A 57,262-nucleotide genomic window follows, 5' to 3' on the forward strand; every position below is an offset into this window, starting at 1 on the left:
GAGGCGACGCCGGCGTCCCGGATGCCGCACGGGATGATCCGGTCGAACCACTTGTTGTCCGGGTTCACGTTCAGTGCGAAGCCGTGCATCGTGACGCCCTTGGCGACCCGGATGCCGATCGCCGCGATCTTGCGGTCCTCGCGGCGCTGGCCCGCGTTCGAGGGCGCGTACTCCGGGCCGTTCAGGCGCGGGTCGAACTCCTCGTCGTGCAGCCGCGGGTCGAAGTCCAGGGAGAGGCCGCCGAGGGCCGGCCGCTGCTCCACCGGGTCCCCGAGCACCCACACCCCGCTGCGCCCCTCCACCCGGGTGGTCTCCAGGCCGAACTCGGCGCACACCCGGATCAGCGCCTCCTCCAGCCGCCGGACGTGGGCGACCACGTCCACCGGGCGCGGCAGCTTCTGGATCGGGTAGCCCACCAGCTGGCCGGGGCCGTGCCAGGTGATCTTGCCGCCGCGGTCCACGTCGATGACCGGGGTGCCGTCGAGGGGGCGCTCGTTGTCCGCGGTGCGCCGGCCGGCCGTGTACACCGGGGGGTGTTCGAGCAGCAGCACCGTGTCGGGGGCCTCGTCGGCGAACCGTGCCGCGTGCACCCGGCGCTGCTCGTCCCACGCCTCCTGGTACTCGACCGCGTCCGCGCCGAACCCCATACGGACGAACCGCAACTCACTCACGGCAAGCGCCTCCCTTGGCGACGGGTGTGTCAGGCACATAACGCGCCCAAGCCACTGTACGTCCGCCGGTCGCGCGTCAGCTCTGGGGTCAATCCTCACACGATCGGATGAATGAATGTCGAAGTGTGCGATCAGGTGCTCACTCTCCGCTACATTCGCGCCGTCCACGAGCGCCAAAAGGGCTGCTCACCGGCAATCCGGGCACAAGCTACCGAGCTGAGCCAGAAGGCAGGAGACCGCACCCCAGATGACGGACCGACCCGCGCAGCGCACCCCCAACCGCCAGCTCGCCGCGCTCATCGCAGAAGCGGGGTTCTCCAATGCCGGTCTGGCCCGTCGCGTCGACCAGCTCGGCCTCGAACACGGGCTGGATCTCAGATACGACAAGACATCGGTCACCCGCTGGCTGCGCGGCCAGCAGCCCCGCGGCACCACCCCCGCCCTGATCGCCGAGGTCTTCACCCGGCGCCTCGGCCGCCGGCTCACCGCCCAGGACCTGGGCCTCGACGCCTGCGCCCCGGTGTACGCCGGACTGGAGTTCGCGGCCACCCCCGAGGAGGCCGTCGACATCGTCAGCGGGCTGTGGCGCAAGGACTCCGGCAGCCACGCCGAACTCCGCAAGATCGCGTTCACCCCGGCCGGCCTCGTGGTCCCCAGCCGGGACTGGCTGATCGGCCGGGCCGACGACCGGGTGGCCCGCGGTGAGCCGGCCCCGGCGACGGCGGCCCGGGTGCCCGCGCAGACCCGCCCCGCGGCGCCCAAGCAGGTGCAGGCCCTGCCGCTGCGGCCACGCGGAGGGACCGAGCGCGGATCCGGCCAGAAGGTCACCGCCGGCGACATCGCCGCGCTCCGCTCGGTCGCCGACCTGTTCCGCACGCTCGACGACGCGTACGGCGGCGGGCACGCCCGGCAGGCGCTGGTGCGGTACCTGGAGCACGAGTGCGAGCCGATGCTGCGCGGCACCTACGGCGAACAGACCGGCCGCAGGCTGTTCGGCGCGGCGGCCGACCTGACCCGGCTCGCGGGGTGGACGTCGTACGACATCGCGGCGCACGGCCTCGCCCAGCGCTACTTCGTCCAGTCGCTGCGGCTCGCCCAGGCGGCGGGGGACCGGGCGTACGGCTCCTACGTCCTGGTCACCATGAGCCGTCAGGCGGTCTACCTGGGGCACGGCAGGGAGGCGGTGCAGCTGGCCCGCGTCGCGCAGCAGGGGGTCGGCACGAACGCCCCGCCGGTGGTCCAGGCGCTGCTGCACGCGGCGGAGGCCCGGGCGCACGGCGTGCTCGGCGAGGTGCGGGCGTGCACCGGCGCACTGGTCCGCGCGGAACGCGCCCTGGAGACGGCCCGGCCCGGCGACGACGTGCCCCACTGGGCGCGTTTCTTCGACGAGGCCCAGCTCGCCGACGAGTTCGGGCACTGCCACCGGGACCTCCAGCAGTTCCGGGCGGCGGCGCAGCACGCGGAGCGCTCGTTGCAGCTCCGTGCGCCCTCCTATGCGCGCAGCCGCCTGTTCTGCCGGGTCGTCCTCGCCACCGCCCGCCTCGGGCTCGGCGAACTGGACCAGGCCTGCGCGCTCGGGGCGGAGGCGGCGGGCGCGGCGGCGGAGATGCGCTCGGTACGGGCGGCGGAGTACGTCAGGGACTTCGAACGCCGGCTGGAGCCCTACAAGGACGCGGCGCCGGTGAAGGGGTACCGGGAGAAGGTGGCGGCGCTGAACTGACGTGCCGCTCGTCCTGCCGGTTCGGTCGCTGCGCCGGGCACACCCTTGTCCGCCGCGGCGGTGATCAGCCACGACGGCGGTGTTCGGCGGTGCCGGGCCGGGCGTCGCCACTCGTTGTTGCGGGTGGCGGTCGTCGGCCGGTGCCGCGCCGTTGTGGCTGGTCGCGCAGTTCCTCCCCCAGCCTTCGGCCGGGGGCACCCCCAGCGCCCCTGCAGGGGCGCTATGCGGCCCGGCGTTGCATGGTTTCCGCGTTGTGCATCGAGCCCGATGCGCCCAGGTCCGCCAGGATCGCCGCTGTCGCTCGGTGGGCCGAGTGGAGGGCTCCCTGGACCGTGCTGGTGTCGCGGTGGTCGCCGCAGGCGTAGAGGCCGGCCAGGAGGCGGACCGGGCGGCGCAGGTCGTGCGGTGGGCGCATGGCGGGGAGCGCCTCGGGGGTGTGGTGGACCGCGAGGGTCTCCCAGCGGCGCGTCGACGTGCCGTACAGCCGCGCCAGGTGCATGCGCACCGCCGTGTCGACGTCCGCGGGCGGGGCGCCGAGCACCGTGGAGGAGATCAGCGCCCGGCCCTGGGGCGCCCGGCTCGGGTCGACGTTGCTGACGACGGAGGTGTGCGAGACCGGGCCGCTCCGGTCGGCGTCGAGGAGGAGCGACGCCCCGGTGGTCAGGCTCGCCGGTTCGTCGGTCGTGTGGTGGACCACCGTCACCTCGTGGAAGTCCGGCACCCGCAGGCCCGGCAGCAACTCGGCGGCCGCGCGCGCGTCGGTCGCCAGCAGCACCGCCCGGCAGCGGACCTCCCCGTGCTCCGCCGTCCGCACGGAGGTCGTCGAGACCGAGGTGACCCGGACCCCGGTGTGCACGGTGCCCGGCGGAAGGGCCCGGGCGAGCAGGTCCGGGAGGACGTCCGCGCCGCCCTCCGGCAGGCACAGCCGCCCGCTCGCGAAGGAGCGCAGCGCGAGGTCCGCGCAGCGGCTGGACGTCGTCAGCTCGGGATCGCACAGCAGGGCCGCCAGCAGCGGACGCAGGAAACCGTCGATCGTGCGGGCGGACACCCCGCGCTCCGTGAGGGCGCGCGCGGCGGTGAGCTCGGGCCGGGCGAGGATCCGCTCCACCGGCGTCCCGGCGAGCCGGCCCAGGGCCGCGCCGAGCCGTGCCTGGTCGACCGCGCCGCCCATGGGGGCGTGGGCCCGCACCGGCGACACGGCCGAGCCGCCCCTGGGGGCGCTTGCCAGGGCGCGCACCGCGTGCAGTGCGCCCCTCGCGCTGCCCCCGCCCGCCGGAGCGCCCGCCCGGTGCCTGCGCCCGTCACGATGCAGCAGCACGCCGGGCGCGAACCGGCGCAGAACCAGCGCGTCCAGTCCCGGGGTGAGCCGTAGTTCCGGGTAGGACGTGGACAGGAGCTGGCCGATCCGGTCGAGCCGGAAGCCGTCGACCTTCTCGGTCGACATCCGCCCGCCGACGTAAGGAGCGGCCTCCAGGACCGCGGTCGTCACTCCTGCGCTGTTCAGCCGATGAGCCGCGGAGAGTCCGGCGACACCGGCCCCCACGACGACGACGTCCGCCTGGTACGCGGGCTCATGCACGAGGCCCCTCCTCGATTGCGCGTCCGGTGGAGACGTGATGCCCCCAACCCGCTCCGGGGATACCCGAGTTCGGGTCGAGGTTAGGGCGCTGACCGGTCAAGGACAGTCGCGCATGAACAGGGCACGGTCGCACGGCGGTCGCATACGGTCACAGGGGCCGTCATGCCGCGCGGATCGCGTCCTCGATGCCCGGGAACGCGAACGTGAACCCTGACTCCAGCAGCCGCTTCGGCACCACCCGTTGGCTTCCGAGCACGTCCCCGGCCAGCTCACCGAGGGCGGCCCGCAGGGCCGCCGCGGGCACCGGGAGGAGGGCCGGGCGGTTCAGCACCCGGGCCATCGCCGCGGTGATCTCACGGTTCGTCAGGGGGTGGGGCGCGGTGAGGTTGAACGGGCCGGACAGACCCTCGGTCTCCATCAGGAAGCGGATCGCGGCCACCTCGTCGTGCAACGCGATGTACGACCAGTATTGGCGCCCGTCGCCCAGCCGGCCACCCAGGCCCGCCTTGAACAGCGGGAACAGCCGCCCCCACGCCCCGCCGCCCCGGGCCACCACCAGGCCGGTACGGGTGAACACGGTCCGCACCCCCGCCTGTCGCGCCGGGTCCGCCGCCGCCTCCCACTCCACGCACAGCGACGGCAGGAAACCGTCCCCGGGCGGAGCGTCCTCGGTCACGGCCCGGTCGCCGGTGTCGCCGTAGATGCCCACCGCGCTGCCGCTGACGAACACCCGCGGCGGCTCCGCCAGCTCGGCCACCGCCCGCGCGAGCGCCGCCGTGCCGAGCACCCGGCTGTCCCGGATCTCCCGCTTGTAGGCGGGCGTCCAGCGCCGGTCGCCGATCCCGGCCCCGGCGAGGTTCACCACCGCGGCGCAGCCGGCCAGCCCGGCCGTGTCCACGTACTGCCCGCCGGGGTCCCAGCAGACCTCGTCGGGGCCGTGCGCGGCCCGCCGCACGAGCCGGACCACCTCGTGCCCGTCCGCCCGCAGGGACCGCACCAGGGCGCTGCCGATGAGACCGGACGCACCGGCCACCGCGATACGAGAGCGTTCCATGGCACCCAGCATGCCTGGACGGGGACCGGAAAACGCGTGGGGGCACCGGTGTCGGCCGACTTAGGGTGACCGCATGCCAGAGCCGTACATACGCACCGCCCTGCCCGACGACGACGAGGAGCTCGCCGCCCTCGACCGTGACACCTGGTCGTACCGGCACGCCGTACTGCCCCGGCCGGAGCCGCCGTACGAGCCCTTCTTCGGTGAGCGGCACGCCCCCGAGGACACCCTGGTCGCCGAACTCGACCGGCGGATCGTCGGCTACGTCCGCCTCGGCCGCGCCTACCGGCTCGCCGCCAACGCGCACGTCCGGCAGATCCAGGGCCTCGCGGTCGCCGAGGACGCCCGCGGACAGGGCGTCGCCCGGGCGCTGCTGCGGGCCGCCATGGACGAGGCCCGCCGCCGCGGTGCCCGCCGGATCAGGCTCGGCGTCCTCGGGCACAACACCCCCGCGCGCCGGCTCTACGCCTCCGAGGGTTTCGCCGTCGAGGGCGTGCTGCCGGGGGAGTTCCTCCTCGACGGCGAGTACGTCGACGACGTGATCATGGGCCGGTCGCTGTGACGGTCAGGGCGTGATCAGCTCGCCGGTGTCCACCGCCGAGGTGGCCCGCGCCCCGCGCGCGGCGTCCGCGGCCACCTCGTCGGCGGTCAGCACGTACCCCGTCTCGCTGTCCGACGTGGACCGGGCGAACACCACGCCGTACACCCTGCCGCCGGTGGTCAGCAGCGGGCCGCCGGAGTTGCCGGGGCGCACCGTGGAGCGGATCGAGTAGATCTCCCGGGTCACCGTGGCGTCGTTGTAGATGTTCTGCCCGGTGGCCTGCACCTTGTTCGCCACCGTGGCCGCCTGGAGGTTCAGGTCGCCGTCCTGCGGATAGCCGGCCACCACCGCCGACCTCCCGCGCGACGCCGAGGTGTCGAACCTCAGGACCGGCGCCCGCAGCTGCGGCACGTACAGCACCGCCACGTCCCGGTCCGGGTCGAAGAGCACGACCTGCGCGTCGTACGACGCCCCGACCCCGCCGATCCGCACACTCGGGTTGTCGATGCCGGCCACCACGTGCGCGTTGGTCATCACGTGTTCCGGCGCGAACACGAAGCCGCTGCCCTCGCGGCCCTGGGTGCCGGAGGACCCCTCGATCTTGACCGTGCTGCGCTTCGCCGCGTCCGTGGCCGCCACCGTCACGTTGTCGCCGGAGGGCTTGGCGACCTGGGCCGTCGACTCGTTCTCGAACGGATTGAAGACCTGCGGGAAACCCGCCTCGGTGAGTGCCGAGGTGGCCCGCGAGAACCAGGCCGGCGTGGTGTCCGGCATGGCGTGCTGCACCGCGCCGAGCACCCGGGAGTCCCGGATCGCCGTCGTCACCGCGGGCGACGAGGACGCACCCAGGACGCTCGCCGCCACCCACGCCACGATCAGCACCGCCACCGAGTTGGCGACCGCCCCGCCCAGCCCGTCCGCCACCCGCAGCGGACCCTGGTCCAGCTCCCGGCGCAGCCGCAGCGCCAGCCGTCCCGCCAGCTCGTGCCCCGCCACCGCGGGCACCAGCACCGTGAGCACGGCGACCACCGTCGCCGTCGCCGTCCCGCGGGTGACCAGTTCCATCACCCACGGCAGCACCCACACGCCGACCACCGCGCCGCCCACGAACCCGGCCAGCGACACACAGCCGGCCACCAGCCCGCGCCGGTAGCCGGCCGCCGCGTACACGAGGACCACCAGTACGAGCACCAGGTCGAGCAGGTCCACGGAGCCGCCTTTCTCTCGGTGCCCTTGAATACGCTCGGGACAGGTCCAGTGATCAGTTCACGCACGCGGGAACCGCGACAACCGGCCACGCATGCGTGTACCCCCTGAAACGCCCCGGACCGGGACGATGGTTCCACCAGGTGGCACAGCACACATCGCGGGCGGCTCCGGCCGCGCCGAGAGTGGGGGCCATGCGTGTCTTCCCCAGAGCAGGGCGGCGCACCAGAGCCACCGCCCTGACGCTGCTCGGCTGCCTGCCGGGCCTCGCCGCCGCCCTCGCGCTGGCGCTGTGCCCGCAGGGCGCCGACCGCCCCGTCCCGATGCGCCTGGCCGCGCCCGAGCCCGCCGGCCCCGCCGCCCACCACCGGGCGCCCAGGCCCCGCATCGTGCCGCGCGAGGTCTGGCTGGACGCCACCGTCCGCCGCACCCAGCCGCCCCCGCGCTACGACGACCGGGTCGTCGCCGTCTTCGTGCACCACACCGACTCGCCCAACGGCTACTCCTGCGCCCAGGCACCCGAGATCATCCGGCGTCTCTACACCGGCCAGACCGGCGACCGCGACTGGGACGACATCGGCTACAACTTCCTCGTCGACCGCTGCGGCACCATCTACGAGGGCCGCGCCGGCGGCGTCGACCGGGCCGTCACCGGCGCCCACACCCAGGGCTTCAACCACCGCACCGCCGGCATCGCGGCGCTCGGCACCTTCACCGCCGGGGTGCCCGTGCCGCGCGCCATGACCGACGCGATCGCCGCGCTCGCCGCCTGGAAACTGGGCCTGGCCGACGTCGACCCGCGCGCGGGGACCCGACTGGTCTCCAGCAACGGACTCAGCCGCTACGAGAAGGGCACCGCCGTCACGCTGCCCGCCGTGGCCGGCCACCAGGACGGCTACCGCACCAGCTGCCCCGGCGCCGCCCTCACCGCCCGCCTCCCCGAGATCAGGACGGCCGCGGCCCGGCTCCAGGGCAGACTCCCGGCGGCCACGGCCACGGCCACGGCCACGGCGACGCCGACGCCGACGCCGACGCGGACGCCCGGTGCGACGCCGACGCCCTCGGTGACGCGGTCGCGCCCGCCGCTGCCGACCCCCGCCGGGACGTCCACAGACACGTCATAGGCAGCACGCAGTCTGCTCAGATCCACGCGTCCTACCGTCGTGGACATCAGCAGCCGACTGGAGGCGGGGATCATGAACAGCAGTCGTACCGAAGCCCGTGCCGAACGCGCGGAGCAGCCGGAGAAGACCGGGTGGGTCAGGGCGTCCCGGGGGCCCTGGGCCGTGGTCTGCGCGGTCGCGACGGTCGTCCTCGGCCCGGCCGCCGTGACCGCGTCCGCCCTCGACCAGGCCAACGCGGCACCCCTGCACCACGCGGTCAGGGCGGACCAGACCCAGGCGTACATCCCGGCCGACGTGACCCGGCGCCGCGCCGCGGCCTGACGCTCACTCCTTGAAGCGGTCCCACAGCCGCGGGAACCGCTCGGCGAGCGCCCGCTCGTTCTCCAGGTCGACCGGGGTGCCCTCCGGTTCGGAGGGCGCGGGGGCGATGCCCAGGTCCGGGGCCACCGTCCCGGTGAGCTGCTCGTACGCCTCGTCCGCCGCGTACCCCAGCTCCTCGCCGTCGCCGTCGACCTCCTCGTCGAAGTCGTCCAGCAACTCCGCCAGGGCGTCCGGGTCGTGCAGGGCGCCCTCGAACACCTCCCGGCCCTGGGCGATCAGCCAGCACCGGAAGAAGTCGAACGCGTCGTCGCTGGCCCCGTCGAGCAGCACCCAGGCCGCTCCCCACAGGTCCCAGCGGTAGGCGCGGTTGTAGCGCGCCTCGAAGTGACGGGCGAAGTCCAGCACCAGGTCGGGTTCCAGCTGGAGCAGCCGCTCCACGAGCAGGTCCGCCTGGTCCTCCGGGTCGCCCTCGGCGGCCTCGCGGGTCGCGTCGACCAGCTCCCAGAACTCCGTCTCGTCCATCACGCGTCCAGCATCGTGCCTGTGCGCCGGGGGCGCACGCGGAGTGGTGCGGATTGTTATCCGGCGTCGCCCGGCCGCGCGTAGAGCTCCGCCAGCCGCGCCGCGTCCGCCGCGAACCGCGCCCGCAGCCGCTGCGGAGCGAGCACCTCCGCCTCCGGGCCCAGCGCGGTCAGCTGGCCGTGCGCGACCTCCTCGCTCTCCACCGGCAGCGTCACCGTCACCCACCCCCGCGCGTCGGGGGAGCCGGCGCCCGCGACCGCCTGCCGAGCGGTGACCGGGTCGACGGCGTACGGCAGCCTCCGCAGGCCGACGGCCGACAGCCGCACCACCACCTCGGCGTGCAGGATCGAGCGCGCGAACTGCTCGGCCCGCTGCTCCCAGAACCCCGGCAGGTCGAACTCCTCGTCCCGCTCGAACCGCTCCTCGCCGGCCTCGACCGAGGTGAACCGGTCGATCCGGTAGACCCGGTAGGAGTCGGTGTCCGCGACCCGCGCGCACAGGTACCAGACCCCCGCCTTCAGCACCAGCCCGTACGGCTCCAGCTTCCGCCGCACCTCCGACTCCCCGCGCCGGTAGTGCGCCACCACCCGCCGGTCGTCCCACACCGCGTCGGCGACGACGGGCAGCAGCTCCGGGGTCTTCGGCTCGGCGAACCAGTTCGGGGCGTCCAGGTGGAACCGCTGCGCGACGGTGCGGGACGTGTCGCGCAGGGAGGGCAGCAGCGCGGCGGACACCTTCAGCCGGGCGGCACTCGCGGCGTCCTCCAGACCCATCTCCCGCAGCGCGCCGGGCACGCCGCTCAGGAACAACGCCTCGGCCTCGCTGCGGCCGAGCCCCGTCAGCCGGGTCCGGTACCCGCCGACCAGCCGGTACCCGCCCGCCCGTCCCCGGTCCGCGTACACCGGCACCCCCGCCTCCGACAGCGCCTGCGCGTCCCGCATCACGGTCCGCTCGGACACCTCCAGCTCGGCGGCCAGCTCGCCGGCCGTCATACCGGCCCGAGCCTGCAGCAGAAGCACCATCTTGATGAGCCGAGCGGCACGCATGCGTCACATGATGCCGGGCCCCACCGTCACCACCGAAAACCGCCACCCCGCCCGAGCGCCGCCACGAGAAACCCGACCGGCGTCCGCCGGCCTTGCTCCGCCGCGACGGCGCTCAGCCGGGACAAGCCGATCCGGCGGTGCCGAACCCGCCGCCAGGGCCGGTCCGGTGCCGCCGGGAGCCGTCGTGGTGGGCGAGCGCCGTCGTGGCGGGAAAGATCTGCTGCGACGGCGCTCGGTCCTCGGGGCTCGGGTCGGCTACAGCCCGTACTTCTCGCGAGCTTCCTTCACCGCCGTCGCCTTGACCTCGCCGCGCTTCGCCAGCTGGGCCAGGGCCGCGACGACCACCGACTCCGCGTCGACGCCGAAGTGGCGGCGGGCCGCGTCGCGGGTGTCGGAGAGGCCGAAGCCGTCGGCACCGAGCGAGGACCAGTCCTGCTCGACCCACTGCGCGATCTGGTCCGGGACCTGCCGCATGTAGTCGGAGACCGCGAGGACCGGGCCCTCGGCGCCCTGCAGGGCCCGGCGGACGTACGGGACGCGCTCCTCCCCGCGCAGCAGGGCCGCGTCCGCCTCCATCGCGTCGCGCCGCAGCTCCGTCCAGGACGTCGCGGACCACACGTCGGCCGCCACCCCCCACTCCTCGGCCAGCAGCCGCTGCGCCTCCAGCACCCAGTGGATCGCCGTACCGGAACCGAGCAGCTGGAGACGAGGGGCGTTCGCCGGCAGCGACAGCCCCGCGGACTCCGCCGTGTTGAAGCGGTACAGGCCCTTGACGATGCCCTCGTCGATCCCGGGGCCGGCCGGCTTCGCGGGCTGCGGGAGCGGCTCGTTGTAGACGGTCAGGTAGTAGAAGACGTTCGGGTCCTCGCCGGGCAGCGCCTCACCGTACATCCGGCGCAGACCGTCCTTGACGATCGTCGCGATCTCGTAGGCGAAGGCCGGGTCGTACGACAGCGCGGCCGGGTTGGTCGCGGCGATCACGGGGGAGTGGCCGTCGGCGTGCTGGAGGCCCTCGCCCGTCAGGGTGGTACGGCCGGCGGTCGCGCCGACGAGGAAGCCGCGGCCGAGCTGGTCGCCGAGCTGCCACATCTGGTCGGCCGTGCGCTGCCAGCCGAACATCGAGTAGAAGATGTAGAACGGGATCATCGCCTCGCCGTGCGTCGCGTACGCGGTGGACGCGGCGATGAAGTCGGCCATCGAACCGGCCTCGGTGATCCCCTCGTTGAGGATCTGGCCGTTCTTGGCCTCCTTGTAGTACATCAGCTGGTCACGGTCGACCGGCTCGTACGTCTGGCCCTTGGGGGAGTAGATCCCGAGGGACGGGAAGAGGCTCTCCATGCCGAAGGTGCGGGCCTCGTCGGGGACGATCGGCACCCAGCGCTTGCCGGTCTCCTTGTCCCGGACCAGGTCCTTGACGAGCCGGACGAACGCCATCGTGGTCGCCACGTTCTGCGAACCGGAGCCCTTGTCGAAGGAGGCGAAGGCCTTGTCCGCGGGGGCCGGCAGCGGCGCCAGGGCGTGGGTCCGGCGGGCCGGCGCGGGCCCGCCGAGGGCCGCGCGGCGCTCCTGGAGGTAGCGGACCTCGGGGGAGTCGGCGCCCGGGTGGCCGTAGGGCACGACCCCGTCGGTGAAGGCGCTGTCCGGGATCGGCAGCTCCAGCAGCTCCCGCATCGTCTTGAACTCGTCCACCGTCAGCTTCTTCATCTGGTGGTTGGCGTTCTTCGACGCGAAGCCCTCGCCGAGGGTGTGGCCCTTGACCGTCTGGGCCAGGATCACGGTCGGCGCGCCCTTGAACTCGACGGCGGCCTTGTACGCGGCGTACACCTTGCGCGCCTCGTGACCACCGCGGGAGAGGTGGAAGCACTCCAGGATCTTGTCGTCGCTCAGCAGCTTCGCCATCTCGGCGAGCGCGGGGTCCTTGCCGAAGAAGTCGGCGCGGATGTAGGCGGCGTCGCGGGTCTGGTACGTCTGCACCTGCGCGTCCGGTACCTCGCGCAGCCGTCGTACCAGCGCACCGGTGGTGTCGAGCTGGAACAGCTCGTCCCAGGCGGTGCCCCAGAGCGTCTTGACGACGTTCCAGCCGGCGCCGCGGAACTGGGCCTCCAGCTCCTGCACGATCTTGAAGTTGGCGCGCACCGGGCCGTCGAGGCGCTGCAGGTTGCAGTTGATGACGAAGGTGAGGTTGTCCAGGCCCTCGCGGGAGGCGAGTGCGAGTGCCGCCGTCGACTCCGGCTCGTCCATCTCGCCGTCGCCGAGGAACGCCCAGACGTGGGACGCCGAGACGTCCTTGATGCCGCGGGCGGTCAGGTAGCGGTTGAAGCGGGCCTGGTAGATCGCCGAGAGCGGGCCGAGGCCCATGCTCACGGTCGGGAACTCCCACAGCCAGGGCAGGCGGCGGGGGTGCGGGTACGACGGGAGGCCGTTGCCGCCGGCCTCCTGGCGGAAGTTGTCGAGGTGCGCCTCGGTCAGGCGGCCGTCGAGGAAGGCGCGGGCGTAGATGCCGGGGGAGGCGTGGCCCTGGATGTAGAGCTGGTCACCGCTGCCGTCCCCCTCCTTGCCCTTGAAGAAGTGGTTGAAGCCGGTCTCGTAGAGCCAGGCGGCGGAGGCGAAGGTGGCGATGTGGCCGCCGACGCCGTGCTTGCTGCCCCGGGTGACCATCGCGGCCGCGTTCCAGCGGTTCCACGCGGTGATCTTCCGCTCCATCTCCTCGTCACCGGGGACGGCCGCCTCGGCGGCGGTGGGGATGGTGTTGACGTAGTCCGTCTCCAGCAGCTTCGGCAGCGCGATGCCGTCCGCCTCGGCGCGTTCCAGCGTGCGGCGCATCAGGTACGCGGCGCGGTGCGGCCCGGCCTCCCTGGCCACGGCGTCCAGTGAGGCCTGCCATTCGGCGGTCTCCTCCGGATCCCGGTCGGGGAGCTGGTCGAGCGCGCTCGGCTGGATGGCCTGGGGGTCGGTCATGTCGCCGCCTTCCTCAGTCGAAGGGGGTTCCCTCATCGGTAAGAGTTCGGGTGCCCTTGGTCTTTGGCAGGACAGGGCAATGGACCCGGGTGCGGGTCCGTCGGCGACTCTAACTCCCTGATCGATGATCGATCAAAGGGTTGAGGGGCAAAACTTCTCGATTCCGAGAAAGTCGGCACGCGGTGCCTCGCCCGCTGGCACCCGGTGACGCCCTGAAGAGGGGGTTTCCGCAGGTGGGAAGCTGTTTGAGCGGGGGTGCGCTCGTGTGTGGGAAAGGGGTGGGGGAGCCGGCCTCAGGGCCTCGGCGCGCACCCCAGGACGTGGGCCTTCACGATCTCCGCGATCCGCGGGTCCCGGCGCTGGAACGCGGCGACCAGCTCCTCGTGCTCCTCCGCGTACGACTGCTGGACCGTTCCCAGCCAGCGGATCGACAGGGCCGTGAAGACCTCGATGCCCAGGCCCTCCCAGGTGTGCAGCAGGACGGAGTTGCCGGCCGCCCGGACCAGCTCGCGGTGGAAGCCGACCGTGTGGCGCACCTGTCCCGTGCCGTCGGTGTTCCGGTCGGCCTCGTACAGCGCCGCGACATGGGGTTCCAGGGCCGAGCAGTCCCCGGCCAGCCGCTCCGCCGCCAGCTCCGCCGCGATCGCCTCCAGACCGGCCCGCACCGGGTAGCTCTCCTCCAGGTCGGCCGCCGTCAGGTTCCGTACCCGCACGCCCTTGTTCGGCGCGGACTCGATGAGGCGCAGCGACTCCAGCTCGCGCAGCGCCTCCCGCACCGGCGTCTGGCTGACCTCCAGCTCGGTCGCGATCCGTCGCTCCACGATCCGCTCGCCCGGCTTCCAGCGCCCGCTGACGATTCCCTCCACGATGTGCTCGCGGATCTGTTCGCGCAGCGAGTGGACGACGGGCGCGGTCATGGGAGCTCCTTAGGGCGTTTGACGTTTAGACAATACGGCCGGACAGCCTTCCGGGAGAGGCGCTCGGGGGCGCTTTCGCGCAGGTGAGACGAGACTTACACGACGGTGCCCCGCCCGGAGGAACTCCGGACGGGGCACCGTGGAAGGCCTGTGCAGGCTTACAGACCGAGCTCGACCTCGAACTCGCCGGCCTCCAGGATCGCCTTGACGGCCGTCAGGTAACGGGCCGCGTCGGCACCGTCCACCAGGCGGTGGTCGTAGGACAGCGTCAGGTACGTCATGTCGCGGACGCCGATGACCGTGCCCTCCTCCGTCTCGATGACCGCCGGACGCTTGACCGTCGCACCGATGCCGAGGATCGCGACCTGGTTCGGCGGCACGATGATCGTGTCGAACAGGGCGCCGCGCGAGCCGGTGTTGGAGATGGTGAAGGTCGCGCCGGACAGCTCGTCCGGGGTGATCTTGTTCGCGCGGACCTTGCCGGCCAGGTCGGCCGTGGCCTTGGCGATACCGGCGATGTTGAGGTCGCCCGCGTGCTTGATGACCGGGGTCATCAGGCCCTTCTCCGAGTCCACCGCGATACCGACGTTCTCGGTGTCGAAGTAGGTGATCGTGCCCTCTTCGACGTTGATCCGGGCGTTGATGGCCGGGTGGGCCTTCAGCGCCTGGGCCGCCGCCTTCACGAAGAACGGCATCGGGGAGAGCTTGACGCCCTCGCGCGCGGCGAAGGAGTCCTTGGCCTGGGCGCGCAGGCGCATCAGGCGCGTGACGTCGACCTCGACGACCGAGGACAGCTGCGCCTGCTCGTGCAGCGCCTTGACCATGTTGTCGCCGATGACCTTGCGGATGCGGGGCATCTTGACGGTCTGGCCGCGCAGCGGGGAGGCCTCGAGCGTCGGCGCCTTCTTGGCGGCGGCGGCCGGAGCGGCGGCCGGGGCCGGAGCCGGAGCCGCGGCGGCGGCCTTCGCGGCCTCGGCGGCGGCGATGACGTCCTGCTTGCGGATCCGGCCGCCGACACCGGTGCCCTTGACGGCGGCCAGGTCGACACCGTTCTCGGCGGCGAGCTTGCGCACCAGCGGGGTGACGTAGGCGCCCTCGTCGGTCGCCTGGGTGGCGGTCGGCGCGGCGGCCGGGGTGACCGGGGCCGGAGTGACCGGTGCCGGAGCCGGAGCCGGGGCGGCCGGGGCGGCTGCGGCCGGGGTGGGCGCCGGAGCAGCCGGGGCCGGGGCCGGGGCGGGCGCGGGGGCCGGAGCGGCGGGCGCCGGGGCCGGAGCCGGGGCAGCCGGGGCTGCGGCGGCGGGGGCCGGAGCGGCGGGCGCCGGAGCCGGGGCGGCCGGAGCGGGGGCGGCGGCCGGAGCGGCGCCCGGGGCGCCGATGACGGCGAGCTTGGCGCCGACCTCGGCGGTCTCGTCCTCGCCGACCACGATCTCCAGCAGGACACCGGCGACCGGCGCCGGGATCTCGGTGTCGACCTTGTCGGTGGAGACCTCGAGCAGGGGCTCGTCCTCCGCGACCTCCTCGCCGACCTCCTTCAGCCAGCGGGTGACGGTGCCCTCGGTGACGGACTCGCCGAGCGCCGGCAGGACCACGTCGGTGCCCTGCGCGCCGGAGGCACCGGTGGCGGCCTCGGCGGTCGGGGCCGGAGCCGGGGCGGCCTGCTCGGTGGAGGGGGCGGCCTGGGCGGGCTCGGCCGGGGCCGGGGCGGCGGCGGGCTCGGCGGCCGGGGCGGCGGCGGGGGCCGGGGCGCCGGTGCCGTCGTCGATGATCGCCAGCTCGGCGCCCACCTCGACGGTCTCGTCCTCGGCGACCTTGATGGAGGCCAGGATGCCCGCGGCGGGGGCCGGGATCTCGGTGTCGACCTTGTCGGTCGACACCTCGAGCAGCGGCTCGTCGGCCTCGACGCGCTCGCCCTCGGCCTTCAGCCAGCGGGTGACAGTGCCCTCGGTGACGCTCTCGCCGAGCGCCGGAAGGGTTACGGAAACCGCCATGGTTTCGGTTGCTCCTTACGAATTGCGGAAGTCTGAGTCGTCGCTTGTGCCGACCGAGGGTCAGTCGTGCGAGTGCAGCGGCTTGCCGGCCAGGGCCAGGTGGGCCTCGCCGAGCGCCTCGCTCTGCGTCGGGTGGGCGTGGATGAGCTGGGCCACCTCGGCGGGCAGCGCCTCCCAGTTGTAGATCAGCTGGGCCTCGCCGACCTGCTCGCCCATGCGGTCGCCGACCATGTGGACGCCGACCACGGCACCGTCCTTCACCTGGACGAGCTTGATCTCGCCCGAGGTGTTGAGGATCTTGCTCTTTCCGTTGCCCGCCAGGTTGTACTTCAGGGCGACGACCTTGTCCGCGCCGTAGATCTCCTTGGCCTTGGCCTCGGTGATGCCGACGGAGGCGACCTCGGGGTGGCAGTACGTCACCCGCGGCACGCCGTCGTAGTCGATCGGGACGGTCTTGAGACCGGCCAGCCGCTCCGCCACCAGGATGCCCTCGGCGAAGCCGACGTGCGCGAGCTGGAGGGTCGGGACCAGGTCACCGACGGCGGAGATGGTCGGGACGTTGGTCCGCATGTACTCGTCGACCAGGACGTAACCGCGGTCCATGGCGACACCCTGCTCCTCGTAGCCGAGGCCGGCGGAGACCGGACCACGGCCGACGGCGACGAGCAGGACCTCGGCCTCGAACTCCTTGCCGTCGGCGAGGGTGACCTTGACGCCGTCGGCGGTGTACTCGGCCTTCGAGAAGAAGGTGCCCAGGTTGAACTTGATGCCGCGCTTGCGGAAGGCGCGCTCAAGAAGCTTGGAGGAGTTCTCGTCCTCGAGGGGGGCCAGGTGCTTGAGGCCCTCGACGATCGTGATGTCCGCGCCGAAGGACTTCCAGGCGGAGGCGAACTCGACGCCGATGACACCGCCGCCCAGGATGATCGCGGACTTCGGCACGCGGTCCAGGACGAGGGCGTGGTCGGAGGAGATGATGCGGTTGCCGTCGATCTCCAGGCCCGGCAGCGACTTCGGCACGGAGCCGGTCGCGAGGAGCACGTGGCGGCCCTGGACGCGCTGGCCGTTCACGTCGACGGAGGTGGGGGAGGACAGCCGGCCCTCGCCCTCGATGTACGTCACCTTGCGGGACGCGATCAGACCCTGCAGACCCTTGTACAGGCCGGAGATGACCCCGTCCTTGTACTTGTGGACCCCCGCGATGTCGATGCCCTCGAAGGTGGCCTTGACGCCGAACTGCTCGCTCTCGCGGGCCTGGTCGGCGATCTCGCCCGCGTGCAGCAGGGCCTTGGTGGGGATGCAACCCCGGTGCAGGCAGGTACCGCCGACCTTGTCCTTCTCGATCAGGGCGACGTCCAGGCCCAGCTGCGCCCCGCGCAGGGCCGCGGCGTAACCGCCACTACCACCGCCGAGGATCACTAGGTCGAAAACGGTGCTGGCGTCGTTCGCCACGTCACGTCCTCCATGCATGTGCGCCGTACGCCGGTCAGCGGTGACCGCGCGGCGGCTGGTGTCCGGCCGCTCTTCTTCGGCCCTGTGGGTGGGGCCCTGTCCTGCCGAGCCCCATCTTCGCACTTGTCGGAGGTGAACGAGACGCCGGGCTGGAGTGTGAGGCACCACACGCTCACCTGATAACGCCCCGAAGGGCAGCGCCCCGCCAGGGGCGCTGGGGGTACCCCCGGCCGAAGGCTGGGGGCGGAACTGCGCGACAAGCCACGAATCACCCGCAGCCGCCGCACGACCGAACCTCCCGAGCCGTTCGGCGACGGGACCTCGCCCTACCCGCACGCGAGGTCCCATCCACGAAACCCGACGTCAGCCCAGCTCGCCCTCGGCCGTCAGCTCCGCCAGCCGCACCAGCGTCCGCACCGCGGACCCCGTCCCGCCCTTCGGGGTGTACCCGAAGGGACCCCCCTCGTTGAACGCGGGCCCGGCGATGTCCAGGTGCGCCCAGGTGATGCCCTCGCCCACGAACTCCCGCAGGAACAGCCCGGCGACCAGCCCGCCGCCCATCCGCTCCCCCATGTTCGCGATGTCGGCGGTGGCCGAGTCCATGCCCTTGCGCAGGTGCTCGGGCATCGGCATCGGCCAGGCCGGCTCGCCGACCTCCTCCGCCGCCTCGTACACCGCGGTGCGGAACGCGTCGTCGTTGCCCATGATCCCGAACGTCCGGCTGCCCAGCGCCAGCATCATCGCGCCGGTCAGGGTCGCCACGTCCACGATCGCGTCCGGCTTCTCCGCCGAGGCCGCCCACAGCGCGTCGGCCAGCACCAGCCGTCCCTCCGCGTCCGTGTTGAGCACCTCGACGGTCTTGCCGCTGTACATGCGCAGCACGTCACCGGGGCGCACCGCGGAGCCCGACGGCATGTTCTCGGCCAGCGCCAGCCACCCGGTCACGTTGACCTCGAGCCCGAGCCGCGCCGCGGCGACGACCGCGGCGAGGACCGCCGCGGCCCCGCTCATGTCGCACTTCATCGTCTCGTTGTGGCCGGCCGGCTTCAGCGAGATGCCGCCCGAGTCGTAGGTGATGCCCTTGCCGACGAAGGCGAGGTGCTTGTCCGCGTCCGGGTGCCGGTACGACAGCTTCACCAGCCGCGGGGTCGCGGCCGAGCCGCTGCCGACGCCGAGGATGCCGCCGTAGCCGCCCTTGGTGAGCGCCTTGTCGTCGAGCACCTGGATCTTGAGCCCGTGCTCCTTGGCCGCGTCCTGCGCGATGCCCGCGAAGATCGCCGGCGTGAGGTCGTTCGGCGGGGTGTTGATCAGGTCGCGGGCGCGGTTGAGCTCCTCGCAGACGGCGACGGCGCGGGCGGCGGCCGCCTTGTGGGCCGCATCGCGGGGCTTGCCGCCCAGCAGCACGGCCTCGGCGAGCGGCGCCTTGCCGTTGCGCGCCTTCGCGTCCTTGCCGTTGTCCTTGTACGTGTCGAAGGAGTACGCGCCGAGCAGCACCCCCTCCCCGAGCGCGCCGACGGCCGCGGCGTCCGGGACCGGCAGCGCGAAGGCCGCCTTCTTCGCCCCGGTCAGCGCACGGCCGGCGACACCGGCCGCCCTGCGCAGCGCCTCCGCGTCGTACTCCCCGTCCGCGCCGGGGGCGGCCCCCAGCCCCACCGCGACGACCAGCGGGGCCTTGAAGCCCGCAGGGGCGGGCAGCTTCGTCAGTTCGCCCTCGGCACCCGAGGCACCGAGGGTCTCCAGGACGGCGGCGAGCCTGCCGTCGTAGGCCTTGTCCACGGCCTCCGCGCCCGGTGCTACGACCGGTCCCTTGGCGCCCTTGGCGACACCGATCACGATCGCGTCGGCCCGGAGGCCGGGCGCCGCTGAGGTGCTGAGAGTGAGAGCAGTCACGGTGGTGAAATCTCGCTTCCGATGTTGAGTTGCAGTGGCCGAGTGGTGTGGGTCGACCGGGCCCGGGAGGCGACCCCGGGAACCGACCCGGGGTGCGTTGCGACCGGGGCCTTCACCCTGTCGGCGAACACCCGGGACGAGACTACGCGGGTGTATGCGCTCGCTCATTCCTGCGGGTGTTCACCTGAGGGTGGCGCCCGGGTCACCTCCCGGGTCCGTCAGCCCAGGGAGAGCACCACCAGCGCGACGGCGGCGGCGACTTCGGCGAGCGCCCCGAACACGTCCCCCGTGATCCCCCCGAACCGCCGCCGGCAATGGCGAAGCGCCCCGTCGGTGGCCGCCTCCGCCGCCACCACCGCGAGCAGTGCCCGCAGGCTCTCGCCCGCGCCGATCAGCGCCCCGGCCCCCGCGGCCGCCACCATCACCACGACGGTGGCCACCGACGCCGCCATCTTCGGCACCACCCCCGCGACCGCCGCCCCCAGCCCCTCCGGCCGGGCCGCCGGCACCCCCGCCACCGCGCCCAGGGTCAGCGCCAGCCGGGCCACCGTCGCAGCCACCACCGCGGCGACCGCGCCGCGTGCCCATCCGTCGCCGAACGCCTGCGCCAGCGCGGCCACCTGAGCGAGCAGCACGAGGACGAGGGTGATCACCCCGAACGGTCCGATGTCCGACTGCTTCATGATCCGCAGCGCTTCCGCGGCGGGCTTGCCGCTGCCCAGCCCGTCCGCGGTGTCGGCGAGGCCGTCCAGGTGCAGCCCCCGGGTCAGTGCGGCCGGCACCGCGACCGCGGCCACCGCGGCGAGCAGCGCACCTGCCCCCGCCGCCACCAGCAGCGCGCCGACCGCGCCCGCGCAGACCCCCACGGCGAGGCCCACCAGCGGAGCGAGCAGCATGCCGCCGCGGGCCGCCTCCCGGTCCCAGCGGCTGACCCGCACGGGAAACACGGTGAGCGTGCCGAAAGCGAACCGAAGGCCGTCCGGCCAGGGCGTCTTGACCACCGGCGCAGGTTACCCGCTAGTCAGAACCCCCACCGCCCCGCCCACCCCCGGCAGCAGGCCCGCCCGCCCCCGACCATCCCCCCAGCGGCCTCCCGGCCACTCCCGGCGGGTTCCGGGCGGGGTCCCGTCCACTCCCGGCGGGTTCCGGGCGGGTTCGCGGCTGCTCTCGGCGGGTTCCGGGCGGGTTCGCGGCTGCTCTCGGCGGGTTCCGGGCGGGTTCGCGGCTGCTCTCGGCGGGTTCCGGGCGGGGTCCCGTCCACTCCCGGCGGGTTCCGGGCGGGTTCGCGGCTTCTCCCGGCGGGCTCCGGGCCACTCTCGGCGGGTTCCGGGCGGGTTCGTGGCTTCTCCCGGCGGGCTCCGGGCCACTCTCGGCGGGTTCCGGGCGGGTTCGCGGCTACTCCCGGCAGACCCCCGGCGTGTGCCCGGCCCCTCCCGGCGGGCCCCGGGCCCCCGGCCACCCCGGTGCGCTCCCGGCCCCTCCCGGCGGGCCCCGGGCCCCCGGCCACCCCGGTGCGCTCCCGGCAGGCCCGGGCACCCGGCCATCCCCCTAGGCGGGTTCTCGGCCGGTTCTGGCGGGCTCTCGCGGGGATAAAGTGCGCACATGGGACATTGGCTGGAACGGAACATCGTCGAGCCCGGCAAGCTCCCGCTGCTGCTGGCCCTGACCGCCTTCGTCCTCACCTTCGTCGTCACCCGGGTCATCACCCGGCTCATCCGCGCCGGGAAAGGGCCGTTCGGCAACGTGAAGGCGGGTGGGCTGCACATCCACCACGTGGTCCCCGGAGTGGTCCTCACCGTCATCGGCGGCTTCGCCGCGGTCGCCGGCGGCCGGCAGGGCTTCGGCGCGGCCGCCGCCGCGATCGTCTTCGGCATCGGCGCCGGGCTGGTCCTCGACGAGTTCGCCCTGATCCTCCACCTCGACGACGTCTACTGGACCGAGGAGGGCCGCAAGAGCGTCGAGGTCGTGGTCATCACCGCCGCACTGGTCGGGCTGCTGCTCGCCGGGTTCTCCCCGTTCGGCGTCAACGACATCTCGACCGGCGAACTGCAGGACCGGGGAACCGTCATCGTGAACGTCGTGGCGAACTTCGCCTTCTCACTCGTCGCCCTGAGCAAGGGCAAGACCCGGGTCGCCATCTTCGGTGTGATCGTCCCGCTGGTCGCCCTCGTCGGCGCGGTCCGCCTGGCCCGCCCCGGTTCCCCCTGGGCCCGCCGCTGCTACGGCAACCGGCCGCGCGCCCGGGCCAGGGCCGTCCTGCGCGCCTACCACCACGACCGCCGCTGGTCCCGGCTCAGCCGCACCCTTCAGGACTGGATCGGCGGCAAACCCGACCGCCCCGAACCGGTACGGCTGCCCGGGCCCCAGTGACCGCGCCGGTACCGCAGCCGCAACCGCCGCCCCGCCCGCGCCACCGCCCACAGGACCGCCACCCCCGCGATGGCCGCCAGATGCTCCTTGCCGGCCAGGTTCTCCTTCAGCGCCACCTCGAACACCATCGCCGCGGCCACCGCGCCCGCGGTGAGGTAGGCGCCGTACCGCCAGGCCACGAAGACCGCGAGCCCCACGACGGCGGCCGACGGGCCGGTGTCCACCACCCGCGCGTCCGACGCCGGCAGACCCAGCGGGCCGTGCGGGCCCAGCACGCAGCCGAGCCGGGCGTACAGGGTCCCGGCGAGGGTCGCCGCGTACGCGATGGTCAGGGTCCGCCACCAGCCCAGGCACACCTCGGCGACGCCGAACACGACCAGGACCTGCGCCAGCGCGCCCCACACCGGCAGGTCGAGCGCCGGCACGAACAGGGAGAGAGGGGTGCGCAGCAGGGCCAGCCAGCAGGGATCCGCGGCCCGCACGGCCCCGGCGTGCTGCACGGGTCCGTACCCCCACGAATGGTTCTGCGTGAACTGCAGCAGCGCGGTCAGGCAGACCGCCGCGACCGTCATCGGCACCGCCCCCAGCCGCCGCTTCGCCAGCGGCCCGCGCACGGTCGCGTACAGCAGCCCCCACTCGGCCTGGGCCCAGCGGGCGAGCGGTGTCATGCGGCGGTCCTCATCCGTGCGTGTCCCCCTGCGTGTCCAACTGCCTGCGGTGCACCCACCTGGGCAGTCCCGGGGCCTCCAGGAACCCCTCCGCACGCGCCGACGCGAAACCGATGCGAAGAAGGTCCGCGCTCTTCTCGAAGAGCAGGAACCGCGGCTCCCAGATGGGCCGGTACTTGGCGTTCGCCCGGTACAGGGACTCGATCTGCCACCACCGGGAGAAGAAGCTCAGCAGAGACCTCCACAGCCGCAGCACCGGTCCCGCGCCCAGACGCGCACCACGTTCGAAGACCGACCGGAACATCGCGAAGTTGAGCGACACCTGCGTGATCCCGATCTCTCCGGCGCGCTGGAGCAGTTCGATGACCATGAACTCCACCAGACCGTTGTCGGAGTCCCGGTCCCGCCGCATGAGGTCGAGGGACAGTCCGGCCGGCCCCCACGGCACGAACGACAGCAGGGCCCGCAGCTCACCCGCGCCGTCCCCGGCGCCGCCGTCCCTGCACTCCAGCATCACGCACTGCCCGTCCCGGGAGTCCCCGAGCCGCCCCAGCGCCATGCTGAACCCGCGCTCGGTGGCCCCGTCCCGCCAGTCGTCGGCACGCCGGACCAGGTACGACATCTCGTCCGCCGGAATGTCCTCGTGCCGCCTGATGCGCACCGAGTACCCGGCCCGCCCGACCCGGTTGTGGGCCTGCCGGACGGTCCGCATGGCCCGCCCCTCCAGCGTGAACTCGGCCACCTCGACGATCGCCTCGTCCCCGAGCTCCAGCGCGTCGAGCCCGTGCCGCGCGTACACGGTCCCGGCCTCCTCGCTCGCCCCCATCACCGCCGGGATCCACCCGTGCGCCCGCGCCTGGGCCAGCCACGGCGCGATCGCCCCCGGCCAGGCCTCCGGATCCCCGATCGGGTCCCCCGAGGCGAGGCTCACCCCGCCCACCACCCGGTAGGCCACCGCCGCCTTCCGGGTCGGCGACCACACCACGCTCTTCTCCCGCCGCAGCGCGAAGTACCCGAGGGAGTCCCGTTCGCCGTGCCGCTCCAGCAGCACGCGCAGCTGCTTCTCGTCGTCGTCGGTGATCGGGTCGACGGCCCGGCGGGAACGGAAGGCGGCGTAGAAGACGGCGAGGACGAGGATGGTGCTGAGCACGTTGATGACGACGTTCACCCAGTTGGGCGGTGCGATGTACGGGAACCGGGAGGGGTCGGCGGCGACCGACACCAGCCGCAGGGTGCCGTAGTGCCAGCGCTCCGCGAACGTCGAACGGGAGGCGTGCGGCGCCTGGTCGGTGGCGGTGACGAGGAGCGCGGCGAGCAGCGAGGCGACGACACCGCCGCCGACCGCGACGGTCGCGGCGAGCCGGGGGTTGGCACGGTCGCCCTTCGCGTAGAACTCCCGGCGGCCGGCGAGCAGTGCCCCCACGAAGGCGGCGGTCAGCGCGAGCGAGATCCAGTTCTGGGCGTACCCGCGGATCTCCGGGAACGCCATGGCGAACGCGAGGAGCGCGAGGAAGAGCCCGCTCAGGACCAGGTTGAGGATCCACGCGGCCCGCTTGCGGCGGCGCATGGTGATCGCGAGGAACGCGGTGAACACGCCGGAGGCGAAGCCGGCGGTCAGGAGGTACGGGGTGAAGAAGTTCTCCTGGTTGTGCCGCCGTACGTCCTGTCCCAGCGACACCCACACCGCGCTGAGGAAGTTGACGAAGGCGACCGCACGCAGGTACCAGACGGCAAAGGCGGCGGCCCGCTGGGAAACCCCGGCCCCTCGCCCTCTCTCACGTCCGTCACGCTGCTCAACGGCAAATCGGGCATCTCCCATGGAGCAGGATCATATGGGCGTCACGTCCCCCCACTCCGCCGCAACGGCGATCAGCCGGAACGGTGCCCTCCGGCGGTGCCGCCCCGGCCGTGTCCCCGCCTGCCGCTACGCCTCCGGCCTCTCTGGCTCCTCCGGCTTCTCCGGCCTCTCCGGGAGCTCCGCGGCCAGGGCGGCGGCCGACTGGACCAGGGGGAGTGCCAGCAGGGCTCCCGCTCCCTCACCCACCGTCACGCCCTGGGCCAGCAGCGGCTCCAGGGCCATGCGGTCCAGCGCCTTCGCCTGGCCGGGCTCCCCGCTGTCGTGGCCGGCCAGCCACCAGTCCGGCGCCCGGAACGCGATCCGCTGCGCGACCAGCGCGCACGCGGCCACCACGACCCCGTCCAGCACCACGGGCAGCTTCCGCACCGCGGCCTGCAACAGGAACCCGGTCATCGCCGCGAGGTCCGCCCCGCCGACGGTCGCCAGCAACTGCAGCTGGTCCCCGAGCACCGGCCGCGCCCGCCGCAGCGCGTCCCGGATCGCCGCGCACTTGCGCATCCACGCCAGGTCGTCGATGGGCAGTCCGCCCCGCCCGGTCACCACGGACGCGTCCGTCCCGCACAGCGCCGCGACCAGGACGGCCGCCGCCGTGGTGCCGCCGACGCTGACGTCCCCGAGCACCACCAGGTCGGTCCCCGAGTCGGCCTCCTCGTCGGCCAGCGCGACGCCCGCCCGGAAGGCCTCCTCGGCCTCCTGGGCGGTCAGCGCGTCCTCGATGTCGATACGGCCGCTGCCCCGGCGCACTCGGTGGCGCCCGACCTCCTCCGGCAGCGCGTCCGGATCGCAGTCCAGTGCCATGTCGATGATCCGCACGGGCACCCCGAGCCGCCGGGCCAGCACCGCCACCGGGCTGGCCCCCTCCAGGATCGCCCGTACCAGCAGCACCGCGCCGCCCGCCGGCCGTGCGGAGACGCCGAGTTCGGCGACGCCGTGGTCACCGGCGAAGAGCAGCACCCGGGGCCGTTCCACCGGCCGTACCGGAACCGAGCCCTGGGCGGCGGCCAGCCACTCGCCCAGGTCGTCGAGGCGGCCCAGTGACCCGGGCGGCACGATCAGCCGCTCCCGGCGCGCCTCGGCGTCCCGGCGCACACCGCCGTCGGGGCGCTCGATCAGATCGGTGAAGTCGTCGAGATTAAGCGAGCTCATTCGCCGAACAGTACCGGCACGGAACCAGCGGTTCGGCGTCAGATCGGCGCCCCACCCGCACGGCGGCTTTGCAGGCAAGATCGGTATCCCATACGTTCCGGTTTGCAGTGGATTGCGTTCAGGGAGCACAGGGAGCCGCCCATGCCACCCACGCCCGAACTCGCCCCGGGCCCCGACCGGTTCCACGAGCCGCGCCGCGAGGACTGCCCCTGGTGCGGCTCCAGACGCCTGCGCACCCGGCTGCGCGCGCCCGACCTCCTGCACCACCGGCCCGGCACGTTCACCGTCGACGAGTGCCGGGACTGCGCCCACGCCTTCCAGAACCCCCGCTTGTCCGCGGCCGGCTTCGCCCTCTACCACCAGGACCACTACGAGGGCCGCCTGGAGGACTACACCGACCGCTTCCTCGCGACCCGCGCGGGCCGCCGCCGGCACCGCGCCGCGGTCCGCGCGATGCCGGCGCTGCACGAGCCGGAGAGCTGGCTGGACATCGGCACCGGCCACGCCCACTTCCCGGACGCGGCGCGCGAACTGCTGCCGTACACGTCCTTCGACGGTCTGGACCCGACCGTGCGGGTGCTGACCGCCCGGGCCGAGGGACGGGTCGAGGAGGGCCACTGCGGCCACCTGACCTCTCCTCAGCTCCTGGCCCGCCTCCGCGGCCGCTACGACGTCGTCAGCATGTTCCGGCACCTGGAGCACGCCCCCGACCCGCGGGCCGAACTCCGGGCCGCCCTGACGGTCCTGCGCCCCGGCGGGCACCTGCTGATCGAGATCCCGAACCCGCGCAGCGCCTCCGCCCGGCTCCTCGGCAAGTGGTGGATCCCCTACGGCCAGCCCCGGCACCTGCATCTGCTGCCGCCGGCCAACCTGCGGGCGGAACTGGAGGCCCAGGGGTGCGAGATCCTCAAGACCGACAGGCGCGCGCCGCACCTGCCGTGCGACCTCTCGGCGGCACTCACGCTGGCCCTGGGCCGGGCCCTGCCGAAGCGGTGGCTGCCGGCGACGGCCCCGCTGGTGGCGCTGGCGCTGGCCGCCGACCACGCCGTGGCCCCGCTGCTGCGCCGGACGCCGTTCTCCAACGGGTACCGGATCATCGCCCGGAAGGGACGGGCCGGATAGGCGCCCGTCCCGTCCCTCTTCACCGCAGCACGAGCGCCTGCCCGGCCACCACCAGCACCACCTGCTCGCACTCGGCCGCGAACGCCGCGTTCAGGCGGCCCAGTTCGTCGCGGTACCGCCTGCCCGAGGCGGTGGCCGGCACGATCCCCGACCCCACCTCGTTCGACACCGCCACCACCGTCCGCCGGGTGGCCCGCACCGCCTGGGTCAGTCCACGCACGCGCTCGCGCAGCGCCTTCTCCCCGCCCGACGCCCACTCCGTGTCGTCCCACGCCCCGACGGAGTCCATCGCGTCCGTCAGCCACAGCGACAGACAGTCGACCAGCAGCGCCGGCCCGTCCTGCGCCAGCAACGGCACCAGGTCGCACGTCTCCGTCGTACGCCACGACCCCGGCCGCCGCTCCCGGTGCGCGGCCACCCGCGCCGCCCACTCGGTGTCCCCGCCGCGGGTCCCGCCCGTGGCGACGTAGAGCACGTCCGGGAACGACTCCAGCCGCCGCTCGGCCTCCACGGACTTCCCGGACCGCGCCCCGCCCAGCACCAGCGTCCGGCGGGGCACGTCGGGCACCTCCTCGTACCCGCCGACCGTCAGCGTCGTGCCGTCGGGCACCGCGCGGGCCCCGGCGGCCGCCAGCCGGCGCCGCGCCTCCGCACCGGGCGGCACGTCGTGGTCGAGGTGGACGGCGACCACGTCCGTGGCCGGCCCCACCGAGCCGACCGCCCGCAGTCTCGCCAGCGCGTCCGGCCGCCCCACGACGTCGAGGAGCACCAGGTCGTACGCGTCCGCGCCGCCGTTCTCCAGGCCGGCAGGCGCACCGCCCGGCGGGAGGTACAGCAGCCGCTGCCCGTCGGGCCCGGTCACCGCGTACCCGGTGCCGCCCGCGTCCATCGCCAGCGCCCGCACCCGATGCCCCGTCAGCAGCGCCAGCTCCCGTCCGTCCGGCACCCGGCCCGGCTGCGGCAGCCCGGCCGGCACCTCCACGGCGGGCCCGTCGTGCGGATGCGAGAGCAGCACCTGGCGCACGCCCCCGAGGGACCGCCCGGCCCGCGCCGCCGCGAACGCCGCACCGGGCGTCAGATCGAGCAGCAGCGCCCCGTCGACGAGTACGGCGGTGGCGGCCCGCGCCGCCACCCCGACGGCACACGCGCAGGCCGCACAGGGACAACCGGGCCGAGGCAGGCCGCCAGGCCCACCGGTACCGAGCAAAGTCACTTCCACGCCCTGATTTTCACCCGTCCCGGCGGTTCCCGCCTCAGCCGCCGCCCCCGGCGGCCCACCGGGCCCGCACCTGCCCCCAACCAGCGGAGTTTTTCGCGGCGCCCTTATACGATGCCTCAGTTGGATCAAAGGAGGCCTGCATGACGGCATGGACATGGCGATTCGAGAAGGCCGACGGGACGGAGGTCCAGCCCGCGGTGGAGCCCGAGGAGTTCACCACCCAGGGCGACGCCGAGTCCTGGCTCGGCGAGCAGTGGAAGGACCTGCTGGCCGGCGGCGCCGACCAGGTGCGGCTCTACGAGGACGCCACCGAGATCTACGGCCCGATGAGCCTGCACGCGGACGAGGCCTGAGGACCCGTCCGTGCACGCCGGTCGGGGCGGCCGCGGTCGGCCGCCCCACCGTCGCCGCCTCACTGCTCGCCCAGCGTCACCTCCACCGTCCGCCCGGCGCCGTCCCGGGTGAATGTCACCGTCGTCCGCTGCCCCGGCCGGTCCGACGCGAGCGATTCGGCCAGTGAGGTGATCGTGGTGATGTCGTCGCCCCCCACCTTGGTGATGATGTCCCCGGGCCGGATGCCCGCCCTGTCGGCCGCGTCGCCCGGCTTCACGGTCACCACGGCCACCCCCGACGGCTGGTAGTTCACGTCGACGACCGTGCGCCCGGTGATGCCGAGCGCGGCCCGCCCCGAGTCGGTGACCTTGCCCTGCTTGATGATCTGGTCGGCGACCGTCTTGACCATCGAACCCGGGATGGCGAACCCGATCCCCGGCGCCGTGCTGCCCCCCAGGTCGGGATCGCTCGCGGCGAGCGTCGGGATGCCGATGACCTGGCCGTCCAGGTTGACCAGGGCGCCGCCGCTGTTGCCGGGGTTGATGGCGGCCGAGGTCTGCACCATGTTGGGGATGGTGGCGCCCGGACCGCCGGAGGGGTTCTCGCTGACGGTCCGTCCGGTCGCCGAGACGATGCCCTCGGTCACGCTGGACGACAGCCCGAGCGGTGAGCCCATCGCCAGCGTGATCTGCCCGACCTGGACCTTCTCGGTGTCCCCGAAGGAGGCCGCCCGCAGCCCCTTGGGGACCTTGTCGAGCCTGATGACCGCCAGATCCTGCTCGGGGTAGGAGTAGACGAGCGTCGCGGTGAGCGGTTCCTCGTTGTTGGCGGTCGTCACCTTGAACTTCTTCTCGTTCCCGACGACGTGCGCGTTGGTGACGATGTGTCCGTTCTCGTCGTAGACCACGCCCGAGCCCAGGTCGCTGGTCGCCTGGATCTGCACGACCGACGGCAGGACGTTCCTGATGACCTTCTGGTACTGGTTCTGCAGGTCGGCCGCCGCCAGCGGCACGGCCGCCGCGTGGGCGGCCCGGTCGGCCGAGGTCTCCTCGGTTCCGCCGCTCCCGAAGGCGGTGCACCCGGAGACGGGAACGAGACAGCAGCAGCCCAGCAGGGCGGCCGCACGGAGGGTCCGGCGGGCGGGGGAGACATCCATGCCCCGAGTCTCGCCGCGGCGCCCGGCGCCCGGCTCGCGCTGCTCGCCCGAACGGGCAAGCCGTGCTCGCCCGAACGAGAAGGTCAGCCGCGCACGCCGCACAGGTGCAGCAGCGCCGCCACCGAACGGTAGGGGTCCGTCCGCCCGGCCCGCTCCTCCGCCGCGAGCAGGGTCTCCACGTCGTCGGGGAGTCCGGCGCCGTCCGGGACGGTGTCCGTGAACACCCTTACCCCGTACCAGGAGTGCAGCGGCGCGCCGATCCCGGCGAGCGCGGCCGTCAGCGCGCTCAGCCGGTCGGCCCGGACGTCGAGCCCCAGCCGGTTGCGGTACGAGACGCAGTCGAAGGCGCCGAGCGCGCCCGCCCAGTCGCCGCTCAGGCCGGGGCGCATGGCGAGCGCGTCGGCATTGCGCACCAGCAGCGACAGCAGCCCGCCGGGGGCCAGCATCCGCGCGACACCGGCCAGCAGCGCGTCCGGTTCCTCGACGTACATCAGCACCCCGTGGCACAGCACCACGTCGAAGCTGCCCGGCAGGAAATGGACACCCGTGTCCCGCCCGTCCCCCTGGACGATCCGCACCCGGTCGCGGATCCCCTCCGGCTCACCGGCCAGGGCCTGCCGCGCGACCGCGATCATCGTCGGTTCCCGCTCCACGCCGGTCACCTGGTGGCCGGCCCGGGCCAGCCGCAGCGCCTGCGTGCCCTGCCCCATCCCCACGTCGAGCACCCGCAGCCGCTGCCCGACCGGGAACCGCCCGGCTATCTGCTCGTCGAGCTGCCGGGCGACCAGCTCCTGACGTACGACGTCACGCAGCGCTCCCAGGCCGCCCAGCCAGGCCTTCGCCGCGTCCTCGGAGAACGGCTCTGCGCTCAGGGCCGCTCTCCGCGCTTGACCTGCGGCTTGGGCAGCCGGAGCCGGCGCATCTGGAGGGAGCGCATCAGACCGTAGGCGACGGCGCCCTTCTTGTTCTGGTCCGGGAAGCGCTCGGCCAGCCGCTTGCGCAGCCGAAGACCGCTGACGGCCGCGTCGAGCACGATCAGCACGATCACCACGAGCCACAGCAGCAGCGCGATGTTCTTGATCGCCGTGTTGTTGACCACGCTCATGACCAGGATGACCACGGCCAGCGGCAGGAAGAACTCCGCCACGTTGAAGCGGGAGTCGACCCAGTCACGGGCGAACTTGCGGACCGGGCCCTTGTCACGGGCCGGCAGGTACCGCTCGTCACCGGTGGCCAGCGCCTGGCGCTGCCGCTCCATGGCGGTGCGCCGCTCGTCGCGCTGACGCCTGGCGGCGTCCTTGCGCGTCGTGGGCGTGTTGGCCACGCTGCGGCGCTGGGTCTGGGCCTCACTGCGCTTGGGCGTGGGCCTGCCCTTGGGGGCCTGCGGGTCACGGGGCTGCTTGGAGTCGGTCAGCGCCTTGTCGGCGGGGGCCTTCTCGTCCTTGGCACGGCTACGGAACACAAAACCCAAGGGTACGGGGTGTCGGGGTGTGGGCCCTAGTGCGGTGGGGAACGATCCGGCAACGCCAGTCGTCTCCATTGGGGACAGACGGGACGTTGCAGACGGTTCACTCCGGGGGGCACCTACTACCTCTGCCGGAGCGGGTCCGACCGCAGTCGTCCTTGGGGATGAGCGCATCGGTCCCCGAACAGTGCGGTAATGGATGCAGGGCCCGTACTGTGGGTTCTGTTGCAGGATCGGTGAGCCGGAGTCCGTCAGAAGGGGGCGCGCGAAGCCCATGAGCGGTGTCATGAAGCGTATGGGGATGATCTTCCGCGCGAAGGCGAACAAGGCCCTGGACAGGGCCGAGGACCCGCGCGAGACCCTTGACTACTCGTACCAGAAACAGCTCGAACTGCTTCAGAAGGTGCGCCGTGGCGTGGCCGACGTCGCCACCTCCCGCAAGCGCCTCGAACTCCAGCTGAACCAGCTCCAGCAGCAGTCCTCCAAGCTGGAGGACCAGGGCCGCAAGGCGCTCGCGCTCGGCCGTGAGGACCTCGCCCGCGAGGCGCTGTCCCGGCGCGCCGCCCTCCAGCAGCAGGTGACCGACCTGGAGACCCAGCACGCCACGCTCCAGGGCGAGGAGGAGAAGCTCACGCTGGCGGCGCAGCGCCTCCAGGCCAAGGTGGACGCCTTCCGCACGAAGAAGGAGACCATCAAGGCCACCTACACCGCCGCCCAGGCCCAGACCCGCATCGGCGAGGCCTTCTCCGGGATCTCCGAGGAGATGGGCGACGTCGGCCTGGCCATCCAGCGCGCCGAGGACAAGACCCAGCAGCTCCAGGCCCGCGCCGGCGCCATCGACGAGCTGCTCGCCTCCGGGGCGCTCGACGACCCGACCGGCATGGCCAAGGACGACATCGCGGCCGAGCTGGACCGGCTCTCCGGTGGTACGGATGTGGAGCTGGAACTGCAGCGCATGAAGGCCGAGCTCGCCGGAGGTTCGCCCCAGCAGGCGATCGAGGGCGGCACCGGCCAGGGGCAGCAGGCGCAGCAGCCGCAGGACACCCCGCGCTTCGACAAGCAGTAGCCGACGCCTGGAGGGCGACATGGCCGACATGGTCGTGAGGATCATGGGGGAGGGGCAGGTGAGGCTGGCCGACAGCCACCTCGCCGAGCTGAACAGGCTGGACGACGAGCTCCTGGCGGAGACGGAGTCCGGCGACGAGGCAGCCTTCCGCCGCACCCTGGGCGCCCTCCTCGACAAGGTCCGGGACCTGGGCGAACCGCTCCCGCCGGACGCCCTGGAACCCTCCGACCTCATCCTCCCGTCCCCGGACGCCACCCTGGCCGAGGTCCGGGCCCTGCTCCGGGACGACGGCCTGATCCCGGGCTGACGGCCTGATCCCGGGCTGACGCCGGTCCGGCTCTCCTCGGGCGGGTGGGAGGCCGGGCGGGCCGCGGTGGGGCGAGGCGGCGGTTCCGGGCTGTGGGAAGCCGACGTACCGTTCAGACCGTGAGCACCTTCGACCGGGCCCGTTGCAGAGCGGAATCCCACCCCCTCGCGCTGGACGCGGCCGTCGCCGCAGGCGTCCTCGTGTGCATGGTCGCGGGCTCCCTCGTCGTCCCGCACGGGGCACACGGGGTGCGGTGGGGCATCCGCACCCCCGACCCGCTCAGCCTCGTCCTGATGACACTCGCCGCCGCTGCCCTGGTGCTGCGCCGGCACGCCCCGAAGGCGGTGCTCGCCTTCACCGGCGCCGCCTCCGTCGTCGAGTGCGTCACCGGCGACCCCCGCGCCCCCGTCGCGATGGCGGCCGTGGTCGCCCTCTTCACGGTCGCCGCGCGCACCGACCGCCGCACCACCCTGCGGGCCGGCCTGCTCACCATGATCGTGCTGACCACCGCCGCGATGGCCGCCGGCCCCCTCCCGTGGTACGCCCAGGAGAATCTCGCGATCTTCGCCTGGACCGGCATCGGCGCCACCGCGGGCGACGCCGTGCGCAGCAGACGCGCCGTCGTCCAGGCCATCCGGGAGCGCGCCGAACGCGCGGAGCGGACCCGCGAGGAGGAGGCCCGCCGCCGGGTCGCCGAGGAGCGCCTGCGGATCGCCCGCGACCTGCACGACGTCGTCGCCCACCACATCGCCCTGGTCAACGTGCAGGCGGGGGTGGCCGCACACGTCATGGACAAGCGTCCCGACCAGGCCAAGGAGGCCCTCGCCCACGTCCGCGAGGCCAGCCGCTCCGCGCTGAACGAACTGCGCGCCACCGTCGGCCTGCTCCGCCAGTCCGGCGACCCCGAGGCCCCCACCGAACCCGCCCCCGGCCTGCACGTCCTCGAAGAGCTCGCCGACACCTTCCGCAACGCCGGCCTGCAGGTCGAGGTCGCCCGCGCCGACCAGGGCACCACCCTGCCCGCCGCCGTCGACCTGGCCGCCTACCGGATCGTCCAGGAGGCCCTGACCAACGTGCGGAAGCACGCGGGCCCCGACGCCAAGGCCGAGGTCAGCGTCGTCCGCGTCGGCCCGGCGATCGAGGTCACCGTCCTCGACGACGGCTCCGGCGAGAAGGCCGTCGCCGAGGACGGCGGCGGCCACGGCCTGCTCGGCATGCGCGAGCGGGTCACCGCCGTGGGCGGCACCCTCACCACCGGTCCCCGTTACGGCGGCGGTTTCCGTGTCCATGCGATCCTGCCGGTCAAGGCCGACACAAACGACCGTGCGAACCGCCGTACGGGCGCTCTGGGGGATTCCGTATGACGATCCGTGTCCTGCTCGCCGACGACCAGGCACTGCTGCGCAGCGCGTTCCGCGTCCTCGTCGACTCCGAGCCCGACATGGAGGTGGTCGGCGAGGCCTCCGACGGCGCCGAGGCGGTGCTGCTGACCAGGGAACGGCAGGCCGACGTCGTCCTGATGGACATTCGGATGCCGGGCACCGACGGCCTCGCCGCCACCCGGCTGATCAGCGCAGACCCCGCCCTCGCCCAGGTCCGGGTGGTCATCCTGACCACCTTCGAGGTCGACGACTACGTCGTGCAGGCGCTGCGCGCGGGCGCCTCGGGGTTCCTCGGCAAGGGCAGCGAGCCCGAGGAACTGCTCAGTGCCATCCGGGTCGCCGCCGGCGGCGAGGCGCTGCTCTCCCCGACGGCCACCAAGGGCCTGATCGCCCGCTTCCTCGCCCAGGGCGACGCGGGCGACGAGGGCCGCGACCCCGCCCGTGCGCGACGCCTCGACGCACTCACCGGACGGGAGCGCGAGGTCCTCGTCCAGGTCGCCGGCGGGCACTCCAACGACGAGATCGCCGAACGCCTGGAGGTCAGCCCGCTGACCGTGAAGACGCACGTCAACCGGGCCATGGCCAAGCTGGGCGCGCGGGACCGGGCGCAGCTCGTGGTGATCGCGTACGAGTCGGGGCTGGTCCGTCCGCGGATGGAGTGATCTCCACCCGGGTGTACTGCGGGCGGAGTAGGCGCCGGATCGGGGAACGGCACCCTGGGCCTACGTGACCGGGCCCGCGCATGGGCGAGGGTGGTGCGGTGGGCGCTCACAGGTGCCCCCTTCGACGCTCACAGCAGCTCGTCCGCCGCTCACAGCGGCTCGTCGGAAAGAGACCACGACCCATGTCCTGGCTGTCCAGATTCAGCCTCGCGCAGCGGGCCCTGATAGGCCTCGTGTCACTGATCGCGCTCGTCTTCGGGGCGATCGCCGTCCCCCAGATCAAGCAGCAGCTGCTGCCCACCATCTCCCTGCCCATGGTGTCCGTGATCGCCCCCTACCAGGGAGCGGCCCCGGACGTCGTCGAGAAGCAGATCGTCGAGCCGATCGAGAACAACCTCGAAGGCGTCGACGGCGTCACCGGCGTCACCTCCACCGCGAGCGAGGGCAACGCCGTGATCATGGCGTCCTTCGACTACGGCAGCGACACCAAGCAGCTGGTGGCCGACGTCCAGCTGGCCGTCAACCGCGCCCGGCTCCCGGACTCCGTCGACCCGCAGGTCGTCTCCGGCTCCACCGACGACATGCCGACCGTGGTCCTCGCCGTCACCTCCGGCAGGGACCAGCAGGCGCTCGCCGACCAGCTCGACAGGACGGTCGTGCCGGAGCTGAAGGACATCGACGGGGTGGGCCGCGTCCAGGTCACCGGCGTCCGGGACGTCCAGGTCACCGTCACGCCCAGCGACGCGAAGCTGGCGCGGGCCGGACTCACCCCCGCCGCCCTCGCCCAGTCGCTCCAGGCGGCCGGCGCGACCGTCGCGGCCGGTTCCTTCACCGAGGACGGCGCCAACCGCACCGTCCAGGTCGGCGGCGGTCTCACCTCGCTGCGCCAGATCGAGGACCTGATGGTCACCGGGCAGGGCGTCCGGAAGCCCGTGCGCCTCGGCGACGTGGCCACGGTGCGCGAGCAGGAGGCCCCGGCCGACTCCATCACCCGCACCGACGGCCGTCCCAGCCTCGCCGTGAACGTCACCATGGACCACGACGGCAGCGCGGTCTCCATCTCGAACGCGGTCAAGGACAAGCTCCCGAAACTCCGTCAGGACCTCGGCTCCGGCGCCACCGTCACGGTCGTCAGCGACCAGGGCCCCGCGGTCTCCAAGTCCATCAAGGGCCTCACCACCGAGGGCGCCCTCGGACTGCTCTTCGCGGTCCTGGTCATCCTGGTCTTCCTGGCGTCGGTCCGCTCGACCCTCGTCACGGCGGTGTCCATCCCGCTCTCCGTCGTCCTCGCGCTGATCGTGCTGTGGACCCGGGGCCTGTCCCTGAACATGCTCACCCTCGGCGCGCTCACCATCGCCATCGGCCGGGTCGTCGACGACTCGATCGTGGTCCTGGAGAACATCAAGCGCCACCTCGGCTACGGCGAGGAGCGCCAGGCCGCCATCCTCGGCGCGGTCCGCGAGGTGGCCGGCGCGGTCACCTCCTCCACCCTCACCACGGTCGCCGTCTTCCTGCCGATCGGCCTGGTCGGCGGCATGGTGGGCGCCCTGTTCGGCTCGTTCAGCATCACGGTGACGGCGGCGCTGTTGGCGTCCCTCGTGGTGTCGCTGACGGTCGTGCCCGTCCTGTCGTACTGGTTCCTGCGCGCGCCCAAGGGCACCCCCGAGGACGCCGAGCAAGCCCGCCGCGAGGCCGAGGAGAAGGAGGCGAACAGCCGCCTGCAGCGGGCGTACGTCCCGGTCCTGCGCTTCGCGACCCGGCGCCGTCTCACCAGCGTGCTGATCGCGGTGGCCGTCCTGGTCCTCACGTTCGGCATGTCCGGGCTGCTGAAGACCAACTTCTTCGACCAGGGCGACCAGGAGGTCCTCACCGTCAAGCAGGAGCTGGCGCCCGGCACCGGCCTTGCGGCGACCGACGCGCAGGCGAAGAAGGTCGAGAAGCTGCTCGCCTCCATCGACGGCGTCAAGGACTACCAGGTCACCGTGGGCTCGTCCGGCTTCATGGCGGCCTTCGGCGGCGGCACCGACACCAACCAGGCGTCGTACTCGGTGATGCTGGACGACGCGAAGTCGTACGACCGGGTGCAGAAGGCCGTCGAGGACGGGCTGCACAGGCTCCCGGGCGTCGGTACGACCACGGTGTCGGCCGGTGACGGCTTCGGCAGCCAGGACCTGAGCGTCGTCGTGAAGGCGGCCGACCCGGACGTGCTGCGCACGGCCTCCGAGCAGGTCCGCGGCGCGGTCGCCCGGCTGGACGACGTCACCGACGTCACCAGCGACCTGTCCACGAGCGTGCCGCGGATCTCGGTGAAGGCGAACTCCAGGGCGGCCGCGGCCGGTTTCGACGACCAGACGCTGGGCGCCGCCGTCACCCAGGCGGTCAGGGGCACCACGGCCGCGAAGGCGACCCTCGACAACACCGAGCGGGACGTCGTCGTGAAGTCCGCGAAGCCGGCCGAGACCCTCGCCCAGCTGCGCGCCCTCCGGCTGGGCCCGGTGCGGCTCGGCGACATCGCCACCGTCGAGCTGGCGGCCGGGCCGGTGTCGCTGACCCGCATCGACGGGCAGCGCGCCGCGACCATCACCGCCAAGCCGACCGGTGACAACACGGGCGCGGTCAGCGCCGAACTCCAGTCGAAGATCAAGGCGCTGAAGCTCCCGGCGGGCGCCACGGCCTCGATCGGCGGCGTCACCTCCGACCAGGACAGCGCGTTCAAGAACCTGGGCCTGGCGATGCTGGCGGCGATCGCGATCGTCTTCATGCTGCTGGTCGCGACCTTCCGTTCGCTGGTCCAGCCGCTGATCCTGCTGGTCTCCATCCCGTTCGCGGCGACCGGCGCGCTCGGCCTGCTGGTCGTCACCGGCACCCCGATGGGCGTGCCCGCGATGATCGGCATGCTGATGCTGATCGGCATCGTGGTGACCAACGCGATCGTGCTGATCGACCTCATCAACCAGTACCGCGAACGGGGGTACGGCGTGGTCGAGGCCGTCGTCGAGGGCGGCCGGCACCGGCTGCGCCCGATCCTGATGACCGCCCTGGCGACCATCTTCGCCCTGCTCCCGATGGCTCTCGGGGTCACCGGCGAGGGCGGCTTCATCGCCCAGCCGCTCGCGGTGGTCGTGATCGGCGGTCTGATCACCTCCACCCTGCTGACGCTGCTGCTGGTGCCGACGCTGTACGCGATGCTCGAACTGCGCAGGGAGCGCCGGGCCGGGAAGCGGGCCGCGAAGAAGGGCCTGCCGTCCGAGGGGTCCGCCCCGGCGGCCGAGGAGCCGCAGCCCGCAGCCGTATGACGGTCCCGTGACCGGCGGCCGTACCCGGAACACCACCGGGTACGGCCGTCGGCGCGGTGTCGGTTCCGTATGCTGACGCATCGAACGGTCATGCGGCGAGGAGGAGTTCGAGCGTGCCGCTGCGCAAGGACGACCCGAGGTCCGTCGGCGGTTACAAGCTGGTCGACCGGCTCGGGTCCGGGGGCATGGGCGCCGTCTACCGGGGGCGGTCGCGCTCCGGACGCGAGGTCGCCGTCAAGGTGGTGCACGCCCAGTACGCCGAGGACCCCGTCTTCCGCTCGCGGTTCCGGCAGGAGGTCGAGGCCGCCCGCCGGGTGAGCGGCGCCTTCACCGCACCCGTCGTGGACGCCGACCCCGAGGCCGCCCGGCCCTGGATGGCCACCCAGTACGTGGCCGGGCGCTCGCTGGCCGACCGGCTGCGCGAGAGCGGCCCGCTGCGCGACGCCGAACTGCGGCGGCTGGCCCTCGGGTTGGTGGAGGCGCTGCGCGACATCCACCGGGCCGGGGTGGTGCACCGGGACCTCAAACCGGCCAACGTGCTGATCGCGCAGGACGGCCCCCGCGTCATCGACTTCGGCATCTCCCGCGCCGCCGAGAACCACCAGACCCTCACCGAGACCGGCCAGATGATCGGCACCCCGCCGTTCATGTCCCCGGAGCAGCTCACCGACGCCCGCACCGTCGGTCCCGCATCGGACGTCTTCTCGCTCGGCGCGCTGCTGGTGTACTGCGTCACCGGGCACGGCCCCTTCGACGCCGACAGCCCCTATCTGACCGCCTACCGGGTGGTCCACCACGAGCCCGTGCTCGACGGCGTGGCCGGCCCGCTGCGCACGGTCCTGGAGCGCTGTCTGCACAAGGAGGCCGCCCGGCGACCCCGACTGGACGAGCTGGCACAGGAGTTGGCGGACGTCCTGCCCGGACCGGCGGCGGACGACCCGGCGGTGCCCGAGACGACGGCGGACGACCCGGGCACCGTGGGCCCGCGCGGCGGGGGCCGGGCACCCGGAGCGGAGACCGGCACCGGCTCCGGCCGCCGCCGGGAGCGGGGCCGGGGCCGTCGTGTCCGCTGGGCGGCGGTCGGCACGGTGGGCGCGCTGACCCTGGGCCTGCTGGGGTACATCCGGTTCGGACCGGGCTTCCCGGACACCCCCCGGACCGCGAGCTCCGCCACGGCCTCCCGCTGGACGGCGCCCCCAGCCGGCTGGCGGCCCTGGGGGACCACGGTGTTCAAGCCGGCGGACCGGGGAGAGGTCAAGGCGCTGGACGGCGCGCCGCGGGACAGCCAGTCCGCGTGCCTGAGCCAGGGCGACGCCGTCTACTGCGGGGGCGACGGGGTCCTGCCGGTCCGGCTGGACGGCCGGACCGGCAGGACGGCCTGGCGGGCCTCACTGGCACCGCCCGGTACCGACTACGCCGAGTACCACTCCTCGGTCCTCGGCGCCTACGACGGCGTCGTCGTGGTCCACGAGACCGTCGCCGAGCAGGGCGCCGCGAGCGACCCGGCCCACGTCGTCGCCCTGGACGCGGCGAGCGGCGACGAACTGTGGACCCGCAGGACCCACGACGACAACGCCGGCCTGGTCATGTCGGGCGACGTGGTCCTGACCGCCGAGAGCGACGGCCGGACGGTGACGGCCCGCGTCGCCCGCACGGGCGAGGCACGCTGGACCATGAGCCTGCCCGCCCGCACCTACTGCACGTTCGTGTCGGCCGGCACCGGCCTGTACGCCGAGTGCTACCCCACGGAGCAGAACGCGAAGTACGCCACCATTCTCCAGCTGGACCGCACCGACGGAACGGTCCTGGCGCGTCAGCAGGTCCCCTTCGAGAGCGGCTTCCTCGGCCTGCTCGACGGCCACCCGGCCCTGGTCCTGGCCGCCGACGGGAGCGGCTCGGTGTCCCTGGCGGACTCCACGTTCTCCCGGATCCTCCTGACGGACCCGACGACCGGCGGCCGGTCGACGACGAAGCTCGCGAGGACGTACGAGGGTTCGGTGACGCTGGCCTCCGACACGCTGTGGATCACGGCCCCGAACGGCCAGGTCACGGCGGTGTCCCCGCGGACCGGCAAAGAACTCTGGCACACCCGCACCAGCGTGGAGAACTCCGGTTCCCCGACCTACGACCCCCGCACCCGCACCCTGTACCTGGCCAGCCCCAGCGGCCGGGTGGCCGCCGTGGACACCCGCGAGGGCACGCTTCTGTGGCAGACCGACCCCCGGGTGCAACGCGCCGCGACGGGCGGCGCCGCCGATCCCCAGGCGCTGCTCTACGGCGGCGCGCTGACCGTCGTGACCCCCGACGGCACCCTGTTCAGCCTCGATCCCGCGCACCCCGAGCGGAAGTCCGGCTCGGGGTGACCCGCGGGGAGGCGGCTACGGCAGCGCCAGCATCCGCTCCAGCGCCAGCTTGGCGAACCTCTCCGTCTCCTTGCCGACCTCGATCCGGTTGACCAGGTTGCCCTCGGCCAGCGACTCCAGGGTCCACACGAGGTGGGGGAGGTCGATGCGGTTCATGGTCGAGCAGAAGCAGACCGTCTTGTCGAGGAAGACGATCTCCTTCCCCTCCGGGGCGAAACGGTTCGCGAGCCGGCGGACCAGGTTCAGCTCGGTGCCGATCGCCCACTTGGAACCGGCGGGCGCGGCCTCCAGCGCCTTGATGATGTACTCCGTCGAGCCGACGTGGTCGGCGGCGGCGACCACCTCGTGCCGGCACTCCGGGTGGACCAGCACATTGACACCCGGGATGCGCGCGCGCACGTCGTTGACCGAGTCCAGCGAGAAACGGCCGTGCACCGAGCAGTGGCCGCGCCACAGGATCATCTTCGCGTCGCGCAGCTGGTCGGCGGTGAGGCCGCCGTTCGGTTTGTGCGGGTTGTAGACGACGCAGTCCTCCAGGGACATGCCCATGTCCCGCACCGCCGTGTTCCGGCCCAGGTGCTGGTCGGGCAGGAACAGCACCTTCTCGCCCTGTTCGAACGCCCACTCAAGGGCCCGCTGTGCGTTCGACGAGGTGCAGATGGTGCCGCCGTGCCTGCCCGTGAACGCCTTGATGTCCGCGGAGGAGTTCATGTACGACACGGGGACCACCTGCTCGGCGATCCCGGCCTCGGTCAGCACGTCCCAGCACTCGGCGACCTGCTCGGCGGTCGCCATGTCGGCCATGGAGCAGCCGGCGGCGAGGTCGGGCAGGACCACCTTCTGGTCGTCCGACGTCAGGATGTCGGCGGACTCGGCCATGAAGTGCACACCGCAGAACACGATGTACTCGGCCTCCGGGCGGGCGGCCGCGTCCCGGGCCAGCTTGAAGGAGTCGCCTGTGACGTCGGCGAACTGGATGACCTCGTCGCGCTGGTAGTGGTGGCCGAGCACGAAGACCTTGTCGCCGAGCTTCTCCTTGGCCGCGCGGGCGCGGGCGACCAGGTCCGGGTCGGACGGCGAGGGCAGGTCGCCGGGACACTCGACACCCCGCTCGCTCCTCGGGTCGGCCTCACGGCCGAGCAGCAGCAGGGCGAGCGGAGACGGCTGTACGTCGAGCTCCGGGATCTGGGCGGTGGTCACGGCACGCACCCTTTCTACTTTTCGTCTTTCTGACGTTATCTATCATAACTGCTTCACGTCACTTTGACGACGGCCATAGCGTCGATGTGACATCAATCCCGGTGCCGCACATGTGCGAGCATGAAGAGGTAGAGAAAAAGCGAGAACGCGAGAACGCGAACGCCGGCCCGGAATGAATCAGCGGACCCGCCGGTTGCACTCGTCGGCAAGCAGTCTCCGTACAACCCGGGAGAGATGTAGATGTCCGTATCGGACGAGACCAGCACCGCCACCGACGGCATCATCCTGAGTGACGCCGCCGCGGCCAAGGTCAAGGCCCTGCTCGACCAGGAAGGGCGCGACGACCTCGCCCTGCGTGTCGCCGTCCAGCCCGGTGGCTGCTCCGGCCTGCGTTACCAGCTCTTCTTCGACGAGCGGTCCCTCGACGGCGACGTCGTCAAGGACTTCGGCGGCGTCAAGGTCGTCACCGACCGGATGAGCGCCCCGTACCTGGGTGGCGCGTCGATCGACTTCGTCGACACCATCGAGAAGCAGGGCTTCACGATCGACAACCCGAACGCGACGGGCTCCTGCGCCTGCGGCGACTCCTTCAGCTGAGCCGACGGGCGGACGGACGAAGGCGGCGGCCCCTTCCGGGCCGCCGCCTTCGGGCGTTCTCAGCCCAGCTGCGGGTCCAGCGTCGTCGGCCGCTCCTTCGGCACGGCCCTGCCGTCCGTGCCGACCACCTTCCGGCCGTCCAGCGGCGCCTCCAGACGCACCGCCCGGTGGTACTGCTTGGCGATCATCACGCAGACCTTGTCCGGCCACGGGGTCGCCGTGACCTTCACCACGACCTGCGCCGAGCCCTCGTCCGCCGTCACCCTGTAGTCGGCGCACACCCCGCCGGTGAAGGCCACCACCAGCTCGCGGCCGTCCGTGGTGTAGCCGTCGGCCTTCACGTCCCTCGGCGCGGCACTGGCGCTCGCCGAGGGGGTGGCCGCGGACGCCAGGTACTTCGGGTCCACCGCCGGATAGGTGACCGTGTAGGTGTCCGCCGCCCCCGCGCCGCGCACCTGGAACAGCCATGACGGCACCAGCGCCTGCCGGCCGGCCACCGACTGCGCGGCCAGCCCGAACACCGCCTTCTCGACCACCGCCGGGGAGGCGGACGGCGTCGACGCGGCGCAGGGCTGCTCCAGCCGGTCCTTCGGCGGTACGGAACCGGCGCAGCCGCCGATGCCCATCCGGTGCCCGGTGCCGGGCGCCGCGTTCAGCAGCGCGAGCGTCCTGGCCGCGCCCAGCACCGGATACGTGTCGCCCTTGACCGGCGCCGCCAGCATCCCGTTGCCGCCGACCAGCTCGCCCTGCCTGCCGACGGTCAGCCCGGTCGTCCAGCCGTACGTCGGCAGCCCGCCGACCACCGGATCGACCCTCACCACCCGCTGCGCGCCCATCACCTGGCTCGTGTCCAGCTTCGCCGCGTCCTCGCCCAGCGCCTTCAGCACCGGGGCCGCCGCCTTCTCCGCCACGGCGGGGCCCACCGGGGTACCGGCCGGTGACACCGGATCCTTGACGCAGGTCACGGTGGACGCGCAGTCGTCGGTGCCGGGGGCGTAGTGGCTGTACGTCCACAGGCCCGGGGCGGCCCTGTTCACCTGGAGGGACCCGCCGGAGCCGTCGTGGTCGGTGCCGACCTTCCACACCTGTCCCTCGGCCACCGGGGTCCCGGTGATGCCGAGCGCCTTCGCCAGCGCGGCCACCCGGTCCTTGGAGACCTCGCCGGACGGCTGGTACACGGCGGCGGAGGCGGGCCCGCCGGGGAGTGTGCCGCCGGCGCGGTAGGTCACGCCGTACGGGTTGGGCTCGCCGGGGGCTATGCCGTTGCCGCCGGCGGAGTGGCCGTCCAGGGCGAGCGCCGGGGGAGTGCCGCCGCCGGCGGCCCCCGCGCCGCTGCCGGAGCCGCCGCCCGCTACGAGGTAGGCGCTTCCGCCGCCGACCAGGAGTACGGCGGCGGCCACGGAGGCGACGACGAGCGCGGCCGACCGACGCCGGACGGGCCGCCCGTCACCGTCCCCCTCGAAACGAGGGACCAGCTGCGCCTCGGACACCGCCCCGACACCGCGACCCCCGTCCTCCGCCGGCACGACGACGCCCGCCTCGTCCTCCGGACGGGCTACGGGGGTGGTGGCGGTTTCGGGTGCTGCTTCGGTGTTCGGGTCGGCCGCGGGGGTGGGGGCCGCTTCTGCCTCTCCGTCGTCAGCTGGCCCATCGTTCGGGCCGGGTGCGGGGGCGGAGGGCGTCTCCCGCTCTGTGGCGGCTGCTTTCGTCTTCGGGTCGGCGACGGTTCGCGGGTCCGTGACGTGTGCTTCGGCCTCGGGACGCGCTGCCGGGTCGGAGGCGGTTTCCGGCTCTGTGGCGGCTGCTTTCGTCTTCGGGCCGGGCGTGGGGTCGGCGGCGGTTTTCGGGCCCGTGACGTGTGCTTCGGCTTCGGCACAAGCCGTGGGAGCGGGGGTCGTGTCCGCTTCCGTGACGGCTGCTTCCGTCTTCGGGCCGGGCGCGGGGGCGGCGCCCTTCGGCTCCGGCGTCTCGGGTGCTGCGCCCGCGGCCGCGTCCTCGTCGTTCTCGGGTCGCTCGCTCTTCACCGCATCGCTCCTTGCCGTGTCGTATCCCGCCTCCCCTGCACGGGGGACGGCGATGGGACGCGGAAGGGGGGCGCGCGGTTCCCTGGGAACGCGCCGGGCGGAACCTGGCGGAGCGCCGCCTAGTCGCCGTAGTCGGACATCGCGTCCAGCAGCCTGGCGGACTTCTTCGGCACGACCACCCCGTGGATGAGCGACGGCGGCACCGGCCGGGCATCGCCGTGCTCAGGAACCACCCAGTGCGGGGCCATCCGCGCGCAGTCCCCCCGCAGCGACGCCAGGTCGCCGTCGAGGTCGGCCGGAGCGGGGGCATGGACCTTGAGGTTCGTCATGACGGCACCGTATGCACGGCAGAGGCCGCGAAGAAAGATCTACTATCGGGTAGTTTTGGCACCTTCAGACCGCCCCCGCCGACCCGGTAGCGTTAACTGTCAATCACGCCTCCCCTCAGGAGAGTCCCAGCCGTGCGCATCGCAGTCACCGGCTCCATCGCCACCGACCACCTCATGACCTTCCCCGGCCGCTTCGCGGACCAGTTGGTCGCGGACCAGTTGCACACGGTCTCGCTGTCCTTCCTGGTCGACAACCTGGACGTGCGCCGGGGCGGTGTCGGCGCGAACATCGCGTTCGGCATGGGACAGCTCGGCACCCGGCCGATCCTGGTCGGCGCGGCGGGCTTCGACTTCGACGACTACCGGGCCTGGCTCGACCGGCACGGCGTCGACACGGAGTCCGTCCGCATCTCGGAGACCCTGCACACCGCGCGTTTCGTGTGCACGACCGACGCCGACCACAACCAGATCGGCTCCTTCTACACGGGCGCGATGAGCGAGGCCCGGCAGATCGAGCTCAAGACCGTCGCCGACCGGGTCGGCGGCCTCGACCTGGTCCTGATCGGCGCGGACGACCCCGAGGGGATGCTCCGCCACACGGAGGAGTGCCGCGCCCGCGCGATCCCGTTCGCGGCGGACTTCTCCCAGCAGATCGCCCGGATGGACGGCGACGAGATCCGGATACTGCTGGAGGGCGCGACGTACCTCTTCTCCAACGAGTACGAGAAGGGGCTGATCGAGACCAAGACCGGCTGGACCGACGAGGAGATCCTCGCGAAGGTCGGCCACCGCATCACCACGCTCGGCGCGCGCGGGGTGCGGATCGAGCGGGTCGGCGAGGAGGCGATCGAGGTCGGCTGCCCCGACGAGGAGCGCAAGGCCGACCCGACGGGCGTGGGCGACGCGTTCCGCGCGGGGTTCCTGTCGGGACTCGCGTGGGGGGTCTCGCTGGAGCGGGCGGCGCAGGTGGGGTGCATGCTGGCGACGCTCGTCATCGAGACGGTGGGTACGCAGGAGTACCAGTTGCGCCGGGGGCACTTCATGGAGCGGTTCACCAAGGCGTACGGGGACGAGGCGGCCGAAGAGGTCCACAGGCACCTGGTCTGAGTCACGGGTGCCGCCGCGTGGGCGCCGGTCGCGCCCACGCGGCGGCGCTCAGGCCACCCGGCGCACGAGGTAGGCCGTTCCTTTCTCCGCGGGTTCCTCACCGACGTACTCCTGGCCCCGCATCTCGCACCACGCCGGGATGTCGAGTCGGGCCGCCTCGTCGTCGGACAGGACCCGCACCCGGCCGCCCACCGGCACGGTCCCGATGACCTTCGCCAGCTCGATGACCGGGATCGGGCAGCGCTTGCCGAGTGAGTCGACGATCAGGTCCTCCGCCTGCCGCACGACCGTCGCCGGCGTCGGGGCGCCCAGCTTCTCCCGCACCCCCGCCACCGCCCCCGGCAGCACCTCCAGGAACCGCTCCACGTCCGCCTCCGCCGCACCCGTCGGCAGCGACACCCGTACGTTCCCCTCGCTCAGGACGCCCATCGCCTTGAGGACATGGCTCGGTGTCAGGGTGCTGCTCGTGCAGGACGACCCCGAAGACACCGAGAAGCCCTCCCGGTCCAGCTCGTGGAGCAGTGTCTCGCCGTCGACGTAGAGACAGGAGAAGGTGACGATCCCGGGCAGCCGCCGCTCCGCGTCCCCCACCACCTCCACGTCCGGCACCGACTCCGCCACCCGCGCCCGGATCCGCGCCGTCAGTTCCCGCAGCCGTACGGCCTCCTGCTCGGCCTCCGCCCGCACGGCCCGCAGTGACGCCGCCGCCGCGACGATCGCCGGCAGGTTCTCGAAGCCGGGCGCCCGCCCCGACTCCCGTTCGTCCGAAGCCCCTTGGACGGCGAACCGCACGCCCTTGCGTACGACGAGCAGCCCCACCCCGGCCGGCCCGCCCCACTTGTGCGCACTCGCCGCGAGCAGCGACCAGTCACCCTCCACCCGCCCCCACCCCAGCGACTGCGCCGCGTCCACCAGCAACGGCACCCCGGCCGCCCGGCACGCCTCGGCCACCTCCGCCACCGGCTGCACGGTGCCCACCTCGTGGTTGGCCGACTGGAGACAGGCGAGCGCGGTGTCCGGGCGCAGTGCGGACGCGTAGGCACCGGCGTCCACCGCTCCCGTCCGCCCCACCGGCACCCGGGTCACGGCTCCGTCCTCCGCCTCCCACACCTCTGCCGCATGGAGGACGGAGGAGTGTTCGACGGCTGACACGATCAGGTGGCGTCCCGTCCGGCGGCGACCGGCCAACGCCCCGGCGATGCCGGTGTGGACGGCCCGCGTACCCGAAGAGGTGAACGTCAGCTCGTCCGGCCGGCAGCCCACGGCCTCGGCCGCCGCCTCCCGCGCCGCGTCCAGCAGCATCCGCGCCTTGCGGCCTTCGCGGTAGAGACGGGAAGGGTCGGCCCAGCCGTCGTCCAGGGCGGCCAACAGTGCCTGCCGGGCGACGGGATGGAGCGGGGCGGCCGATGCGGCGTCGAAGTAGGACACACCGCAACGGTAGAACGTGCTCAGCGGCAGCCGGCCGCGCGACCAGCCGCCACACACCCCGCACCCGCACCCGCGCACGCGCACGAAACCGCACAACCCGAGCCATTGGGCGCCCAATCCCACCCTTAAGGAGTGAGTGGCGGCGCGTATGCCCCCCTCCCCGCGAACCCCCGAAGGGCGTCGGCTAGGGTTTGGTCCGCATAAACATCCAAACCCCTGCCCGACGCAGGGCGGCGACCGACCAGCGAGAAGGCCGCAGCCGAACCGCGCGGGCGAGACTCTCGGGAAGGCGCTACGTGAGTCCCAACGGCTCCGACCGCTCGCCGCGGCGCCCGATGCGGCGGAAGCTGCTGCAGGCAATGACCGCGGGCCTGGTCCTTGCGACCGCTACCGGTTGCACATACAAGGACTTCCCCCGCCTTGGTATGCCCACCCCGACCACGGAAGAGGCTCCGCGGATCCTCTCCCTGTGGCAGGGGTCCTGGGCCGCCGCGCTCGCCGTCGGCGTGCTGGTGTGGGGTCTGATCATCTGGAGCGCCATCTTCCACCGGCGCAGCCGCACCAAGATCGAGGTTCCGGCCCAGACCCGGTACAACATGCCGATCGAGGCCCTGTACACGGTGGTCCCGATCATCATCATCTCGGTGCTGTTCTACTTCACCGCGCGCGATGAGACGAAGCTCCTGAGCCTCAGCAAGAAGCCCGACGTCACGGTCAACGTGGTCGGCTTCCAGTGGAGCTGGGGCTTCAACTACATCACGCCCGTCGACGGTGTCACCGGGGACGCGAAGACCGACGCGAACCTGGACGCGATCCCCGACCGGTTCAAGAAGGACTTCCCGGCCGCCGCCGGCGGTGTCTACGACGTCGGTACGCCGGGTACCAGGAACCCGCAGACCGGCAACCCCGGTCCGACGCTCTGGCTCCCCGAGGGTGAGACCGTCCGCTTCGTCCTGACCTCGCGTGACGTCATCCACTCCTTCTGGGTGGTGCCGTTCCTGATGAAGATGGACGTCATCCCGGGCCACACCAACTCGTTCCAGGTGACCCCGAACCAGCAGGGCACCTTCCTCGGCAAGTGCGCCGAGCTCTGCGGCGTCGACCACTCCCGGATGCTGTTCAACGTGAAGGTCGTCTCCCCCGAGCGGTACCAGCAGCACCTCAAGGACCTCGCCAAGAAGGGGCAGACCGGTTACATTCCCGCCGGCATCGCGCAGACGAGCCACGAGAAGAACCGGGAGACGAACAACCTGTGAGCATCCTCAACGAACCCCAGGGTGCCGCGGCAGCTGAAGGCTCTTACGCAGATGAGCTGCCGGTCAGGCGCAAGCAGCCCGGCAACGTGGTCATCAAGTGGCTCACCACCACCGACCACAAGACCATCGGAACGCTGTATCTGGTCACGTCGTTCGCGTTCTTCCTGATCGGTGGAGTGATGGCGCTGCTCATGCGCGCCGAACTCGCTCGCCCCGGTCTGCAGATCATGTCGAACGAGCAGTTCAACCAGGCGTTCACGATGCACGGCACGATCATGCTGCTGATGTTCGCGACGCCGCTGTTCGCCGGCTTCACGAACTGGATCATGCCGCTCCAGATCGGCGCGCCGGACGTCGCCTTCCCGCGGCTGAACATGTTCGCCTACTGGCTCTACCTGTTCGGCTCGACGATCGCCGTCGGTGGCTTCCTCACCCCGCAGGGCGCGGCCGACTTCGGCTGGTTCGCCTACTCCCCGCTGTCGGACGCGGTCCGCTCGCCGGGCCTCGGCGCCGACATGTGGATCATGGGTCTGGCCTTCTCCGGCTTCGGCACCATCCTCGGCGCGGTCAACTTCATCACCACGATCATCTGCATGCGTGCGCCGGGCATGACCATGTTCCGCATGCCGATCTTCGTGTGGAACGTGCTGCTGACCGCCGTCCTGGTCCTGCTCGCCTTCCCCGTCCTCGCCGCCGCGCTCTTCGCGCTGGAGGCGGATCGGAAATTCGGGGCACACGTCTTCGACGCGGCGAACGGCGGAGCGCTGCTGTGGCAGCACCTCTTCTGGTTCTTCGGACACCCCGAGGTGTACATCATCGCGCTGCCGTTCTTCGGCATCATCTCCGAGGTCATCCCGGTCTTCTCCCGCAAGCCGATGTTCGGCTACATGGGCCTGATCGCGGCCACCATCGCGATCGCCGGTCTGTCCGTGACGGTGTGGGCCCACCACATGTACGTCACCGGCGGTGTGCTGCTGCCGTTCTTCTCCTTCATGACCTTCCTGATCGCGGTACCGACCGGTGTGAAGTTCTTCAACTGGATCGGCACCATGTGGAAGGGGTCGCTGTCCTTCGAGACCCCGATGCTCTGGGCCACCGGCTTCCTGATCACCTTCACCTTCGGTGGTCTGACCGGTGTCATCCTGGCCTCGCCCCCGATGGACTTCCACGTCTCCGACTCGTACTTCGTGGTGGCCCACTTCCACTACGTGGTGTTCGGTACGGTCGTCTTCGCGATGTTCTCCGGCTTCCACTTCTGGTGGCCGAAGATGACGGGCAAGATGCTCGACGAGCGGCTCGGCAAGATCACCTTCTGGACGCTGTTCATCGGCTTCCACGGCACCTTCCTGGTCCAGCACTGGCTGGGCGCCGAGGGCATGCCGCGCCGGTACGCCGACTACCTCGCGGCCGACGGCTTCACCACCCTGAACACGATCTCGTCGATCAGCTCCTTCCTGCTCGGCCTGTCGATCCTGCCGTTCCTCTACAACGTGTGGAAGACGGCCAAGTACGGCAAGAAGGTCGAGGTCGACGACCCGTGGGGTTACGGCCGTTCGCTGGAGTGGGCGACCTCCTGCCCGCCGCCGCGGCACAACTTCCTCACCCTGCCGCGGATCCGCAGCGAATCCCCGGCGTTCGACCTGCACCACCCTGAGATCGCCGCCCTGGAGCAGCTGGAGCACGGCCACGTCGCCGCCGCTGTCGCGGGCAGCAAGGAGGCCGGCAAGTGAAGATCCAGGGCCGCATGTTCGTGTGGCTGAGCGTCTTCGTCCTCGCCATGGCGATCGTCTATGGCGTGTGGTCGAAGGAGGCGGCCGGTACCACGGCACTCTTCATGGCCTTCGGCCTGTGCATCATGATCGGCTTCTACCTGGGCTTCACGGCCTCGCGGGTGGACGCCGGTGCCCAGGACAACAAGGAGGCCGACGTCGCGGACGAGGCCGGCGAGGTGGGCTTCTTCAGCCCGCACAGCTGGCAGCCCCTCGCCCTCGGTGTCGGTGGCGCGCTGGCCTTCCTCGGTGTCGCCGTCGGCTGGTGGCTGCTGTACTTCTCGGCGCCCATCATCATGATCGGCCTCTTCGGCTGGGTGTTCGAGTACTACCGCGGTGAGAACCGCACCCAGTAAGCACGCGCCGAGCGCACCGGGAGCCCGGATCCTCCGTCAGGAGGGTCCGGGCTCCCGCTCTTTCCGGCGGCTCCCGCCTTCGGCGCAGCGCCCGTCCCCCGTCCGGGTCAGCCACCGCGCCGAGCCGGAGAACATCTCATAGCGTGACCATATGAGTCTTTCTCCGTGCGCCCGTACCGTCGCCGGCTGCGCCCTGCTGGTGACCGCCCTCGGCGCGGGCGTCACCGCCTGCAGCTCGGACGGCAACCCGCTGTCGGCCAAGCCGTACGACGCGGCGGACCAGGTCTCCTTCAACACCCCCACCGAGAAGGGGAAGCAGGCCGACCCCGACAAGCCCCTCGAGGTGGTCGCCAGGAGCGACGACGACCGGATCACGGACGTCACCGCCCAGGACGCCACGGGTCGCCATGTGGCGGGCGAACTCGACGCCGACGGGCACCGCTGGCACAGCACCTCCCCGCTGGCCGCCAACGCCCACTACACGGTCCAGGTCAGCACCGAGGACGACGACGGCGCGCCCGGCCGCGAGGTCCTCACCTTCGACACCAGCAAACCCACCACCCAGCAACGGTTGAAGGTCACCTTCGGACCCAAGGACGGCGAGTACGGCGTGGGCCAGCCCGTCACCGCCCAACTCGACCACGCGGTGAAGGACAAGGCCCAGCGCGCCGTCGTCGAGCGCGCCCTGCGGGTCGACTCCGTGCCCGCCGTGCAGGGCTCCTGGTACTGGGTGAGCGACAAGGAACTCCACTACCGGCCCAAGGACTACTGGCCCGCCCACGCCACCATCCAGGTGCACAGCAACCTGGACGGCGTCCGGATCAGCGACCGCCTGTGGGGCGGCGCGGCCAAGCCCCTGAAACTCACCACCGGCGACAAGATCCTCGCCCTCACGGACGCGTCCGCCCACCAGATGACGGTGTACCGGAACGACAAGGAGATCGACCAGATCCCCGTCACCACCGGCAAACCGGGCTACGAGACCCGCAACGGCGTCAAGGTCGTCCTGGAGAAGCAGTACTTCGTACGCATGCGCGGCACCACGGTCGGCATCGCCGAGGGCACCTCGGACTCGTACGACCTCCCGGTCTACTACGCCACCCGGGTCACCTGGTCGGGCGAGTACGTGCACGCCGCGCCCTGGTCGGTGGGGTCCCAGGGGTACGCGAACGTCAGCCACGGCTGCACCGGCATGAGCACCTCGAACGCCGAGTGGTTCTTCGACAACGTCCGCCCGGGAGACCTGGTGAAGGTCGTCAACTCCAACGGCGAGGAGATGGAGCACTTCGGCAACGGCTTCGGCGACTGGAACATCACCTGGAAGGACTGGACCAAGGGCAGCGCCCTCGTCAACGGCACCCCGTCCACCCCACCGGTGGACGCGGCGAGGGTCCAGCCCGCGGCATTGTGACGCGCCCCGAAGGGACGCGGGGCGGTAGTCGATATGCGGCTACCGCCGCGTGCGCGCGAACGGCCCCCACCGGCCTGCGCTCGCGCACGGAAGCCGCGCCCCACCCCCTCCTAGGCACTGTCGTCACATTCCCGCCTGCCCCGCGACGCCATGCACGCTCCCCCAGCCTCCGGCCGGGGGGACCCCCAGAGCACGCACCTGACGCCGCAGGGCCGCCCTCCGGGTGACAACGGGAATGTGACGACAGGGCCTCTAGGCGCTCTGCAGCCTCTTCCGCCGCAACAGAGAAGCCAGCGCCCCCGCGAACTCCACCGGCTCCACCGGCAGCGTCACAGCGGCGTCCGCCCGGCTCCAGGTGGCCAGCCACGCATCCTGCGGCCGCCCGATCAGCAACAGCACCGGCGGGCAGTCGAAGACCTCGTCCTTGATCTGACGGCACATCCCCATGCCCCCCATGGGCACGGCCTCCCCGTCCAGGACGCAGACGTCGATCCCGCCCCTGTCCAGCTCGGCGACGACCGCCTGGGGCGTCGCGCACTCCAGGAACTCGACGAACGGCACATCGGGGGCAGGACGCCGGCCGGCGGCCAGCCGTACCTGCTCGCGGGTGTTGGAGTCGTCGCTGTAGACCAGCACCGTGGCGGTCGGCTGCATTGTTCCTCCGAGACGTCAGCGTCGTACGGACAGGACCGATGCGCGGGATGCTACCCCCCTGAACTCCCCGCCAACACCAGTTGGAACACCGCTTCGATGGGCCATCCGGGCAGTACACACGGGGCGGACACTCCGAACGGCACCCCCCGGAGTGAGCGCGAGATAAGCGACCGACATAATGTCGGTCGTGGCGACAGCAACGACAGTAGATACCGGGCACGCGCACCCGTCGGTCAACCGGCCGAACCTCACCAGCGTCGGAACCATCATTTGGCTGAGTTCCGAGCTGATGTTCTTCGCGGCCCTCTTCGCGATGTACTTCACCCTGCGATCGGTGACCGGTCCGGCGCACTGGAAGGAGATGGCGAGCCATCTCAACATTCCGTTCTCCGCGACCAACACCACGATCCTGGTGCTCTCCTCCCTGACCTGCCAGCTCGGCGTGTTCGCCGCCGAGCGCGGGGACGTGAAGAAGCTCCGGGGCTGGTTCATCCTCACCTTCATCATGGGCGCGATCTTCATCGGCGGTCAGATCTACGAGTACACCGAGCTGGTCAAGAAGGACGGGATCTCGCTCTCGTCCGACCCGTACGGCTCGGTCTTCTACCTGACCACCGGCTTCCACGGCATGCACGTGACGGGCGGCCTCATCGCCTTCCTGTTCGTCCTGGGGCGCACCTACGCGGCGAAGAGGTTCACGCACGAGCAGGCGACCGCGGCCATCGTCGTGTCCTACTACTGGCACTTCGTCGATGTCGTCTGGATCGGCCTCTTCGCCACGATCTACCTGATCAAGTAGCCGGGGCCGGCTCCACGCGCCGTAGAAGCGCACATTCCAGAAGCATCGACGCAGAAGATCCTGACACCGGGGTAATCCGTGAAAAAGCTCTCCGCACGACGACGCCATCCGCTGGCGGCGGTCGTCGTCCTACTCCTCGCGCTGGTGGGCACTGGGGGGGCCTACGCCTTTCTCGCGCCCGCGAGCAAGGCTCAGGCCGACGAGACCTCCCAGTCCCTGACGATCGAGGAGGGCCAGAAGCTCTACTCGGTCGGCTGTGCCAGTTGCCACGGCACCAAGGGTCAGGGTTCGTCCGACGGCCCCAGCCTGGTGGGCGTGGGCGCCGCGGCCGTCGACTTCCAGGTCGGCACCGGCCGCATGCCGGCCGCCACCTCGCAGGGCCCGCAGGTCGTCAAGAAGAAGAACATCTACACCCAGGCGCAGATCGACCAGCTCGCGGCGTACATCGCCTCGCTGGGTGCCGGCCCCGAGGTCCCCACCTCGGAGCAGTACGGCTCGGACGGTGCCGACATCGCCAAGGGTGGTGAGCTCTTCCGCACCAACTGCGCGCAGTGCCACAACTTCGTGGGCGCGGGTGGCGCGCTGACGAAGGGCAAGTTCGCCCCGAACCTCGAGGGCGTAGCCCCGAAGCACATCTACGAGGCCATGCAGACGGGCCCGCAGAACATGCCGTCCTTCCCCGACACCACGCTGACGGAGAAGAACAAGAAGGACATCATCGCGTACATCGACGCGGTCAACAGCCCCGACACGGAGAACCCCGGCGGTCTCAACCTGGGCGGCCTCGGGCCGGTCAGCGAGGGTCTGTTCGCGTGGATCTTCGGTCTCGGTGCCCTGATCGCGGTCGCCGTCTGGGTCGCCGCTCGGACCGCAAAGGCCAAGAAGTCATGAGTAGCCAAGACATTCCAGAAGAGAACCTGCCCGCTGAGCAGGACCACGCGCACGGCGCCGTGAGCGTGGCGGACGAGAAGGATCCGTTCGCGGACCCGGGTCTGCCGCCCCACGAGCACCGGATCCAGGACATCGACGAGCGGGCCGCCAAGCGGTCCGAGCGCGTCGTGGCCCTGCTGTTCACGATCTCGATGCTGGCCACCGTCGGCTTCATCGCCTCGTACGTGACGATCCCGCACGACAAGTCGATCTTCGTCTTCCCGCTCGGTCACATCAGCGCGCTGAACTTCGCGCTGGGCATGACCCTCGGAACGGCGCTGTTCTGCATCGGCGCGGGCGCGGTCCACTGGGCCCGCACCCTGATGTCCGACGTGGAGGTCGCCGACGAGCGGCACCCGATCGAGGCCTCTCCCGAGGTCCGTGCCAAGGTCCACGAGGACTTCCGGCAGGGCGCCAAGGAGTCGGCGCTCGGCCGGCGCAAGCTGATCCGCAACACCATGTTCGGCGCGCTGACCCTGGTCCCGCTCTCCGGTGTCGTGCTGCTGCGCGACCTCGGCCCGCTGCCCGGCACCTCGCTGCGGCACACGGCGTGGTCGAAGGGCAAGCTGCTCGTCAACATGAACACCAACGAGCCGCTGCGCCCCTCCGACGTCGCCGTCGGCTCGCTGACCTTCGCCAAGCCCGAGGGCGTCGAGGAGGACCAGGAGGACTTCCAGAACGTCATGGCGAAGGCGGCCCTGATGATCATCCGGCTGCAGCCGGACAACATCAAGGACAAGCGCGAGCTCGAGTGGTCGCACGAGGGAATCGTCGCCTACTCGAAGATCTGCACCCACGTCGGTTGCCCGATCTCGCTGTACGAGCAGCAGACCCACCACGTGCTCTGCCCGTGCCACCAGTCCACCTTCGACCTCTCCGACGGTGCCCGAGTGATCTTCGGCCCGGCCGGTCACGCCCTGCCGCAGCTGCGCATCGGCGTGAGCGAGGAGGGCTACCTCCAGGCGCTCGGCGACTTCGAGGAGCCCGTCGGTCCTGCATTCTGGGAGCGCGGATGAGCACTTCAGAAAACTCAGAGTCCCGCGCCCGCGGGAAGGCACCGGCCGGCGAGCGCGTCGCCGACTGGGCCGACGGACGGCTCGGGATCTACTCCCTCGCCAAGTCCAACATGCGCAAGATCTTCCCCGACCACTGGTCGTTCATGTTGGGCGAAGTGTGCATGTACAGCTTCATCATCATCATCCTGACGGGTGTGTACCTGACGCTGTTCTTCCACCCGTCGATGAACGAGGTGGAGTACCACGGCAGCTACGTCCCGCTCCAGGGCCAGCTGATGTCCGAGGCGTTCAACTCGACCCTGCACATCTCCTTCGACGTGCGCGGTGGTCTGCTCATCCGGCAGATCCACCACTGGGCCGCGCTGATCTTCCTCGCCGGCATGTTCGTGCACATGATGCGCGTGTTCTTCACCGGCGCGTTCCGCAAGCCGCGTGAGATCAACTGGCTGTTCGGCTTCCTGCTGTTCGTCCTCGGCATGTTCACCGGCTTCACCGGTTACTCGCTCCCGGACGACCTGCTCTCCGGCACCGGTGTCCGCTTCACCGAGGGCGCGATCCTGTCGATGCCGATCGTCGGCTCGTACATCTCGTTCTTCCTCTTCGGCGGCGAGTTCCCCGGCCACGACTTCGTCGCCCGGTTCTACTCGATCCACATCCTGCTGCTGCCGGGCATCATGCTCGGCCTGATGGTGGGCCACCTGATCCTGGTCTTCTACCACAAGCACACGCAGTTCGCGGGTCCCGGAAAGAGCGAGAAGAACGTCGTCGGCATGCCGCTGCTGCCGGTCTACATGGCCAAGGCCGGAGGCTTCTTCTTCCTGGTCTTCGGTGTCATCGCGGTCATCGCGGCGACCACCCAGATCAACCCGATCTGGGCCATGGGCCCGTACCGCCCGGACCAGGTGTCCACCGGCGCCCAGCCCGACTGGTACATGGGCTTCGCCGAGGGTCTGATCCGTTACATGCCCGGCTGGGAGATCAACCTCTGGGGCCACACCCTGGTCCTGGGCGTCTTCATCCCGCTGGTCCTGTTCGGTCTGGTCCTCGCGGCGATCGCGGTCTACCCGTTCCTGGAGTCCTGGATCACCGGCGACAAGAGCGAGCACCACATCCTGGACCGCCCGCGCAACGCCCCGACCCGTACCGGTTTCGGTGTCGCCTGGGTCACCGTCTACATGGTCGGTCTGATCGGTGGTGGCAACGACCTGATCGCCACCCACTTCCACCTGTCGATCAACGACGTCACCTGGTTCGTCCGGATCTTCTTCTTCGCCGGACCGGTGATCGCGTTCATCGTCACCAAGCGGATCTGCCTCGGCCTCCAGCGCCGGGACCGCGACAAGGTGCTGCACGGTCGCGAGACCGGCATCATCAAGCGGCTCCCGCACGGTGAGTTCATCGAGGTCCACGAGCCGCTCTCGCAGGAGCAGCTGCACACCCTCACCGCCCACCACCAGTACGAGCCGGCCCAGGTCGGCCCGGCGGTGGACGAGAACGGTGTCGAGCGCAAGATCAAGGGGTCCGAGAAGCTCCGCGCCAAGCTGAGCAACGCCTACTACGGCGAGGACAACCAGATCCCGAAGCCGAGCGTCGAGGAGTACAAGGAGATCACGAGCGGCCACGGCCACCACTGATCGACGGCGTCGCCACGCCTCGGTCGAAGGGCCCCCGTCCGGTGTACGGACGGGGGCCCTTCGCCGTGCCCGGGGCTGGATAGGGTGGGTCCGGAAACCGTTTTTACGCCGGTACGACACTCAGGAGCGGCCCCATGAGCGCTGTGACCCCCGCTGGAGGCGACACCGCGGCGGGCCGTTCCTGGCCCGCGGTGCTGAACGCGCTGCTGTACGGCCAGGACCAGAGCGCCGACGCGACGGCCTGGGCGATGGACCAGATCATGCGCGGCCAGGCCACCGACGCCCAGATCGCGGGCTTCGTGGTCGCCCTCAGGGCCAAGGGCGAGACGGTCGACGAGATCAACGGGCTCGTCCGCACGATGTACGAGCACGCCAACGTCATCGAGGTGCCGGGCCGCACCGTCGACATCGTCGGGACCGGCGGCGACGGCGCGAAGACGGTGAACATCTCCACGATGTCCGCCCTGGTGGTGGCCGGCACCGGCGCGAAGGTCGTCAAGCACGGCAACCGGGCGGCCTCGTCCGCCTCCGGGGCCTCGGACGTCCTGGAGAAGCTCGGCGTCAACCTCGACCTGACCCCGCAGCGGGTCGCCGAGGTGGCCGAGGAGGCCGGCATCACCTTCTGCTTCGCCGTCAAGTTCCACCCGGCGCTGCGGTACGCGGGCGCCGCGCGCGGCCAGCTGGGCATCCGCACGGTCTTCAACATCCTCGGCCCGCTGACCAACCCGGCGCGGGTCCGGGCCCAGGCGGTCGGCGTCGCGGACCCCCGCATGGCCCCCGTGGTCGCGGGCGTCTTCGCGGAGCGCGGCAACTCCTCCCTGGTGTTCCGCGGCGACGACGGCCTCGACGAACTGACGACGACCGCCACGTCCCGGGTCTGGACCGTCCGCGACGGCAAGGTCACGGAGGAGACCTTCGACCCCCGTGACGTCGGTATCGACCTGGTCCCCGTGGAGGCGCTGCGGGGCGGCGACCCGTCGTACAACGCGGAGGTCGCCCGCAGGCTCCTGGACGGGGAGACGGGCCCGGTACGGGACGCGGTGCTGCTCAACTCGGCGGCGGCGCTGGTGGCCCTGGACCCGGGCCCTGGAACGCTCGCCGAACAGCTCTCGGCGGGCATGACCCGGGCCGCGGAGTCGATCGACTCGGGCGCGGCCAAGCGGGCCCTGGAACGCTGGGCGGCGGCGACCCACAGGTAGAGGGGGCGCCGTCAGGAGGGTGTGAGGGGGGGGGCGGGGCCCCCCGCCCCCCCCCCCCCACCCCCCCGGGGAGCGGGCCCGAGGTTGGCGGGCCCGGTCACGTGTCCAACGGTTTGTTCCCCGGGAAGGGTTTCACTGAAGGAGGCCCGCGCGC

48 protein-coding genes (1 of these 48 running past the window's edge) are annotated in these 57,262 nt (G+C 72.1%); 24 read left to right on the forward strand and 24 right to left on the reverse strand.

The features are described 5' to 3' along the window. Positions 1-671: the 5' portion of a lipoyl(octanoyl) transferase LipB gene (lipB, locus tag ACZ3KP_RS31175; RefSeq protein ID WP_132886365.1), read on the reverse strand. Its footprint begins 130 nt before the window's first position; only the first 671 of its 801 coding nucleotides appear in the window; its start codon is at positions 669-671; its stop codon lies beyond the left edge, outside the window. A gap of 247 nt (positions 672-918) precedes the next feature. Here lipB and ACZ3KP_RS31180 point away from each other — a divergent pair, with 247 nt between their 5' ends. Further along, complete coding sequence (locus ACZ3KP_RS31180; RefSeq protein WP_467503473.1) at positions 919-2,391, forward strand: regulator; 1,473 nt, start codon at positions 919-921, stop codon at positions 2,389-2,391. Positions 2,392-2,611: 220 nt separating this feature from the next. On the opposite strand, the gene ACZ3KP_RS31185 is transcribed toward ACZ3KP_RS31180, so the two are convergent. After that, on the reverse strand, positions 2,612-3,970 hold the full coding sequence (locus ACZ3KP_RS31185) for an NAD(P)/FAD-dependent oxidoreductase (RefSeq protein WP_467503475.1): 1,359 nt from the start codon (positions 3,968-3,970) through the stop codon (positions 2,612-2,614). A 160-nt stretch (positions 3,971-4,130) separates the two neighbouring features. Next, on the reverse strand, positions 4,131-5,024 hold the full coding sequence (locus ACZ3KP_RS31190; protein ID WP_467503477.1) for a TIGR01777 family oxidoreductase: 894 nt from the start codon (positions 5,022-5,024) through the stop codon (positions 4,131-4,133). A 73-nt stretch (positions 5,025-5,097) separates the two neighbouring features. On the opposite strand from ACZ3KP_RS31190, the gene ACZ3KP_RS31195 reads away from it, so the two are divergent. After that, complete coding sequence (locus tag ACZ3KP_RS31195; RefSeq protein WP_467503478.1) at positions 5,098-5,586, forward strand: GNAT family N-acetyltransferase; 489 nt, start codon at positions 5,098-5,100, stop codon at positions 5,584-5,586. A gap of 3 nt (positions 5,587-5,589) precedes the next feature. Here the strand turns inward: ACZ3KP_RS31195 and ACZ3KP_RS31200 are convergent, their stop codons facing one another. Beyond that, positions 5,590-6,774, reverse strand: a complete 1,185-nt coding sequence (locus tag ACZ3KP_RS31200) for a MarP family serine protease (RefSeq protein WP_467503480.1) — start codon at positions 6,772-6,774, stop codon at positions 5,590-5,592. A 191-nt stretch (positions 6,775-6,965) separates the two neighbouring features. Between ACZ3KP_RS31200 and ACZ3KP_RS31205 the strand changes: the two genes are divergently transcribed. Together ACZ3KP_RS31205 and ACZ3KP_RS31210 are read left to right on the forward strand one after the other, a co-directional pair. Continuing rightward, positions 6,966-7,895 carry a peptidoglycan recognition protein family protein gene (locus ACZ3KP_RS31205; RefSeq protein WP_467503482.1) on the forward strand — a complete coding sequence of 310 codons (930 nt, stop codon included), beginning with the start codon at positions 6,966-6,968 and terminating at the stop codon, positions 7,893-7,895. A gap of 72 nt (positions 7,896-7,967) precedes the next feature. Continuing rightward, positions 7,968-8,216, forward strand: coding sequence for a hypothetical protein (locus ACZ3KP_RS31210; RefSeq protein ID WP_467503539.1), 249 nt, complete (start codon positions 7,968-7,970; stop codon positions 8,214-8,216). 3 nt (positions 8,217-8,219) lie between these two features. Here the strand turns inward: ACZ3KP_RS31210 and ACZ3KP_RS31215 are convergent, their stop codons facing one another. The 8 genes from ACZ3KP_RS31215 to ACZ3KP_RS31250 all read right to left on the reverse strand — a co-directional run bounded on the left by ACZ3KP_RS31215 (position 8,220) and on the right by ACZ3KP_RS31250 (position 19,987). Further along, positions 8,220-8,738, reverse strand: coding sequence for a DUF4240 domain-containing protein (locus ACZ3KP_RS31215; RefSeq protein ID WP_360524715.1), 519 nt, complete (start codon positions 8,736-8,738; stop codon positions 8,220-8,222). Between the two features lie 56 nt (positions 8,739-8,794). Continuing rightward, positions 8,795-9,784 carry a helix-turn-helix transcriptional regulator gene (locus ACZ3KP_RS31220; RefSeq protein WP_467503484.1) on the reverse strand — a complete coding sequence of 330 codons (990 nt, stop codon included), beginning with the start codon at positions 9,782-9,784 and terminating at the stop codon, positions 8,795-8,797. A 255-nt stretch (positions 9,785-10,039) separates the two neighbouring features. Further along, entirely contained in the window at positions 10,040-12,742 is a 2,703-nt protein-coding gene (aceE, locus tag ACZ3KP_RS31225) for a pyruvate dehydrogenase (acetyl-transferring), homodimeric type (RefSeq protein ID WP_467503485.1), read from the reverse strand. A gap of 293 nt (positions 12,743-13,035) precedes the next feature. Next, entirely contained in the window at positions 13,036-13,659 is a 624-nt protein-coding gene (locus ACZ3KP_RS31230; RefSeq protein WP_132886355.1) for a GntR family transcriptional regulator, read from the reverse strand. Between the two features lie 158 nt (positions 13,660-13,817). Next, a complete protein-coding gene (sucB, locus tag ACZ3KP_RS31235; RefSeq protein WP_467503487.1) occupies positions 13,818-15,647 on the reverse strand; it encodes a 2-oxoglutarate dehydrogenase, E2 component, dihydrolipoamide succinyltransferase in 1,830 nt (609 codons plus the stop codon). 60 nt (positions 15,648-15,707) lie between these two features. Next, the gene (lpdA, locus tag ACZ3KP_RS31240; protein WP_358975983.1) at positions 15,708-17,096 is read right to left on the reverse strand and encodes a dihydrolipoyl dehydrogenase; all 1,389 of its coding nucleotides are present in this window, start codon (positions 17,094-17,096) and stop codon (positions 15,708-15,710) included. Between the two features lie 363 nt (positions 17,097-17,459). Then, complete coding sequence (locus ACZ3KP_RS31245; protein ID WP_467503489.1) at positions 17,460-18,986, reverse strand: leucyl aminopeptidase; 1,527 nt, start codon at positions 18,984-18,986, stop codon at positions 17,460-17,462. Between the two features lie 218 nt (positions 18,987-19,204). Then, positions 19,205-19,987, reverse strand: coding sequence for an adenosylcobinamide-GDP ribazoletransferase (locus ACZ3KP_RS31250; RefSeq protein WP_467503491.1), 783 nt, complete (start codon positions 19,985-19,987; stop codon positions 19,205-19,207). A 601-nt stretch (positions 19,988-20,588) separates the two neighbouring features. On the opposite strand from ACZ3KP_RS31250, the gene ACZ3KP_RS31255 reads away from it, so the two are divergent. Continuing rightward, complete coding sequence (locus tag ACZ3KP_RS31255) at positions 20,589-21,356, forward strand: hypothetical protein (RefSeq protein WP_467503492.1); 768 nt, start codon at positions 20,589-20,591, stop codon at positions 21,354-21,356. On the opposite strand, the gene ACZ3KP_RS31260 is transcribed toward ACZ3KP_RS31255, so the two are convergent. The 3 genes from ACZ3KP_RS31260 to cobT all read right to left on the reverse strand — a co-directional run bounded on the left by ACZ3KP_RS31260 (position 21,293) and on the right by cobT (position 25,028). Next, positions 21,293-22,024 carry a hypothetical protein gene (locus ACZ3KP_RS31260; protein WP_467503494.1) on the reverse strand — a complete coding sequence of 244 codons (732 nt, stop codon included), beginning with the start codon at positions 22,022-22,024 and terminating at the stop codon, positions 21,293-21,295. The genes ACZ3KP_RS31255 and ACZ3KP_RS31260 overlap by 64 nt on opposite strands. Before the next feature lie 10 nt (positions 22,025-22,034). Further along, entirely contained in the window at positions 22,035-23,843 is a 1,809-nt protein-coding gene (locus ACZ3KP_RS31265) for a phosphatidylglycerol lysyltransferase domain-containing protein (protein WP_467503495.1), read from the reverse strand. A 105-nt stretch (positions 23,844-23,948) separates the two neighbouring features. Then, positions 23,949-25,028, reverse strand: a complete 1,080-nt coding sequence (gene cobT / locus ACZ3KP_RS31270; protein WP_467503497.1) for a nicotinate-nucleotide--dimethylbenzimidazole phosphoribosyltransferase — start codon at positions 25,026-25,028, stop codon at positions 23,949-23,951. 141 nt (positions 25,029-25,169) lie between these two features. Between cobT and ACZ3KP_RS31275 the strand changes: the two genes are divergently transcribed. After that, complete coding sequence (locus ACZ3KP_RS31275) at positions 25,170-26,150, forward strand: class I SAM-dependent methyltransferase (protein WP_467503499.1); 981 nt, start codon at positions 25,170-25,172, stop codon at positions 26,148-26,150. Positions 26,151-26,169: 19 nt separating this feature from the next. Here ACZ3KP_RS31275 and ACZ3KP_RS31280 read toward each other — a convergent pair whose 3' ends face one another. Further along, the gene (locus ACZ3KP_RS31280; RefSeq protein ID WP_467503501.1) at positions 26,170-27,369 is read right to left on the reverse strand and encodes a bifunctional adenosylcobinamide kinase/adenosylcobinamide-phosphate guanylyltransferase; all 1,200 of its coding nucleotides are present in this window, start codon (positions 27,367-27,369) and stop codon (positions 26,170-26,172) included. Positions 27,370-27,509: 140 nt separating this feature from the next. Between ACZ3KP_RS31280 and ACZ3KP_RS31285 the strand changes: the two genes are divergently transcribed. Beyond that, positions 27,510-27,722, forward strand: coding sequence for a hypothetical protein (locus ACZ3KP_RS31285; RefSeq protein WP_132886345.1), 213 nt, complete (start codon positions 27,510-27,512; stop codon positions 27,720-27,722). A 59-nt stretch (positions 27,723-27,781) separates the two neighbouring features. Here the strand turns inward: ACZ3KP_RS31285 and ACZ3KP_RS31290 are convergent, their stop codons facing one another. From ACZ3KP_RS31290 to ACZ3KP_RS31300, 3 genes are all read right to left on the reverse strand, one after another. Next, on the reverse strand, positions 27,782-28,858 hold the full coding sequence (locus ACZ3KP_RS31290) for a S1C family serine protease (protein WP_467503503.1): 1,077 nt from the start codon (positions 28,856-28,858) through the stop codon (positions 27,782-27,784). 83 nt (positions 28,859-28,941) lie between these two features. Beyond that, positions 28,942-29,646, reverse strand: coding sequence for a class I SAM-dependent methyltransferase (locus ACZ3KP_RS31295; protein ID WP_467503542.1), 705 nt, complete (start codon positions 29,644-29,646; stop codon positions 28,942-28,944). 80 nt (positions 29,647-29,726) lie between these two features. Beyond that, positions 29,727-30,398, reverse strand: a complete 672-nt coding sequence (locus ACZ3KP_RS31300; protein WP_358975954.1) for a DUF3043 domain-containing protein — start codon at positions 30,396-30,398, stop codon at positions 29,727-29,729. Between the two features lie 199 nt (positions 30,399-30,597). Here ACZ3KP_RS31300 and ACZ3KP_RS31305 point away from each other — a divergent pair, with 199 nt between their 5' ends. The 6 genes from ACZ3KP_RS31305 (at position 30,598) to ACZ3KP_RS31330 (ending at position 39,399) form a co-directional block, all read left to right on the forward strand. After that, entirely contained in the window at positions 30,598-31,389 is a 792-nt protein-coding gene (locus tag ACZ3KP_RS31305; RefSeq protein WP_401343941.1) for a PspA/IM30 family protein, read from the forward strand. 28 nt (positions 31,390-31,417) lie between these two features. Then, positions 31,418-31,696 carry a PspA-associated protein PspAA gene (gene pspAA, locus ACZ3KP_RS31310; RefSeq protein WP_358976019.1) on the forward strand — a complete coding sequence of 93 codons (279 nt, stop codon included), beginning with the start codon at positions 31,418-31,420 and terminating at the stop codon, positions 31,694-31,696. A gap of 119 nt (positions 31,697-31,815) precedes the next feature. Further along, positions 31,816-33,060, forward strand: a complete 1,245-nt coding sequence (locus tag ACZ3KP_RS31315) for a sensor histidine kinase (protein ID WP_467503505.1) — start codon at positions 31,816-31,818, stop codon at positions 33,058-33,060. Then, positions 33,057-33,740: a response regulator transcription factor gene (locus ACZ3KP_RS31320; RefSeq protein WP_358975946.1), complete on the forward strand. Its 684-nt coding sequence runs from the start codon at positions 33,057-33,059 to the stop codon at positions 33,738-33,740. Before ACZ3KP_RS31315 ends, ACZ3KP_RS31320 begins: the two co-directional genes overlap by 4 nt. 182 nt (positions 33,741-33,922) lie before the next feature. Next, positions 33,923-37,036 (forward strand): efflux RND transporter permease subunit, encoded by a 3,114-nt coding sequence (locus tag ACZ3KP_RS31325; RefSeq protein ID WP_467503507.1) that lies wholly within the window; start codon positions 33,923-33,925, stop codon positions 37,034-37,036. A gap of 113 nt (positions 37,037-37,149) precedes the next feature. After that, a complete protein-coding gene (locus tag ACZ3KP_RS31330; protein WP_467503508.1) occupies positions 37,150-39,399 on the forward strand; it encodes a protein kinase domain-containing protein in 2,250 nt (749 codons plus the stop codon). A gap of 15 nt (positions 39,400-39,414) precedes the next feature. Here the strand turns inward: ACZ3KP_RS31330 and nadA are convergent, their stop codons facing one another. Continuing rightward, on the reverse strand, positions 39,415-40,599 hold the full coding sequence (gene nadA / locus ACZ3KP_RS31335) for a quinolinate synthase NadA (RefSeq protein ID WP_467503510.1): 1,185 nt from the start codon (positions 40,597-40,599) through the stop codon (positions 39,415-39,417). Between the two features lie 240 nt (positions 40,600-40,839). Between nadA and ACZ3KP_RS31340 the strand changes: the two genes are divergently transcribed. Then, positions 40,840-41,196, forward strand: a complete 357-nt coding sequence (locus tag ACZ3KP_RS31340) for an iron-sulfur cluster assembly accessory protein (RefSeq protein ID WP_030951236.1) — start codon at positions 40,840-40,842, stop codon at positions 41,194-41,196. A 59-nt stretch (positions 41,197-41,255) separates the two neighbouring features. Here the strand turns inward: ACZ3KP_RS31340 and ACZ3KP_RS31345 are convergent, their stop codons facing one another. Both ACZ3KP_RS31345 and ACZ3KP_RS31350 read right to left on the reverse strand, forming a co-directional pair. After that, positions 41,256-43,220 carry a hypothetical protein gene (locus ACZ3KP_RS31345; RefSeq protein ID WP_467503512.1) on the reverse strand — a complete coding sequence of 655 codons (1,965 nt, stop codon included), beginning with the start codon at positions 43,218-43,220 and terminating at the stop codon, positions 41,256-41,258. Positions 43,221-43,339: 119 nt separating this feature from the next. Next, a complete protein-coding gene (locus tag ACZ3KP_RS31350) occupies positions 43,340-43,549 on the reverse strand; it encodes a hypothetical protein (protein WP_358975933.1) in 210 nt (69 codons plus the stop codon). A gap of 132 nt (positions 43,550-43,681) precedes the next feature. Between ACZ3KP_RS31350 and ACZ3KP_RS31355 the strand changes: the two genes are divergently transcribed. After that, complete coding sequence (locus ACZ3KP_RS31355; RefSeq protein WP_467503514.1) at positions 43,682-44,656, forward strand: carbohydrate kinase family protein; 975 nt, start codon at positions 43,682-43,684, stop codon at positions 44,654-44,656. 48 nt (positions 44,657-44,704) lie between these two features. Here ACZ3KP_RS31355 and ACZ3KP_RS31360 read toward each other — a convergent pair whose 3' ends face one another. Continuing rightward, a complete protein-coding gene (locus ACZ3KP_RS31360) occupies positions 44,705-46,084 on the reverse strand; it encodes an aminotransferase class V-fold PLP-dependent enzyme (RefSeq protein WP_467503516.1) in 1,380 nt (459 codons plus the stop codon). Positions 46,085-46,380: 296 nt separating this feature from the next. Here ACZ3KP_RS31360 and ctaC point away from each other — a divergent pair, with 296 nt between their 5' ends. From ctaC to ACZ3KP_RS31380, 4 genes are all read left to right on the forward strand, one after another. Beyond that, positions 46,381-47,340: an aa3-type cytochrome oxidase subunit II gene (gene ctaC / locus ACZ3KP_RS31365; RefSeq protein ID WP_358975924.1), complete on the forward strand. Its 960-nt coding sequence runs from the start codon at positions 46,381-46,383 to the stop codon at positions 47,338-47,340. Then, on the forward strand, positions 47,337-49,070 hold the full coding sequence (gene ctaD, locus ACZ3KP_RS31370) for an aa3-type cytochrome oxidase subunit I (RefSeq protein ID WP_467503517.1): 1,734 nt from the start codon (positions 47,337-47,339) through the stop codon (positions 49,068-49,070). Before ctaC ends, ctaD begins: the two co-directional genes overlap by 4 nt. Further along, entirely contained in the window at positions 49,067-49,465 is a 399-nt protein-coding gene (locus ACZ3KP_RS31375) for a cytochrome c oxidase subunit 4 (protein ID WP_046727399.1), read from the forward strand. Before ctaD ends, ACZ3KP_RS31375 begins: the two co-directional genes overlap by 4 nt. Before the next feature lie 151 nt (positions 49,466-49,616). After that, positions 49,617-50,876, forward strand: a complete 1,260-nt coding sequence (locus ACZ3KP_RS31380; protein ID WP_467503519.1) for a L,D-transpeptidase — start codon at positions 49,617-49,619, stop codon at positions 50,874-50,876. A gap of 252 nt (positions 50,877-51,128) precedes the next feature. Here ACZ3KP_RS31380 and ACZ3KP_RS31385 read toward each other — a convergent pair whose 3' ends face one another. Further along, complete coding sequence (locus ACZ3KP_RS31385) at positions 51,129-51,530, reverse strand: response regulator (protein WP_467503521.1); 402 nt, start codon at positions 51,528-51,530, stop codon at positions 51,129-51,131. A gap of 178 nt (positions 51,531-51,708) precedes the next feature. Between ACZ3KP_RS31385 and ctaE the strand changes: the two genes are divergently transcribed. From ctaE to trpD, 5 genes are all read left to right on the forward strand, one after another. Continuing rightward, positions 51,709-52,329: an aa3-type cytochrome oxidase subunit III gene (gene ctaE, locus ACZ3KP_RS31390; protein WP_358975917.1), complete on the forward strand. Its 621-nt coding sequence runs from the start codon at positions 51,709-51,711 to the stop codon at positions 52,327-52,329. A 78-nt stretch (positions 52,330-52,407) separates the two neighbouring features. Further along, complete coding sequence (gene qcrC, locus ACZ3KP_RS31395; RefSeq protein ID WP_467503523.1) at positions 52,408-53,220, forward strand: cytochrome bc1 complex diheme cytochrome c subunit; 813 nt, start codon at positions 52,408-52,410, stop codon at positions 53,218-53,220. After that, the gene (gene qcrA / locus ACZ3KP_RS31400) at positions 53,217-54,275 is read left to right on the forward strand and encodes a cytochrome bc1 complex Rieske iron-sulfur subunit (RefSeq protein ID WP_358975911.1); all 1,059 of its coding nucleotides are present in this window, start codon (positions 53,217-53,219) and stop codon (positions 54,273-54,275) included. The genes qcrC and qcrA overlap by 4 nt, the downstream gene beginning before the upstream one ends. Then, entirely contained in the window at positions 54,272-55,909 is a 1,638-nt protein-coding gene (qcrB, locus tag ACZ3KP_RS31405) for a cytochrome bc1 complex cytochrome b subunit (RefSeq protein ID WP_358975908.1), read from the forward strand. Before qcrA ends, qcrB begins: the two co-directional genes overlap by 4 nt. A gap of 134 nt (positions 55,910-56,043) precedes the next feature. Next, positions 56,044-57,108 (forward strand): anthranilate phosphoribosyltransferase, encoded by a 1,065-nt coding sequence (gene trpD / locus ACZ3KP_RS31410; RefSeq protein ID WP_467503526.1) that lies wholly within the window; start codon positions 56,044-56,046, stop codon positions 57,106-57,108. The last annotated feature ends 154 nt before the right edge of the window (positions 57,109-57,262 follow it).

This window comes from Streptomyces sp. NPDC020958 (assembly GCF_055562175.1).

Coding starts and splice junctions, on each gene's coding strand:
- ACZ3KP_RS31180 (WP_467503473.1), top strand. CDS start 919: ATGACGGACCGACCCGCGCAGCGCACCCCCAACCGCCAGCTCGCCGCG.
- ACZ3KP_RS31190 (WP_467503477.1), bottom strand. CDS start 5,024: ATGGAACGCTCTCGTATCGCGGTGGCCGGTGCGTCCGGTCTCATCGGC.
- ACZ3KP_RS31195 (WP_467503478.1), top strand. CDS start 5,098: ATGCCAGAGCCGTACATACGCACCGCCCTGCCCGACGACGACGAGGAG.
- ACZ3KP_RS31205 (WP_467503482.1), top strand. CDS start 6,966: ATGCGTGTCTTCCCCAGAGCAGGGCGGCGCACCAGAGCCACCGCCCTG.
- ACZ3KP_RS31210 (WP_467503539.1), top strand. CDS start 7,968: ATGAACAGCAGTCGTACCGAAGCCCGTGCCGAACGCGCGGAGCAGCCG.
- ACZ3KP_RS31215 (WP_360524715.1), bottom strand. CDS start 8,738: ATGGACGAGACGGAGTTCTGGGAGCTGGTCGACGCGACCCGCGAGGCC.
- ACZ3KP_RS31220 (WP_467503484.1), bottom strand. CDS start 9,784: ATGCGTGCCGCTCGGCTCATCAAGATGGTGCTTCTGCTGCAGGCTCGG.
- aceE (WP_467503485.1), bottom strand. CDS start 12,742: ATGACCGACCCCCAGGCCATCCAGCCGAGCGCGCTCGACCAGCTCCCC.
- ACZ3KP_RS31230 (WP_132886355.1), bottom strand. CDS start 13,659: ATGACCGCGCCCGTCGTCCACTCGCTGCGCGAACAGATCCGCGAGCAC.
- sucB (WP_467503487.1), bottom strand. CDS start 15,647: ATGGCGGTTTCCGTAACCCTTCCGGCGCTCGGCGAGAGCGTCACCGAG.
- ACZ3KP_RS31255 (WP_467503492.1), top strand. CDS start 20,589: ATGGGACATTGGCTGGAACGGAACATCGTCGAGCCCGGCAAGCTCCCG.
- ACZ3KP_RS31260 (WP_467503494.1), bottom strand. CDS start 22,024: ATGACACCGCTCGCCCGCTGGGCCCAGGCCGAGTGGGGGCTGCTGTAC.
- ACZ3KP_RS31265 (WP_467503495.1), bottom strand. CDS start 23,843: ATGGGAGATGCCCGATTTGCCGTTGAGCAGCGTGACGGACGTGAGAGA.
- cobT (WP_467503497.1), bottom strand. CDS start 25,028: ATGAGCTCGCTTAATCTCGACGACTTCACCGATCTGATCGAGCGCCCC.
- ACZ3KP_RS31275 (WP_467503499.1), top strand. CDS start 25,170: ATGCCACCCACGCCCGAACTCGCCCCGGGCCCCGACCGGTTCCACGAG.
- ACZ3KP_RS31285 (WP_132886345.1), top strand. CDS start 27,510: ATGACGGCATGGACATGGCGATTCGAGAAGGCCGACGGGACGGAGGTC.
- ACZ3KP_RS31290 (WP_467503503.1), bottom strand. CDS start 28,858: ATGGATGTCTCCCCCGCCCGCCGGACCCTCCGTGCGGCCGCCCTGCTG.
- ACZ3KP_RS31300 (WP_358975954.1), bottom strand. CDS start 30,398: ATGGAGACGACTGGCGTTGCCGGATCGTTCCCCACCGCACTAGGGCCC.
- ACZ3KP_RS31305 (WP_401343941.1), top strand. CDS start 30,598: ATGAGCGGTGTCATGAAGCGTATGGGGATGATCTTCCGCGCGAAGGCG.
- pspAA (WP_358976019.1), top strand. CDS start 31,418: ATGGTCGTGAGGATCATGGGGGAGGGGCAGGTGAGGCTGGCCGACAGC.
- ACZ3KP_RS31320 (WP_358975946.1), top strand. CDS start 33,057: ATGACGATCCGTGTCCTGCTCGCCGACGACCAGGCACTGCTGCGCAGC.
- ACZ3KP_RS31325 (WP_467503507.1), top strand. CDS start 33,923: ATGTCCTGGCTGTCCAGATTCAGCCTCGCGCAGCGGGCCCTGATAGGC.
- ACZ3KP_RS31340 (WP_030951236.1), top strand. CDS start 40,840: ATGTCCGTATCGGACGAGACCAGCACCGCCACCGACGGCATCATCCTG.
- ACZ3KP_RS31350 (WP_358975933.1), bottom strand. CDS start 43,549: ATGACGAACCTCAAGGTCCATGCCCCCGCTCCGGCCGACCTCGACGGC.
- ACZ3KP_RS31380 (WP_467503519.1), top strand. CDS start 49,617: ATGAGTCTTTCTCCGTGCGCCCGTACCGTCGCCGGCTGCGCCCTGCTG.
- ACZ3KP_RS31385 (WP_467503521.1), bottom strand. CDS start 51,530: ATGCAGCCGACCGCCACGGTGCTGGTCTACAGCGACGACTCCAACACC.
- ctaE (WP_358975917.1), top strand. CDS start 51,709: ATGTCGGTCGTGGCGACAGCAACGACAGTAGATACCGGGCACGCGCAC.
- qcrA (WP_358975911.1), top strand. CDS start 53,217: ATGAGTAGCCAAGACATTCCAGAAGAGAACCTGCCCGCTGAGCAGGAC.
- qcrB (WP_358975908.1), top strand. CDS start 54,272: ATGAGCACTTCAGAAAACTCAGAGTCCCGCGCCCGCGGGAAGGCACCG.
- trpD (WP_467503526.1), top strand. CDS start 56,044: ATGAGCGCTGTGACCCCCGCTGGAGGCGACACCGCGGCGGGCCGTTCC.